Source organism: Pseudomonas glycinis (genome assembly GCF_054871425.1).
This window is the reverse complement of record NZ_JBTYHF010000004.1, coordinates 173,015-230,685: the sequence shown is the minus strand read 5'-3', so window position 1 is coordinate 230,685 and position 57,671 is coordinate 173,015. Positions and strand designations below refer to the sequence as shown.

The window sequence follows — 57,671 nt, the reverse complement described above, 5'->3', positions numbered from 1 at the left end:
GACAACACGCGCATGCTGGTCATCACCGGCCCGAACATGGGCGGTAAATCCACTTACATGCGGCAAACCGCTTTGATCGTGTTACTGGCGCATATTGGCAGTTTCGTGCCGGCCGCCAGTTGCGAGTTGTCGCTGGTCGACCGCATCTTCACCCGTATCGGTTCGAGCGATGATCTGGCCGGCGGTCGCTCGACCTTCATGGTCGAGATGAGCGAAACCGCCAACATCCTGCATAACGCCACCGAGCGCAGTCTGGTCCTGATGGACGAAGTCGGGCGCGGTACCAGCACCTTTGACGGTCTGTCGCTGGCATGGGCGGCGGCCGAGCGCTTGGCCCATCTGCGCGCCTACACCCTGTTTGCTACGCACTATTTTGAACTGACCGTGCTGCCGGAAGCCGAACCTCTTGTAGCCAACGTGCACCTCAACGCTACCGAGCACAACGAACGGATCGTGTTCCTGCACCACGTTCTGCCCGGGCCTGCCAGCCAGAGCTATGGCTTGGCGGTGGCGCAGCTGGCCGGCGTGCCGAGCGAAGTGATTCTGCGAGCGCGGGAGCATCTGAGTCGCCTGGAAGATACCGCCTTGCCCCACGAGGCGCCGAAACCGGCAGCCAAGGGCAAGCCGTCGACACCGCAGCAAAGCGACATGTTCGCCTCGCTGCCACATCCGGTGCTCGATGAATTGGCCAAGGTCGATCTGGACGACATGACGCCACGTCGAGCGCTGGAAATGCTCTATGCACTGAAGAACCGGATATAAGCACTGAAGAAGCGGATATAACGCAATTCGCTTCAAGCTGTTAGAATCTCGCGCGGTTCGGGATGCTGCTGGCTCATAGCCTGGTCAGCAGGTATCGCTCCCGAACCTGGCGACCCCAACCGTGAAGGGGCAACGCTGCCGCCGCCTGAGGAGAAAATTAGAAATGACCTTCGTCGTCACCGACAACTGCATCAAGTGCAAGTACACCGACTGCGTAGAAGTCTGTCCGGTGGACTGCTTTTACGAAGGCCCGAACTTCCTGGTGATTCACCCGGACGAGTGCATCGACTGCGCGCTGTGTGAACCAGAATGCCCGGCTGTGGCGATCTTCTCGGAAGACGAGATCCCAAGCGGCATGGAAAACTTCATCGAGCTCAATGCCGAGCTGGCGGATATCTGGCCGAACATCACCGAAAAGAAAGAATCGCTGCCTGATGCTGAAGAGTGGGATGGCAAGCCAAACAAGATCGAACAACTCGAACGCTGATCTACCCCGCGCTCGACTGAAAGGCCCCTTGTGGGCCTTTTTGCTTTTGCAGGTTTTACTTTTCTTCAGACGAAAAAAGGGGCGGTATGACCCGCCCACATTTTTTCCCTATTCCCTGTAGTCCTTTTCATCGTCCTGATGAATCGCCTCCTGCGATGTCCGTTCCCCTCTTCCGTGAAGGGCGTGTCTGTCCGTCGACACAGCCTTGATATTAGAGAGTTTCCGCAGCGGAGCAATCAGGCTCAGGCGCAGGTCTACGCTGACATAAAGACATAACAATTTAAAAATATTCATATAAATCAGCAAATTACCGCTTAGCATTGGTCGCAATCGCCTTCTGCCGAAGTGTAAAAATAACGAACACTTACGACACAGTAAGCAAAGGCTTACAGCGCGAGACTACAAACTCAGAAAATGCTGACCGCTCGTCTGGCACCTCGCCCGACAAACGCGATGCACGAGACAGGCATAAACAAAAAGCCCCGACTGATTGGTTCAGCCGGGGCTTTTTTTGCGCGCGGTCGATCAGGCGCTTATTGGAACAGCGACTCGCTCGACAGGCCATTCTTCTCCAGGATCTCGCGAAGGCGCTTGAGGCCTTCCACCTGAATCTGCCGTACCCGCTCGCGGGTCAGGCCGATCTCCAGGCCGACATCTTCCAGCGTGCTGCTTTCGTGACCGCGCAGGCCGAAGCGGCGAATCACCACCTCGCGCTGCTTGTCGGTCAGCTCCGACAGCCATTGATCGATGCTCTGCGACAGGTCATCGTCCTGCAGCAGTTCGCACGGATCGGTGGGACGATCGTCAGTGAGTGTGTCCAGCAGGGTTTTATCCGAATCCGGACCCAGCGAGACGTCGACCGAAGAAACCCGTTCGTTCAGGCCCAGCATGCGCTTGACCTCGCCCACCGGTTTCTCCAGCAGGTTGGCGATTTCTTCGGGTGAAGGTTCGTGGTCGAGTTTTTGCGTCAGCTCCCGTGCGGCCCGCAGGTACACGTTGAGCTCCTTGACCACGTGAATCGGCAACCGGATGGTCCGGGTCTGATTCATGATCGCGCGTTCGATGGTCTGACGGATCCACCACGTGGCGTAGGTCGAGAAGCGGAAGCCGCGCTCGGGATCGAACTTTTCCACCGCGCGGATCAGGCCGAGGTTGCCCTCTTCGATCAGATCCAGCAGCGACAGCCCCCGATTGACGTAACGCCGGGCGATCTTGACCACCAGCCGCAGGTTGCTTTCGATCATGCGCTTGCGCCCGGCCGGATCGCCACTTTGCGACAAGCGCGCAAAATGAACTTCTTCTTCCGGGGAGAGCAGAGGGGAAAAGCCGATTTCGTTGAGATACAGCTGCGTGGCATCAAGTGCCCGAGTGTAGTCGATGTATTTATGTTGTTTGAGTGTGGCGGAGTGTCTGGATTTGGAACGAACGGAAGGTGGAGCAGCCCCTTCATCATTCAACATCGAATCCGAATCGATGCCGGTCTCCATAAGGAGAACCTCATCGTCGATGTCAAACTCCGGCACTTCTTTACTGAGAGCCATTGTTATAGTCCTTTGGTGAGTTCGACCCCAAGCTCAAGCGACGCCTTTATCCTTGGCAACGCTGGAGCCTGTCCCCTCTACGCGACGGAACAGGCTGGCCTACAAATCAACGTCTTGGCAGGAACTGCAGCGGATCCACAGGTTTACCTTGGCGGCGAATCTCAAAATGCAGTTTCACCCGGTCTGTACCCGTTGACCCCATTTCGGCAATTGTCTGTCCGACCTTGACCTGCTGCCCCTCCCGAACCAACAGCCTGCGGTTATGTCCGTAAGCACTGACGTAGGTTTCGCTGTGTTTGATGATGACCAATTCGCCGTAGCCCCTTAAGCCACTCCCGGCGTATACGACCGTCCCATCAGACGCAGCTAAAACAGGCTGTCCCAAATCTCCGGCGATATCAATTCCTTTATTCAAACTACCGTTTGAAGAGAATTTTCCAATCAGAACGCCATTAGATGGCCATCCCCAGCCGGTCGGGGCCGGGCCTGCCGGAGGCAGTGGAGCGGGTGCAGGTTTGCTCGCGACGGACGGTACAACCCCTTTGGAACCGGTGGTTGTAGTGGTTGTGGTGCCATTCGCCTGGCGCCGGATTACCGTGGTTTTACTCGACGAAGAAGGTGAAGAACTGGAGTTGCTCACCACCGCTGTCGGCGTTGAACCGCTGCGCCCGTCGAAGCGAATTGTCTGACCCGGATGGATCGTATACGGCGTAGGAATATTGTTCCGGGCGGCGAGGGTTTTGTAGTCCCAGCCGTAGCGAAAGGCGATCGAAAACAAGGTATCGCCGGGGCGGACTACATATTGCCCGGTAGTAACGGTCGGACGTTGCGCGACCGAATTATTGCGATCGACAACCCGTACGTTGCTCGATTTGGTGCTGGAGCAACCGACCAGCAAGGTGCTCAAGACAAGGCCAGTCACCAGGCGCTGAAAGCTCGTGTTACCCATACGCTGCGCAATGACTGTGAGACTCACCCGCCGCTCCCTTTGTGGTGGCTGAAAATTCTGAATGCCGCACTGCGGCATGAAGTGTCGCAAGTATAACGGGCCGAAACGGCTTTACCTTTAATGAAGCGAAATCACTGGACGCACACGTTTGCCAGGGGCAAGTACGCTGCGTTTAAACTCTGGCTGTCGGTGTAAGACCGGCGCCGTTGAAAGGAATTCAGCGCCTGCTCGCAAATGCTCAGGCCAGTGGCCCATTGAGCAAAGGCACGAAACGCACAGCGCCCAAAACGTGTCGGGAAAAGCCATGTTCTTCGCGCACGATCAGCATCAGTTGTTGCACTTCACCGGAGCCGACCGGAATCACCATGCGCCCACCGGGGGCCAGCTGATCGAGCAAAGCTTGCGGTACATCGGTGGCAACGGCGGTGACGATGATGCCGTTGTAGGGCGCCAGCGCCGGCCAGCCTTCCCAGCCATCGCCCCAGCGAAACACCACGTTACGCAGGTTCAACTCGACCAGACGCTCCTTGGCGCGATCCTGCAACACCTTGATGCGCTCGACGGAAAACACCCGTTCAACCAGTTGCGACAACACCGCTGTCTGGTAGCCGGAACCGGTGCCGATCTCCAACACTTTATCCAGTGGACCTGCCTCCAGCAGCAGCTCGCTCATGCGCGCCACCATGTAAGGCTGGGAGATGGTCTGGTTGTTGCCGATCGGCAGCGCGGTGTCTTCGTAAGCGCGGTGCGCCAGCGCCTCGTCGACAAACAGATGACGCGGCGTGCGGCGGATCACTTCCAGGACTTTGGCGTTCGATACGCCTTCTTCATACAGCCGCTGGATCAGTCGCTCGCGCGTACGCTGGGAGGTCATGCCAATGCCGCTGCGCAGGCGGTCGTCATGTTCACGCATCAGCTCAGCCCCCCCAGCCAGCCATCAAGACTTCTGAAGGCATCATTGAAAGTGCGATCGAGCTGCAACGGTGTGATGGACACATAGCCCTGCATCACGGCATGAAAATCGGTGCCCGGGCCGCCGTCTTCAGCGTCGCCGGCAGCGGCGATCCAGTAACCGGCCTTGCCGCGCGGATCGACCACTTTCATCGGCGCCGCCGCGCGGGCGCGATGGCCGAGACGGGTCAACTGAATGCCACGGATGTGATCGATGGGCAGATTGGGAATGTTCACGTTGAGCACCGTGCGCGGCGGCAGATCGAGCCCGGCGTGGGCCTCGACCAGTTTGCGCGCAAAGTAGGCCGCAGTCGGCAGGTTATCCACTTGGCGCGAGACCAGTGAAAAGGCAAACGATGGGCGCTCGAGAAATCGTCCTTCAAGGGCTGCCGCCACGGTTCCGGAATACAGCACGTCGTCACCGAGGTTGGCGCCGAGGTTGATGCCGGAAACCACCATGTCCGCTTCGCGCTCAAGCAAGCCGTTAAGGCCCAGGTGAATGCAATCGGTCGGTGTGCCGTTGAGGCTGATGAAGCCGTTGGCCAGGTATTGCGGGTGCAGCGGACGGTCGAGCGTCAGCGAACTGCTGGCGCCGCTTTTGTCCTGCTCCGGGGCGATAACCACGCATTCGGTGTAATCCGCCAGCGCAGCATAAAGCGCGGCGAGACCGGGCGCGGTTACCCCATCGTCGTTAGAAATCAGAATACGCATGGGCTGTCCGTCTGCCCCACCGGCACCAGATCAACGAGCTCGCGCACCAATACGGTGGCAAAGCATCCGGCCGGGAGGACGAATTCCAGTTGCAGAATGTCAGGTTGGGGATAATGCCACGTCAACCCGCCAATGGGCAGCCGCAGGATGCGACGTTCATGGCTCATGCCGGCGTGGATCAACCAGTCACGCAGATCCGCTTCGCGGGCGGCGATCTCCTGCTCCAGTTCATGGACTGCGCCAGCGGTTGGCGAGTCACCTTCGCCCCACTGCGGACCGGTCGCGTGCAGGTCGAGAATCGACAGACGCGGGTCGCTGCATTCGGCTTCGCCGGCCGGGAAAAAGCTGCGGCTGTCAGTAAAGGCCAACAGATCGCCCACCAGTGCGGTGTTCCAGGTGCCATCGGCGACGCGCGCCGCCAGCACCTGGTTGAACAGAAAGCTGCGCGCCGTCGACAGTAACCGCGATCGCACATTACGCTGTTCCGGCAAAGCCTTGCGCGCCGCCCACGCCCGCGCATCGACAACGTTGCCGCCATCATGGCCGAAGCGCTGAGCGCCGAAATAATTAGGGATGCCTTGTTTGGCGATCAGTTGCAGCCGCTGCTCAATCGCGTCTTTGTCGCCATTGAATTGAGTCAGGCGCAGGGTGAAGCCATTAGCCGAATGCGCACCACGTTGCAGCTTGCGCTTGTGGCGCGTGGTCTTGAGGATCTTCAGCGTGTCGTTTTCCGCCGCCGACAGATCCGGATCGGCCTTGCCCGGCAATTGCACGCTGAACCACTGTCGGGTCAGGGCCTGACGATCTTTGAGGCCGGCATAGCTGACGGTGCGCAACGGCACGCCGGCTGCCTTGGCGATCCGCCGTGCCGCTTCTTCGGTATTGAGGCCGCGCTTTTCCACCCAGATCCACAGATGTTCGCCGTCACCGCTGAACGGGATATCCAGCACTTCATCGACCTGAAAATCTTCGGCGATGGCTTTCAGTACCGCTGTGCCGAGGGGTTCGCCATAGGCCCGTGGGCCGAGTAATTGCAGTTCATTCATGCGCGCAGCAACAAGGCAACGGAGTGCACGGCGATGCCTTCTTCGCGACCGACAAAGCCAAGCTTTTCGGTGGTGGTAGCTTTGACGTTCACTTGATCCAACTCAACTTGAAGATCCGCCGCGATCAGCGCGCGCATCGATTCGATATGCGGCGCCATTTTTGGCGCCTGGGCAACGATGGTGTTGTCGACGTTGCCGACTTTCCAACCCTTGGCGTGGATCAGACTGACCACATGACGCAACAGCACACGGCTGTCGGCGCCCTTGAATTGCGGGTCGGTATCCGGGAAATGTTTGCCGATATCACCCAGCGCCGCCGCGCCGAGCAAGGCGTCGCTCAAGGCGTGCAGCAGGACGTCACCGTCGGAATGAGCGAGCAGCCCGAAGCCGTGTGCAATCTGCACGCCGCCCAGAGTAATGAAATCGCCTTCAGCGAAACGGTGCACATCGTAGCCGTGGCCAATACGCATAAAAAAACGCCCCGATTTTTGTCAGGGCGTGATTCTACCTGCATTAACCGCGCAGAGCGCGTGCGTGATGCTGCAAGTGGTCGTCAATGAAGCTTGAGATGAAGAAATAGCTGTGGTCGTAGCCCGGTTGCAGGCGCAGCTCCAGCGGATGCCCCGCTTGTTTTGCTGCGTGTTGCAAGGCCTCGGGTTTCAATTGCGTGGCGAGGAAATCGTCACGATCACCTTGATCGACCAGCAACGGCAACTTCTCCGTCGCCTCGGCGATCAGCACACAGGCGTCCCACTCTTTCCACTTCGAACGGTCTTCGCCCAAATAGTTGGAAAAGGCCTTCTGACCCCACGGGCAATCGATCGGATGGGTGATCGGCGAAAAGGCCGAAACCGATTTATACCGCCCAGGATTGCGCAAGGCACAGACCAAAGCACCGTGGCCGCCCATCGAGTGGCCGCTGATGCTGCGCTTGTCGGAAGCGGGGAAATGCGCTTCGACCAGAGCGGGCAATTCCTGCACGACATAGTCATGCATCTGATAGTGCCGCGCCCACGGTTCCTGCGTGGCGTTCAGATAAAACCCGGCGCCGAGACCGAAATCCCAAGCCTTGTCTGCATCGTCCGGAACATCCGGGCCACGTGGGCTGGTATCCGGGGCGACGATAATCAGACCAAGCTCGGCGGCCATGCGCATCGCACTGGCCTTCTGCATGAAATTCTCATCGGTGCAGGTCAGCCCCGACAACCAGTACAGCACTGGCAGCTTGCCGCCCTGCTCCGCTTGCGGCGGCAGGTACACGGCAAAGACCATGTCGCAATCAAGCACTTCGGAGCGATGGCGATAGCGCTTGTGCCAGCCACCGAAACTCTTCTGACAGGAAATGTTTTCCAGATTCAAGGGATTCTCCCTAGCTGTAAGCTGCAAGCCGCAAGCTTCAAGAAAAAGCACGAACGCCTTTACTTGCAGCTTGAAGCTTGCAGCTCGGGGCTGCTGTTAGAAATGAATGACGGTGCGGATGCTCTTGCCTTCGTGCATCAGGTCGAACGCCTTGTTGATATCTTCCAGACCCATGGTGTGGGTGATGAAGGTATCCAGCGGGATCTCGCCGCTCTGGGCCATGTCGACGTAGCTCGGCAATTCAGTACGGCCACGCACGCCGCCGAACGCCGAACCGCGCCAGACGCGACCGGTAACCAATTGGAATGGACGGGTAGCGATTTCCTGGCCGGCACCGGCGACACCGATGATGACCGACTCGCCCCAGCCTTTGTGGCAGCACTCAAGCGCGGCGCGCATCAGTTGCACATTGCCGATGCACTCGAAGGAGAAGTCGACGCCGCCATCGGTCATGTCGACGATTATTTCCTGGATCGGACGATCAAAGTCTTTCGGGTTCACGCAGTCGGTTGCACCGAGTTGTTTGGCGATTTCGAACTTGGCTGGATTGATGTCGATGGCGATGATCCGCGCAGCCTTGGCTTTCACCGCGCCGATCACGGCCGACAAGCCGATACCGCCGAGACCGAAGATTGCCACGGTGTCACCCGGTTTGACCTTGGCGGTGTTGAGCACGGCGCCGATACCGGTGGTTACGCCGCAACCGAGCAGGCAAACCTTCTCCAGCGGCGCGTCTTTGGAGATCTTGGCCACGGAGATTTCCGGGAGCACGGTGTATTCCGAAAACGTCGACGTCCCCATGTAGTGGAAAATCGTTTCGCCCTTGTAGGAAAAGCGCGAAGTGCCGTCCGGCATCAGGCCCTTGCCTTGGGTGGCGCGAATCGCCTGGCAGAGGTTGGTCTTGCCCGACTTGCAGAATTTGCACTGGCCGCATTCCGGGGTGTAGAGCGGGATGACGTGGTCGCCGACGGCAACCGAGGTCACGCCCTCGCCGATCGCTTCAACGATGGCGCCACCTTCGTGGCCGAGGATCGACGGGAAGATGCCTTCCGGGTCTGCGCCGGACAAGGTGTAGGCATCGGTGTGGCACACCCCGGAAGCGACAACGCGCAGCAACACTTCACCAGCCTTCGGCATGGCGACATCGACTTCTACGATTTCCAGCGGCTTCTTGGCCTCGAAGGCAACGGCGGCGCGCGACTTGATCATGCTGACTCTCCAGTGAATCCAATAAATAAAAAAGCAGACAGACAGTGTAGTTCAGCGCGTCCCGAGGAATAATCCGGACGAAAGCAAAACATTATTGCCATACAGGGATAATCCAAGTGTCGGAAAACCGCTGGGAAGGCATCGACGAGTTCGTTGCCGTCGCCGAATGCAACCAATTCACCGCCGCTGCCGAGCGTCTTGGGGTTTCTTCCTCGCACATCAGTCGACAAATCGTACGGCTCGAAGAGCGTTTGCAGACGCGCCTGCTCTACCGCAGCACCCGGCGAGTTACGTTGACCGAAGCCGGGCAGACTTTCCTGCAACATTGCCAGCGCCTGCAGGACGGTCGCGAAGAAGCCTTGCGCGCGGTAGGCGATCTGACCAGCGAACCGAAAGGCATGCTGCGCATGACCTGCGCGGTGGCCTATGGCGAACGCTTTATCGTGCCGCTGGTGACTCGCTTCATGGGGCTGTACCCGCAGCTGCGTATCGATATCGAGCTGAGCAATCGCCAGCTGGATCTGGTGCATGAAGGGCTGGATCTGGCAATTCGTCTGGGTCGGCTACAGGATTCGCGCTTGGTCGCGACACGTCTGGCGCCACGGAGAATGTACCTGTGCGCATCGCCGTCCTACCTGGAACGGTACGGACGCCCACACAGTTTGTCGGAATTGAGTCGACACAATTGCCTGATCGGCAGTTCGGATATCTGGCAACTGGAACAGAACGGGCGGGAATTTTCCCAGCGGGTGCAGGGCAACTGGCGTTGCAACAGTGGGCAGGCGGTGCTGGATGCGGCGCTTCAGGGTGTCGGGTTGTGTCAGTTGCCGGACTATTACGTGCTCGAGCACCTGCACAGCGGCGCGCTGATTTCCTTGCTCGAAGCGCATCAGCCGCCGAATACGGCGGTGTGGGCGCTGTATCCGCAGCAGCGGCATTTGTCGCCGAAGGTGCGCAAGTTGGTGGATTTTCTTAAAGAAGGGTTGGCTGAGCGGGCGGAGTATCGAAGCTGAGTGATGGGTTGTTAGTGCGGCCGCCTTCGCGAGCAAGCTCGCTCCCACAGTGGACGTGCGGTGACTGCAAATCTGGTGTCAGGCGCAAATCAAATGTGGGAGCGAGCTTGCTCGCGAAGGCGGCGCAATGGACGTCACAGCAATCAGCGGCGGTTAGCCCATCGCTGGCGCAACCACTCCAGGTCTTCCGGCCGGGTCACCTTGAGGTTATCCGCCCGCCCTTCGATCAGACGCGGTGCCAGACCGGCCCATTCCATCGCCGAAGCTTCATCGGTGATCACGGCATCCGCAACCAGGCTGTCGGCCAACGCTCGATGCAACGCGCCGAGGCGAAACATCTGCGGCGTATACGCCTGCCAGATCACACTGCGGTCCACCGTTTCAACCACACGACCGTTGTTATCAACGCGTTTGAGCGTGTCGCGAGCGGGCACTGCCAATAGACCGCCAACCGGGTCATCCGCGAGTTCGGCAAGCAACTTGTCGAGATCATCGCGACTCAGATTCGGCCGGGCCGCATCATGCACCAGCACCCAATCGTCATCGTCGGCACCTTGCGCATGCAGATGCAGCAAGGCATTGAGCACCGACGCGGAACGCTCCGCCCCGCCATCAACCCGCTGAATGCGCGGATCGCTGACGCATGCCAGATTCGGCCAGTAAGGATCGTCTACAGCAAGACTGACCACCAGGCCCTTGAGGCTCGGGTGATCGAGGAAACAGCCGAGGCTGTGTTCGAGAATTGTGCACCCGCCCAGTTGCAGATATTGCTTGGGACGGTCCGCGGCCATTCGGGCACCGACGCCCGCGGCAGGAATCACGGCCCAGAAGGCCGGCAGGGAATTGATCATTGGGCCAACTGGTAAAGGGTTTCGCCGTCCTTGACCATGCCCAGTTCGTGGCGAGCCCGCTCTTCGACGGTCTCCATGCCTTTCTTCAGCTCGCTGACTTCAGCGTCCATCACCCGGTTGCGCTCCAGCAGGCCTTCGTTCTCGGCGTGTTGCTCGGCGATCTGCTGTTTCAGCTCGGCGACTTGCGCCAGACTGCCATTGCCCACCCACAGGCGGTACTGCAGACCGGCCAGGAGCAAGAGCAAAACAAGAAACAACCAGTAAGGACTGCGCATCGAATATCAGGTATCCAGTGAAAAAAGACAGCCACGCATAATGTTGCAGCATCTGATAGCACGAAGCCTGGAAAGATCCAGGCTTGTGCTTAAGGCATCAGATTAGTGGCAAATCCATCGCTGTCACGACTTTTCCGACACAATCCGGTGTCCTTTGATCAGGTTGCGCTTAACCGCGGAACTCGGCACGGCCGTTGTACTTGGCCTTGCCGTTCAACTGCTCTTCGATACGCAGCAGTTGGTTGTACTTGGAAACGCGGTCGGAGCGGCACAGCGAACCGGTCTTGATCTGGCCAGCCGAGGTGCCCACAGCCAGGTCGGCAATGGTCGAATCTTCGGTTTCGCCGGAACGGTGCGAGATCACGGCGGTGTAGCCGGCAGCCTTGGCCATCTGGATGGCTTCCAGGGTTTCGGTCAGGGTGCCGATCTGGTTGAACTTGATCAGGATCGAGTTGGCGATCTTTTTATCGATGCCCTCTTTGAGGATCTTGGTGTTGGTCACAAACAGGTCGTCGCCCACCAGCTGGGTCTTCTCGCCGATCTTGTCGGTGAGGATTTTCCAGCCAGCCCAGTCGGATTCGTCCAGACCGTCTTCGATGGAGATGATCGGGTAACGCTCGGTCAGACCTTTGAGGTAGTCGGCGAAACCTTCAGCAGTGAACACCTGGCCTTCGCCGGACAGGTTGTATTTGCCGTCTTCGTAGAACTCGCTCGCGGCGCAGTCCAGCGCCAGGGTCACGTCGGTGCCCAGCCTGTAACCGGCGTTGGCCACGGCTTCGGAGATCACTTTCAGCGCGTCTTCGTTGGAAGCCAGGTTCGGTGCGAAACCGCCTTCGTCGCCAACGGCAGTGCTCAGACCACGAGCCTTCAGCACAGCTTTCAGGTGATGGAAAATCTCGGTGCCCATGCGCAGACCTTCCGAGAAAGACTTGGCGCCAACTGGCTGGACCATGAATTCCTGGATGTCGACGTTGTTATCGGCGTGCTCGCCACCGTTGATGATGTTCATCATTGGTACCGGCATCGAGTACACACCCGGGGTGCCGTTGAGGTTGGCGATGTGTGCGTACAGCGGCAGATCCTGATCCTGCGCAGCTGCCTTGGCCGCAGCCAGGGACACGGCGAGGATGGCGTTGGCGCCCAGGGTCGCTTTGTTTTCGGTACCGTCGAGCTTGATCATCGCCTGATCCAGCGCTTTCTGGTCGCTCGGGTCGGTGCCCAGCAGCAGATCGCGGATCGGACCGTTGATGTTGGCTACCGCCTTGAGCACGCCCTTGCCCAGGTAACGGCTCTTGTCGCCATCACGCAGCTCGAGCGCTTCACGCGAGCCAGTGGATGCACCGGACGGCGCGCAGGCGCTGCCGATGATGCCGTTGTCGAGAAGCACGTCCGCTTCCACGGTGGGATTGCCACGGGAGTCGAGAACTTCACGACCTTTGATGTCGACGATTTTTGCCATTGTTGTAAACACTCCAAAGTTGACGAAAACGACGCAGCTAGAGGAAATCTTTATCGTCGGCAAGCGAAGTACAGCGGGCAGACTTGCAGACGACAACGCTCACGCCCGAGGGCATGAGCGACAAATCGTGCGGTACTTTACCGGAGAATCGAGCGTTACGCGGTTTCTACCGTCGGAAAACTCTTCACCAGTTCGTCCAGAGCTTTGAGCTGGGCCAGGAATGGCTCCAGTTTGTCCAGACGCAAGGCGCAAGGGCCGTCGCATTTGGCGTTGTCCGGATCCGGATGCGCTTCGAGAAACAGACCCGCCAGCGACTGGCTCATGCCGGCCTTGGCCAGATCGGTGACCTGCGCACGGCGACCGCCAGCGGAGTCGGAACGACCGCCAGGCATTTGCAGCGAGTGGGTCACGTCGAAGAACACCGGGTATTCGAACTGCTTCATGATGCCGAAGCCGAGCATGTCGACCACGAGGTTGTTGTAGCCGAAGCTCGAACCACGCTCGCAGAGGATCAACTGATCGTTACCGGCTTCCACGCACTTGTTCAGGATGTGTTTCATTTCCTGAGGCGCGAGGAACTGGGCTTTCTTGATATTGATCACGGCATTGGTCTTTGCCATCGCCACGACCAGATCGGTCTGGCGCGACAGGAAGGCCGGCAACTGAATGATGTCACAGACTTCAGCGACGACCGCAGCCTGGTCCGGCTCGTGGACGTCGGTGATGATCGGCACGCCGAACGCTTGCTTGATGTCCTGGAAGATGCGCATGCCCTCTTCCAGGCCAGGACCGCGATACGAAGTCACAGAAGAACGGTTGGCCTTGTCGAAGCTGGCCTTGAACACGTAAGGGATACCGAGTTTTTCGGTGACCTTTACGTACTCTTCGCAAACCTGCATGGCCATGTCACGGCTTTCCAGCACGTTCATGCCGCCGAACAGCACCATGGGTTTGTCGTTGGCAATCTCGATGTCGCCGACGCGGATGATCTTCTGTGCCATCGGGTTACGCCTTCTTCTGGTGTTGAGCCAACGCGGCTTTGACGAAACCGCTGAACAGCGGATGACCGTCGCGTGGGGTCGAGGTGAACTCAGGGTGGAACTGGCAGGCGACGAACCATGGATGATCCGGCGCTTCAACCACTTCGACCAGCGCAGCATCGGCGGAACGACCGGAGATTTTCAGGCCGGCTTCGATGATCTGCGGCAGCAGGTTGTTATTCACTTCGTAACGGTGACGGTGACGCTCGACGATCACGTCCTTGCCGTAGCAATCATGGACTTTGGAGCCCGGTTCAAGCAGGCAATCCTGGGCGCCGAGGCGCATGGTGCCGCCCAGATCGGACGCTTCGGTACGTACTTCGACAGCACCGGTGGCGTCTTCCCATTCGGTAATCAGACCGACCACCGGATGGCCGCTGGCACGATCGAACTCGGTGGAGTTGGCGTCTTTCCAGCCCAGTACGTTACGGGCGAACTCGATGACCGCCACTTGCATGCCCAGGCAGATGCCGAGGTACGGAACCTTGTTTTCGCGAGCGTACTGAACGGCAGTGATCTTGCCTTCCACGCCACGCAGACCGAAGCCGCCCGGCACCAGAATCGCGTCGACACCTTCGAGCAGCGCAGTGCCCTGGTTCTCGATGTCTTCGGAATCGATGTAGCGCAGGTTGACCTTGGTGCGGTTGCTGATACCGGCATGGCTCATCGCTTCGATCAGCGACTTGTACGCGTCGAGCAGTTCCATGTACTTGCCGACCATGGCGATGGTCACTTCGTGTTCCGGGTTCAGCTTGGCATCGACCACTGCGTCCCACTCGGACAGATCGGCGCTGCCGCACTGCAAGCCGAAACGCTCAACGACGAAATCGTCCAGACCCTGCGAATGCAGGATGCCCGGGATCTTGTAGATGGTATCGGCGTCTTCCAGCGCGATTACCGCACGCTCTTCAACGTTGGTGAACTGGGCGATCTTGCGACGCGAGGACACATCGATCGGGTGATCGGAACGGCACACCAGCACGTCTGGCTGCAGACCGATCGAACGCAGTTCCTTGACGGAGTGCTGGGTCGGTTTGGTCTTGGTTTCGCCAGCGGTGGCGATGTACGGCACCAGCGTCAGATGCATCAGCATCGCGCGCTTGGCGCCGACTTCGAATCGCAGCTGGCGGATGGCTTCGAGGAACGGTTGCGACTCGATGTCACCGACGGTGCCACCGATCTCGACCATCGCTACGTCAGCGTCACCGGCACCCTTGATGATGCGGCGCTTGATTTCGTCGGTGATGTGCGGGATCACCTGGATGGTTGCACCCAGGTAGTCGCCACGGCGCTCTTTGCGCAGCACGTGCTCGTAGACACGGCCGGTGGTGAAGTTGTTGTTCTGGGTCATGGTCGTGCGGATGAACCGCTCGTAGTGCCCCAGATCCAGGTCGGTCTCGGCGCCGTCATGGGTGACGAACACTTCACCGTGCTGGAACGGACTCATGGTGCCTGGATCGACGTTGATGTACGGATCCAGCTTCAGCATGGTGACCTTAAGCCCCCGCGCCTCCAGGATAGCCGCCAATGAAGCCGAGGCAATGCCTTTCCCCAATGAAGAAACAACACCGCCCGTGACGAATATGTAGCGCGTCATGAAAAACCCTAGAAGTCTGCGTTAAAGCGGAACGAGCCGCCGGGGAAAGCGAAGGAAGGCCGAAGCCCCCGATCACCTGCATTAATCACAGTGCACCTTTCGAAAAAACCGCCGCGTTGTGACAGACCGGCAGATGAAACACCGGTACGTTGCTCGCTACACATTTTTTGGAATCGCCCAGCAAAGACTGCTTGGTAATCGGCAACTCCTGCAATTCAGGCGAATCCACAGAAGTTGTATCAAGAAGGGAGCGTAGTCTACCGGAATGCTCCTTTCAGCTCAAACCTTGATCTTCGTCTGTTGGCTGCCAGTGCAATGTCCAGCCTTCGTCCATCTGACCAGCAAGACCCGGCAGGTTCGCCACGGCGAGCAATTCTTCGCCACGAAACAGCAGCGGCAATCTGCCACGCACGAAGGCCGGCACCGCGCGCTCGTTGAGCAGACGCTTGAGATCCCGGCTACCGCGCTCGGCCAGTTGCATGACCTCACCGCCCTGCCGATAGGCAATACGCAAAGGCCCGGATGGAGCATGCCCGTGGAGCATGACGCGTCCGTTATCCGGCAAGCGTAGCGCTGAAGTCGGGGTCTGCCAGTCGGCGCCGATCACTGGCGTGCGCAACCAATTGCCGCTCAGCCACCAGATGCGCCCGGCGCTGCGGTGCAGCTCGCCGTCGGCCAGACGCCAGATCGGAGAAGCGTCGGCGCCGGCATTGCACAGCGTTGTCCAACCCGACCAATGGTCAGCATCCGGCAGCCGGGTCAACGGTTCGAGCCAGTGGCTGAGGGCATTTCGCTGGCGCGCGTCAGATAACGCCGTCAATGGTGTCAGCTCCAGCGATGGCACACCCAGCCAAGCGAATTCATGGGGCGTTTCGGCTTGTGCGAGATCAATCTGCGCCAGCTCATCGAGCAAGCCCTGCGCCTCACGCAGATGCGCAGCTGTTCGCGCCATGCTGGCCTGCGCTTGCGGCCAGCGCTCGGCCAGCAGCGGCATGACTTGATGGCGCAGGTAATTGCGCGAAAACTGGTGATCCTGATTCGACGGGTCTTCGATCCAGCGCAACTGATGCGCCTGTGCATAACCTTCCAGCTCAGCGCGGCTGACATCCAGCAACGGTCGAACCAGCGCGCCCTGCCCCACTGGACGCTGCCGCGGCATCGCGCCGAGCCCGCGGACACCGGCACCGCGCAACAGCCGAAACAGCAGCGTTTCCGCTTGGTCATCGCGGTGCTGGCCAGTCAACAGCACGTCATTGGTCTGCGTCAGCGAACTGAACACCGCGTAACGCGCGTCCCGCGCCGCCCGCTCCAGGCTCGCCCCGCCCTTCACGGTGACCCGCTCCACTTGCAACGGCACGCCCAGCGCATCGCAAACGTCTTGGCAATGTTGCGGCCACGCATCGGCCGCAGCCTGAAGGCCGTGGTGGATGTGGATGGCGCTTAACGCAGGGAGGGATTGGCTTTTCGCGAGAGTGGCGAGAAGGTGCAGGAGGACGGTGGAATCGAGGCCGCCGGAGAAGGCGATGCGCCAGTGAGCGACGTGGCGCCAGGGCTCAAGGTTCAGCAGAAGACGGGATGGCAAATCAATCATGGACTGACCCATAGCTCTCTCTTTGCCCCAAACAAATGTGGGAGCGAGCCTGCTCGCGAAGGCGGTTTAACATTCAACACATTCGTCGAGTGCTATACCGCTTTCGCGAGCAGGCTCGCTCCCACATGGGTATCGCGCTTCGACTTAGAGACCGTAGCTCATCAGGCGATCGTAACGGCGCTTGAGCAGCGCTTCGTTATCGAACTGCTTGAGCATCGCCAGTTGCGAGCTCAGTTCGGCGCGGATCGAAGCGGCGGCAGCAGCCGGGTCACGATGGGCGCCGCCCAGTGGCTCGCTGATCACTTTGTCGACGATACCCAGGCCTTTCAGACGCTCAGCGGTGATGCCCATTGCTTCAGCGGCATCCGGTGCTTTCTCGGCGGTCTTCCACAGGATCGACGCGCAACCTTCCGGCGAGATCACCGCGTAGGTCGAATATTGCAGCATGTTCAGTTGGTCGCAGACGCCGATGGCCAGTGCGCCGCCGGAACCACCCTCACCAATTACGGTGGCGATGATCGGGGTCTTCAACCGCGCCATCACACGCAGGTTCCAGGCAATCGCTTCGCTCTGGTTGCGCTCTTCAGCGTCGATTCCAGGGTAGGCACCCGGGGTGTCGATGAACGTCAGGATCGGCATCTTGAAGCGCTCGGCCATCTCCATCAGACGGCAGGCCTTGCGATAGCCTTCAGGACGCGGCATGCCGAAGTTGCGGCGGACTTTCTCGCGCACTTCACGGCCTTTCTGATGACCGATGATCATCACCGGCTGGTCTTCCAGACGGGCGATACCGCCAACAATGGCTGCGTCGTCGGAGAAGTGACGGTCGCCGTGCAGTTCGTCGAACTCGGTGAAGATGTGCTCGATGTAATCGAGGGTGTAAGGGCGTTTCGGGTGACGCGCCAGGCGTGCGATCTGCCAGCTGGTCAGCTTGCCGAAGATGTCTTCGGTCAGCGTCTTGCTCTTGTCCTGCAGGCGGGAGATCTCATCGCCGATATTCAGCGAATTGTCATTACCGACCAAGCGCAACTCTTCGATCTTGGCTTGCAGGTCGGCGATCGGCTGTTCGAAATCTAGAAAATTCGGGTTCATAGGCGTCCGTCTTGGGTCGTGTCCCAAGTGAGCTTGGGCCGGCCGGTTGTCTATTCGCGCCCTACCTTAAGGGAGAGGCGCGCTGAGGTCGAGATTAAAAATTCAGGTTGCGGGCAAGCGCAATGATGGCACTTGCCGGTCAACGGTATTGGAGGAAGACGTTGTCTCGCCCGAACTGGTCACGCAGGGCTTGAATCAAGGTATCCGCCGGGTCGATCCGCCAGGTCTCGCCGAACTGCAGCAAGGTCTTCGCATCCGGGCTGGTGTACTCCATGGTCACCGGGCACGCGCCGCGATGACGCTTGAGCAGTTCGCCCAACCAGCGTAGCTGATCGCCTTTGAGATCCTGGGTGTGCAGCTTCAAGCGCAGGCTTTCGGCCAGATTGGTCCGCGCATCCTCCATGCTCATCACCCGCTTGACCCGCAGGCGCAGGCCGCCGGAGAAGTCGTCATTGCTGACCTCGCCTTCAACCACCACCATCGCGTCGGTCTGCAACAGTGATTGCGCCGAATGGAACGCATCGGCAAACAGCGACGCTTCGATCCGCCCGGAGCGGTCGTCGAGGGTGATGAAGCCCATCTTGTCGCCCTTCTTGTTCTTCATCACCCGCAGGGCAATGATCATCCCCGCTACGGTTTGCGTGTCACGCGCCGGCTTCAGGTCGATGATGCGCTGGCGGGCGAAACGGCGGATCTCGCCTTCGTATTCGTCGATCGGGTGACCGGTCAGGTACAGGCCCAGGGTGTCTTTTTCACCCTTGAGGCGTTCCTTGAGGGTCAGTTCCTTGGCTTTGCGATGAGACGCGTAAACGTCGGCGTCTTCTTCGACGAACAAGCCGCCAAACAGGTCGGCGTGGCCACTGTCGTGGGTTCGCGCGGTCTGCTCGGCCGCCTTGATCGCCTCTTCCATCGCCGCCAGCAGTACCGCGCGGTTACGGTCGATGTTGGCTTGATAGGCCTTTTGTTCGTCGTGGAAGTACGGGCCGAGGCGATCCAGCGCGCCGCTGCGAATCAAGCCATCAAGAGTTCGTTTGTTGATGCGCTTGAGGTCGACCCGCGCGCAGAAATCGAACAGATCCTTGAACGGACCGGCCTGACGCGCTTCGGTGATCGCTTCAACCGGACCTTCACCGACGCCTTTGATCGCGCCGAGGCCGTAAACGATGCGGCCGTCGTCGTTCACCGTGAACTTGAACTCCGAAGTGTTCACGTCCGGCGCGTCGAGGCGCAGCTTCATCGTCCGCACTTCTTCGATCAAGGTCACGACCTTGTCGGTGTTGTGCATATCCGCCGAGAGTACCGCAGCCATGAACGGCGCCGGGTAGTGAGCTTTCAGCCAAGCGGTCTGGTAGGACACCAGGCCGTAAGCGGCGGAGTGGGATTTGTTGAAGCCGTAACCGGCGAACTTTTCCACCAGGTCGAAAATGTTACCGGCAAGATCCGCGTCGATCCCGTTGGTCGCGCAACCCTCAATGAAACCGCCGCGCTGCTTGGCCATTTCTTCAGGCTTTTTCTTACCCATCGCTCGACGCAGCATGTCCGCACCGCCGAGGGTGTAACCGGCCATGACCTGAGCAATCTGCATCACCTGTTCCTGATACAGGATGATGCCGTAAGTCGGCGCCAATACCGGCTTGAGCCCGTCGTACTGGTAGTCCGAGTGCGGATACGCCAGTTCGGCGCGACCGTGCTTACGGTTGATGAAGTCGTCCACCATGCCCGATTGCAGCGGGCCCGGACGGAACAGTGCCACCAGTGCGATCAAGTCTTCCAGGCAGTCAGGCTTGAGCTTTTTGATCAGCTCTTTCATGCCCCGGGATTCAAGCTGGAACACCGCCGTGGTTTCGGCTTTTTGCAGCAACTGGTAGGTCGGCTTGTCGTCGAGCGGGATAAAGGCGATATCCAGCGGCGGCTCGTTGACCTTGGCGCGGTCGCGGTTGATGGTTTTCAGCGCCCAGTCGATGATCGTCAGGGTACGCAGGCCGAGGAAGTCGAACTTCACCAGACCGGCGGCCTCAACGTCGTCCTTGTCGAACTGGGTTACCAGACCGTCACCGGCCTCGTCGCAATAGATCGGCGAGAAGTCAGTCAATTTGGTCGGTGCGATCACCACACCACCGGCGTGCTTACCGACGTTACGCACCACGCCCTCGAGTTTGCGCGCCATCTCCCAGATTTCCGCCGCTTCTTCATCGACCTTGATGAAGTCGCGCAGGATCTCTTCCTGCTCGTAGGCTTTTTCCAGGGTCATGCCGACTTCGAACGGAATCATCTTCGACAGACGATCCGCCAGGCCATAGGACTTGCCCTGCACCCGCGCCACGTCACGGACCACAGCCTTGGCGGCCATGGAACCGAAGGTGATGATCTGGCTCACCGCGTTGCGGCCGTATTTCTCGGCCACGTAATCGATCACCCGGTCACGGCCGTCCATGCAGAAGTCGACGTCGAAGTCGGGCATGGAAACCCGTTCCGGGTTGAGGAAACGTTCGAACAGCAGGTCATATTCCAGCGGGTCGAGGTCGGTGATCTTCTGTACGTAAGCCACCAGCGAACCGGCACCCGACCCACGGCCCGGACCTACCGGGACGCCGTTGTTCTTGGCCCACTGGATAAAGTCCATCACGATCAGGAAGTAACCGGGGAAGCCCATCTGGATGATGATATCCAGCTCGAAATTCAAGCGGTCGACGTAGACCTGACGCTTGGCTTCGTAGTCTTCGGTGGTGTCTTTGGGCAGTAGCACCGCCAGGCGTTCTTCGAGACCTTCGAAGGAGACCTTGCGGAAATATTCGTCGATGGTCATGCCATCGGGGATCGGGAAGTTGGGCAGGAAGTGTGTGCCCAGCTTCACATCGATGTTGCAGCGCTTGGCGATCTCGACGGTGTTTTCGATGGCGTCGGGAATATCGCTGAACAGCTCGAGCATTTCCTCGGCGCTTTTCAGGTATTGCTGATCACTGTAATTCTTCGAACGACGCGGGTCATCGAGGGCGCGGCCTTCACCGATGCATACACGGGTTTCGTGGGCGGCGAAGTCTTCCTGCTTGATGAAGCGCACATCGTTGGTCGCCACCAGCGGCGCGCCAAGCTTGTCGGCCAGCGCCACGGCGCCGTGCAGTTGCTCTTCATCGTTGGGGCGGTTGGTGCGCTGGATTTCCAGATAGAAACGATCCGGGAACACCGCCATCCACTCGCGTGCCAGCGCTTCGGCTTCCGCCGGGTTGCCGCCGATCATGGCCATGCCGATCTCGCCTTCTTTGGCGGCGGACAGCATGATCAGGCCTTCGCTGGCCTCAGCCACCCACTCGCGCTCGACGATGACCATGCCGTTGCGCTGGCCTTCGATGAAGCCACGCGAGATCAGCTCGGTGAGATTGCGATAACCCTGAGCGTTCATCACCAGCAGGCTGAGACGGCTCAGCGGCGCATCCGGGTCCTTGTTCGCCAGCCACAGGTCGGCGCCGCAGATCGGCTTGATGCCAGCGCCCATGGCGTTTTTATAGAACTTGACCAGGGAACACATGTTGTTCTGGTCGGTGACCGCGACCGCCGGCATGTTCATGGCGGTCAGCGCCTTGACCAGCGGCTTGATCCGCACCAGCCCGTCGACCAGGGAGTATTCAGTGTGCAGGCGTAGATGAACGAATGAAGCCGGCATAGTGATCCTGTCCAGTTACATAGAGACAACGAGGCCCGGATTGTACCGGGCCTTGGTTAAAACATCAGCCTTGGGCCTAAACCTGCGTCAGGCTTTCCCGCGCCTCGTAAGCCAGGCGTACCGGGGCGAACGAGCGGCGGTGAATCGGCGTCGGGCCGAGCCGCGCCAGTGCTTCCAGATGAACGGGCGTCGGGTAGCCTTTATGGCCGCCGATGCCGTAGCCCGGGTAGATCAATTCGAACGCCGCCATTTCGCGATCACGACTGACCTTGGCCAGAATCGACGCCGCCGCGATCGCCGGCACCTTGCCGTCGCCCTGAATCACCGCCTCGGCACGCATCGGCAAATGCGGGCAGCGGTTACCGTCGATCATCGCCAGCTTCGGCTGAATATGCAGACCGGCAACCGCGCGCTGCATGGCCAGCATGGTGGCGTGGAGAATATTCAGATCGTCGATTTCTTCAACTTCGGCACGGGCGATGCACCAGCTCAGCGCCTTTTCACAGATCTCGTCATAGAGCTTTTCGCGCTTGGCTTCGGTGAGCTTTTTCGAATCGTCGAGGCCGAGGATAGGCCGGTTCGGATCGAGAATCACTGCTGCCGTTACCACCGCACCGCACAACGGACCACGACCGACTTCATCAACACCGGCGACCAGTTCTTCGACTTCGGCTACCAGAGTGAAATCCAGGCCCATTTGCATGCTTGTCTTGCTCATTGTGGTTTGCCGATCAGGTCAAGGACGGCTTGCGCCGCCTGATTGGAAGCATCGCGCCGCAGCGTGCGGTGGATCTCGTCGAAGCCGCGGGTCTGTTCCTCGCCGCCATCGATCAAGGGCGACAACGTCTGCGCCAACGCCTCGACAGTCGCATCATCCTGCAACAACTCCGGCACCAGCAAGCGCTGGGCGAGCAAGTTGGGCAGCGACACGTACGGGCTCTTGACCATGCGCTTGAGAATCCAGAACGTCAGCGGCGCCAACCGATACGCCACCACCATCGGCCGCTTGTACAGCAGCGCTTCAAGGGTAGCAGTGCCGGAGGCGATCAACACCGCGTTGCACGCGGCCAGGGCCAGATGGGATTTACCGTCGAGCAATGTCACCGGCAAATCCCGGCCAGCCAGCAAGGCCTCGAGTTGCACCCGGCGGTCCGGGTTTGCACAAGGCATGACAAAGCGCACGCCCGGACGCATGGCGCGCAGACGTTCGGCGGTGTCGAGGAACAGCGCGCCGAGGCGACTGACTTCACCGCCACGGCTGCCCGGCATCAACGCCACCAATGGTCCGTCAGGCAAACCCAGCTCGACACGCGCGGCAGCTCGGTCAGCCTCGAGCGGAATGGTATCGGCCAAGGTGTGACCGACGAAACGCACCGGCACGCCTTTCTCTTCGTAGAATTTCGCTTCGAACGGCAACAGGGTCAGCATCAGATCGCAGCCTTCGCGGATCTTCAGCACCCGTTTCTGCCGCCACGCCCACACCGACGGGCTGACGTAATGCACGGTCTTGATCCCGGCCTGACGCAGCTTGAGTTCGATATTGAGGTTGAAATCCGGCGCATCGATGCCGATGAACACGTCCGGCTTGGCGGCGATCAGTGTGGCAATCAGCTCTTTGCGGCGCTTGAGCAATTCACGCAGCCGACCGAGGACCTCAACCAGCCCCATGACCGACAAGCGCTCCATGGGAAAGTACGAGGTCAGGCCTTCGGCCTGCATCAGCGGACCGCCGACACCGATGAATTCGACTGTCGGGTGCTGAGCCTTGAGCGCACGCATGAGGCCGGCGCCGAGAATGTCACCGGAAGCCTCACCCGCCACCAGCGCAATACGCAGATTGGCCATGATCAGCGGGTGATGCCGCGAGTCGATGCCTGGATCGAATCACGGAACACGGCGACTTCGGGGAACTGCGCAGACGGTTCTGCCAGCTCGGCCAGCGCCTGTTCGACCGTCAGGCCCTGCCGATAGACCGTCTTGTAGGCACGGCGCAGCGCATGAATCGCGTCTTCGCTGAAACCGCGACGGCGCATGCCTTCGAAGTTCATGCTGCGCGCTTCGGCCGGGTTGCCGAACACGGTGACGAACGCCGGAACGTCCTTGCCGATCGCCGTGCCCATGCCGGAAAAGCTGTGGGCGCCGATGTGGCAGTACTGATGCACCAGGGTGAAACCGGAGAGGATCGCCCAGTCGTCAACGTGTACATGCCCGGCCAACGCAGTGTTGTTGACCAGAATGCAGTGGTTGCCGATGACGCTGTCATGGCCGATGTGGGCATAGGCCATGATCAGGTTGTGATCACCCAGGGTGGTTTCCGAACGGTCCTGCACGGTGCCACGGTGAATGGTCACGCCTTCACGAATGACGTTGTGGTCGCCGATCACCAGGCGGGTTTCCTCGCCTTTGTACTTCAGATCCGGGGTGTCTTCGCCTACCGAAGAAAACTGGTAGATGCGATTGTGCTTGCCAATGCGGGTCGGCCCCTTGAGGATCACGTGCGGCCCGATCACGGTACCCTCGCCGATTTCCACACCTGCGCCGATGATCGACCACGGGCCGACCTCGACGCCGTCAGCCAGAACGGCGGACGGATCGATGATTGCGCGAGGGTCAATCAAACTCATACTTTCTGTTCCGCGCAGATGATTTCTGCCGAGCAGACCGGCTTGCCGTCCACCGAAGCCTGGCATTCGAACTTCCAGATCTTGCGCTTGCAGCTGATGAAGGTCGCTTCAAGGATCAACTGATCGCCCGGCTTGACTGGCTGACGGAAGCGCAGCTTGTCGGAACCGACGAAGTAATACAGGGTGCCGTCGGCCGGTTTGACGTCGAGCATCTTGAAACCGAGGATCCCGGCAGCCTGAGCCATCGCTTCGATGATCAGCACGCCCGGCATGATTGGATGCGCAGGGAAGTGACCATTGAAGAACGGTTCATTGATGCTGACATTCTTGTAGGCGCGAATTCGCTTGCCTTCAGTATCCAGTTCCACCACCCGGTCCACCAGCAGGAACGGGTAACGGTGAGGCAGGTATTCGCGAATCTCGTTGATGTCCATCATTTCAGGGGAAAGCCTATGTAAAGATTGGGAGCGCGACTGACGCGCACTCCTCTAGCAAATCAAGGAGGCAGTCCAGAGGCTGTGCACACTTGATATGGAAATGGTATCAGCCATCAGATGAAGCATTACCGTCAGGGGTCACTTCCCCAACGCGCTTTTCCAGCTGTTTCAACCGTCGCGCGATGTCATCGAGCTGACGGATGCGGGCCGCGCTTTTGCGCCATTCGGCCGCCGGTTGCATGGCTGTGCCGGAAGAATAGGCGCCCGGCTCGGTAATCGAGTGAGTCACCATGGTCATCCCGGTCAGGAAAACGTTGTCGCAAATGTCAATGTGGCCGACCAGACCAACACCGCCGGCGAGCATGCAGTGCTTGCCGATCTTGGTGCTGCCGGAAATGCCAACGCACGCAGCCATGGCGGTGTGATCACCGACCTGGACGTTGTGCGCGATCTGAATCTGGTTGTCGAGCTTCACACCGTTGCCGATCACAGTATCGGCCAGAGCGCCGCGGTCGATGGCGGTGTTCACGCCGATCTCGACATCGTCGCCGATGGTCACGCCACCGATCTGGGCGATTTTTTGCCAGACACCTTTTTCGTTGGCGAAGCCGAAGCCCTCACCGCCGATCACTGCGCCGGACTGAATAACCACACGCTTGCCGATGCGCACATCGTGATACAGCGTAACGCGCGGAGCGAGCCAGCCGCCTTCACCGATTTCGCTGCGCGCGCCGACTACGCAATGCGCGCCCAGCGTTACCTGTGCAGCGATGCGTGCACCGGCTTCGATCACCACGAACGGACCGATGCTGGCACTTGGGTCAACCACCGCGTCCGCCGCGATCACCGCTGTCGGATGAATCCCGCCAGCCGCTTTTGGCTTTGGATCGAACAGATGCGAAATACGTGCATAGGCCAGGTAAGGATCAGGCACCACCAGGGCATTACCGGCAAAACCCTCAGCGTCGGCTTCCTTGAGCAGCAGTGCAGCTGCTTGAGAACCGGCCAGGTATTTGCGGTATTGGGGATTTGCCAGAAAGCTCAACTGAGCTGGGCCAGCCTCTTGCAAAGTGGCTAGCCCAGTAATTTGCCTCTCGGGGTCGCCACGCAGGGTGGCGCCGAGGTGCTCGGCCAACTGGCCGAGCCTGATAGTCACGGTCATGGGTTACTTCAGCTGATTCATGCGCTCGATAACCTGGCGCGTGATGTCGTACTGAGGTTTGACATCAATGACTGCGCCACGCTCGAACACCAGGTCAAAACCACCCTTCTTGATGACTTCTTCCACAGCGCTGTCCAGTTTCGGCTTCAGCTGCTTGAGCATTTCACGGTCGGCAACGGCTTTGGCTTCGTTCAGCTCTTTGGACTGGAACTGGAAGTCGCGGGCCTTTTGCTTGAATTCCAGCTCCAGACGCTCACGCTCGCCCTGCTGCATTTTGTCGCCACCGGCCATCAGACGGTCCTGAATGCCTTTGGCGCTGCTTTCCAGGGTTTTGAGCTTGGTCAGTTGCGGACCGAACTTCTTCTCGGCATCCACGGCGTACTTCTTCGCCGCGTCGGATTCCAGCAGTGCCATCTGATAGTTCAGCACGGCAATTTTCATGTCGGCGAACGCCGGGCCTGCCACCAGTACGGAGGCCAGGAGAACCAATTGAGTCAACTTACGCACGATGCACTCCTACAAAATCCATTGTCGTTATCTTGGGTCAGACGCTTAGAACGTCTGGCCGAGGGAGAATTGGAACACTTGAGTTTCAGCGTCATCCGGTTTCTTGATCGGCATCGCCAGGGCGAAGCTCAACGGACCCAGTGCGGTGACCCAGGTCACGCCGACACCGACGGAACTGGCCATGTTGCTCAGGCTGATGTCGTTGCACTTGGTGTTGGACGAGGAACCGTTCGCGTTCGTAGTGTCCTTGCACTGCGAGTCAAACACGTTACCGACATCCCAGAAAACCGAAGTCCGCAGGGAACGCTGATCCTTGACGAATGGCAGCGGGAACAGAACTTCTACACCGCCCTGGATCAGGACGTTACCACCGAACGGCAGCGGATCCTGGTCCGGATCAAGCGACGTGCCCGGGTTGGTGCCACGGCTCGGCGTACTGCGCGGACCGAGGGTGCTGTCCTTGAAGCCACGAACCGAGTTGAAACCACCGGCATAGTAGTTTTCATAGAACGGCAGACCATCGGTCGAACCGTAACCGTCGCCATAACCGAGTTCGGAGTGCAGGCGCAGTGTGTAGTTTTCGGTGATCGGCTGGAACAGCTGACCACGGTAGTCAAGTTTGAAGAACGACAGGTCGCTGCCCGGAATGGTGGTTTCCAGGGTCAGGCTCTGGGAACGACCACGGGTCGGCAACACGCCTTTGTTCAGGGTCGACTCGGACCAACCGGCCGAGGCCTTGAAGTTCAGGTAGTTGTCGCCTTCCTTGTCGACGAAATCGAAAATCTCGTCAACGGTGTAGCGACCGGTGTTGATCTTGTCCTGCTGGGCAGACAGACCAAACGTCAGACGCGAGGTCTCACTGATCGGGTAGCCAACGTTGACGCCAGCGCCCAGGCTGTCGACGGCGTAGCTCGAGATATCGGCATCGAGCTCATCGTAGTCAGTGGTGCGATAGAACGCGTTGTAACCCAGGCTCACGCCATCAGCGGTCCAGTACGGGTCCACATAGCCAAAGTTGTAGCGGCTCTGGTATTCGCTGCGGGTCAGACCGATGCTGACGCGGTTACCGGTACCGAGGAAGTTGTTCTGGGTGATCGAGCCACCGAGGATCAGACCGGCGCTCTGGGCGAAACCGACGCTGGCGGTGATCGAACCGGAAGCCTGTTCTTCAACGGCGTAGTTCACATCAACCTGGTCGTCGACACCTGGCACGGCCGGGGTTTCAACGTTGACTTCCTTGAAGAAGCCCAGACGCTCCAGACGGGTCTTGGACTGGTCGATCAGGTAGGTCGAAGCCCAGCCGCCTTCCATCTGACGCATTTCACGACGCAGCACCTCGTCTTCGGACTTGGTGTTGCCACGGAAGTTGATGCGGTTGACGTAGGCACGCTTGCCCGGATCGACAGCGAAGAGGATGTCCACAGTGTGGTCGTCGTCATGGGGCTGAGGCACGCCGTTGACGTTGGCGAAGGTGTAACCCTCGTTACCCAGACGACGGGTGATCAGCTCGGAGGTGGTGGTCATCAGCTTGCGCGAGAACACCTGGCCCTTCTGCACCAGCAACAGCGATTTGATCTGCTCTTCAGGGACTTTCAGGTCGCCACTGAGCTTGACGTCACGAACGGTGTACTTCTCGCCTTCGGTGACGTTGACGGTGATGTAGACGTGCTTCTTGTCCGGGGTAATCGATACCTGGGTCGAAGCGATGTCCATGTTGATGTAGCCGCGGTCCAGATAGTAGGAACGCAGACGCTCCAGGTCACCGGAGAGTTTTTCACGGGCATATTTGTCATCGTTCTTGAAGAACGACAGCCAGTTGGTGGTTTTCAGTTCGAACAGGTCAGTCAGGTCTTCCTCAGGGAAAACCGTATTGCCTACCACGTTGATGTGCTGGATGGCGGCAACGGTACCTTCGTTGATCTTCACCTTCAGACCCACGCGGTTACGCGGCTGCGAAACCACTTCGGTGTCGACGGTAGCGGAGTAACGACCCTGGGCAACGTACTGACGCTGCAGTTCGTTACGCACACCCTCGAGGGTGGCGCGCTGGAAGATTTCGCCTTCGGCCAGACCGGATTGCTTGAGGCCCTTCATCAGGTCTTCAGTGGAAATCGCCTTGTTGCCTTCGATTTCAATACTGGCGACCGAAGGACGCTCGACGACGGTGATGACCAGAACGTTGCCTTCGCGGCCCAGCTGGATATCTTGAAAGAAACCGGTTTTGAACAACGCACGAGTGGATTCCACCAGGCGACGATCATCCGCCTGCTCGCCGACGTTCAACGGCAAGGCACCAAAGACGCTACCCGCGGAGACCCGCTGGAGGCCATTGACGCGAATATCAGAGATAGTGAAGGACTCGGCGTGAACTTCGGCGATCATCAATACGGTGAGAACCGCAGTTAGCAGCAGACGTTTCATGAAGTCCTTTCTTATTCCAACTGGCAATAAACAAACTGCCGCAAAATGCGGCAGATTCGCAATTCAGCGAAGCGTTACAGTCGACCCAGATCGTTGACCAGAGCAAGCAACATCACCCCGACCACCAAACTGATACCGATCTGTATCCCCCAACCTTGCACCCGATCCGACAAGGGGCGACCACGCACCCACTCGATCAGATAAAACAACAAATGCCCCCCATCCAGTACAGGAATGGGCAGCAAATTCAGAACGCCCAGGCTAATACTCAGATAAGCAAGGAAATTCAGGAAATCAGCGACGCCCGACTGGGCAGAAGCGCCCGCCACTTTAGCAATGGTTATCGGTCCACTCAAGTTTTTTACCGAGAGCTCGCCGAACAGCATTTTCTTCAGTGAATCCAGCGTCAGAATGCTCATGGTCCAAGTGCGACGGGCACCCTCGCCAATCGCGGCCAGCGGGCCATAACTGACCTCGCGGATCATTTCCGGCGGCCAGTCGATGGCTTTGACGCCAGCGCCCAGATAACCGCTTGGCGCTTTGCTTTCACCGCGCGCCGCCAGGGTCACAGGGACGTCGATTTGAGCATTGTCGCGCTCGATGCGCAGCATGATTTTGGTATCAGGACGCGTACGAACGGTATCGACCACTTGCTGCCAGTCATCGAGCGGCTGGCCATCAAGCGCCAGCAATCGATCGCCGGTTTTCAGCCCCGCCGCCTGAGCCGGACCTTTCGGGTCCAGCTCGGCAAGCACCGGCGGCAAGGCCGGACGCCAAGGACGAATGCCCAGCGAGCGGATCGGATCCGGCTCGTCGGCGCCTTTTAGCCAGTTATCCAGGGCCAGCGTGCGCGGCGATTCTGCCGTCGAACCCTGCTCGCGCACCAGCAATTGAATGGCGCCGCTCTCACCGAGACGGCGCACCAGTTGCAGATTGACCGCAGCCCAACCTGACGTTGGCTCGCCATCGATCGATACAATCTCCTGGCCAGCGTTCAGACCAGCCTTGGCGGCAATGCTGCCAGACTCGACCGCGCCAATGACCGGACGCACCTGCTCGCTGCCGAGCATCGCCAAGACCCAAAAGAAGACTAACGCCAGCAGGAAGTTAGCAATCGGGCCAGCGGCAACAATGGCGATACGCTGACGTACCGATTTGCGATTGAACGACTGATCGAGTTGATCGACCGGCACTTCGCCTTCGCGCTCGTCGAGCATCTTGACATAGCCGCCCAAGGGAATCGCGGCGACCACGAATTCAGTGCCTTGCTTGTCATGCCAGCGCAGCAACGGCATGCCAAAGCCCACGGAAAACCGCAGAACCTTGACGCCACAGCGGCGCGCGACCCAGAAGTGGCCGAATTCGTGGAAGGTGACCAGCACACCCAAGGCGATCAGGGTGCCGGCAATCATATAGAGCGCGCTCATCTACTTTCTCCGCAATCCTGTTCAGTGTCGCGTGTCGCCGTTGCATTACAAAAAACTATCGGCCGTGCCGACTCAACCATTGCTCGGCCAGCAATCGCGCTTTCGCGTCCGCCGTAAACACGGCGTCGAGGTCGTGCAGAGCCACCACCGGCTCCAGATTCAAGACTTCCTCGATGATACTCGCGATTTCCAGGTAGCGAACCCGTCCGTCGAGAAACGCTGCCACGGCCACTTCATTGGCCGCGTTGAGCATCGCCGGCGCGCTGTCGCCAGCTTCGGCCGCCTGACGGGCCAAACGCAGACAGGGGAAACGACTTTCATCGGGTGCTTCGAAATCCAGTCGCGCAATGGCAAACAGATCCAGTGGCGGTACGCCGGAATCGATACGCTCAGGCCAGGCCAGGGCGTTGGCGATCGGCGTGCGCATGTCCGGATTACCCAACTGCGCCAGGACCGAGCCATCGACGTAATCCACCAGAGAATGGATCACGCTCTGCGGATGAATCACAACTTCGACCTGAGACGGTTTGGCGTCGAACAACCAGCAGGCTTCGATCAGTTCCAGGCCCTTGTTCATCATGCTTGCCGAATCCACGGAGATCTTGCGCCCCATGGACCAGTTCGGATGTGCACACGCCTGCTCAGGCGAAACATTCGCCAGCTCGGACATCGGCGTCTGCCGGAAAGGCCCGCCAGAGGCGGTCAGCAAGATCCGCCGCACCCCCACCGAGCTCAAGCCGCGCGCGAAATCCGCGGGCATGCACTGAAAAATCGCGTTGTGCTCACTGTCGATCGGCAGCAGCACCGAGCCACTTTTGCGCACGGCCTGCATGAACAGCGCGCCGGACATCACCAGCGCTTCTTTGTTGGCCAGCAGAATTTTCTTGCCCGCCTCCACCGCAGCCAGTGTCGGACGCAAACCCGCCGCACCGACAATGGCCGCCATGACCGCGTCGACTTCAGGCGCGGAGGCAACCTGACACAGGCCCTCCTCACCTACCAGCACACGAGTCGGCAAACCGGCTGCACGCAAGTCATCCTGCAACCCACGCGCCGCAGCACCTTCAGGCACCACGGCAAATTGCGGTACATGACGAACGCACAGCGCGAGCAATTCGCTAAGACGGGTGAAACCACTCAATGCAAAAACCTGATAACGCTCAGGATGACGCGCAATCACATCCAGGGTGCTCAGACCGATCGAACCGGTCGCACCCAACACGGTAATCTGCTGGGGACGACTCACGGGGCGGCCATCCAGAGCAATACGGCGAACACCGGAATGGCTGCGGTCAGGCTGTCGATGCGATCCAGCACGCCACCATGCCCGGGCAGCAGATTACTGCTGTCCTTGATGCCGGACTGGCGCTTGAACATGCTTTCGGTAAGGTCACCGACCACGGAAATGAAGACGATCACTGCCGCGCCAACCAGGCCTTTGAGCAGTTCGGCCACGGTCCAGTCGCGCACCAGCCCGACGATCGCGGTAATCACCAGACTCAGCGCCAGACCACCGTAAACACCTTCCCAGCTCTTGCCCGGACTGACCTGCGGCGCCAGCTTGCGCTTGCCGAACTTGCGTCCGGAGAAATAAGCGCCGATGTCCGCGCCCCAGACCAGCACCATCACGGCCATGATCAACCAGTTACCCAGCGGGTACTGCTTGATCTGCACTAGACCCTGCCACGCAGGCAGCAGGATAAGCAAGCCGATCAGCAGCTTGGTTGCCGCTGTGGACCAGTGCGCGCTGGAGCGTGGATACGTCAGCACCAGATAAGTCGCAATCGCCCACCAGATCACCGATGCACCGAGCACCCAAGGCGCAAGGCCCGGCAGCACATACATGACGAACAGCATCAGGGCGACCACAGCGGCAAAGCCGATGCGGAACGATTGTGCGGTGAAGCCGGCCAGACGCGCCCATTCCCAGGCACCGAGGCTCACCACCAGGCCAATGAACAGCGCGAAGCCGGCACCTTTGAGCAGGAAAAACCCGCACAAGGCGATCGGCAGCAGGATCAGTGCAGTGATGATTCGTTGTTTAAGCATTAAACCCGGGCTCCAGCTTCGACCTGCTCGCTCGTTTTACCGAAGCGACGCTGGCGTGAAGCGAAATCGGCCAGCGCGGTGCGCATGGCGTCGTGTTTGAAGTCCGGCCAGAACAGGTCGGAGAAGTACAGCTCGGCGTAGGCCAGCTGCCACAGCAGGAAGTTGCTGATGCGATGCTCGCCACCGGTGCGAATGCACAGGTCAGGCAACGGCAGATCGCCGGTGGCCAGACACGTTTGCAGCAGATCCGGGGTGATGTCCTCCGGACGCAAATGCCCGGCCTGAACCTCACGCGCCAGACGTTGCGCAGCCTGAGCGATATCCCACTGGCCGCCATAATTGGCTGCGATCTGCAGGACAAAGCGGTTGGCACCGACGGTCATGGCCTCGGCCTCGCGCATCGCCGCCTGAAGCTCAGGGTGGAAGCGCGAGCGATCGCCAATGATGCGCAGGCTGATGTTGTTGTCGTTGAGACGCTTGGCCTCACGACGCAGCGCCTTGAAGAACAAATCCATCAAGGCACTGACCTCATCGGCCGGGCGCTGCCAGTTTTCACTGGAGAAGGCGAACAGGGTCAGGACTTCGACCTTGGCCTCGGCGCACACCTCGATCACCGCCCGCACAGCATCCACGCCCGCTTTATGCCCGGCGACACCCGGCATAAAGCGTTTTTTCGCCCAGCGATTATTGCCATCCATGATGATCGCGACATGGCGCGGCACCGCGGACGGCGCAGTCTGCTTGGTCTTGTCCATTTAAAGCTCGACCCTTATACGGCCATCAGGTCTTTTTCTTTCTCGTCCGTGGCCTTGGTGATCTGGGCCTCGGATTCTTTGGTCAGCTTATCGATATCGGCGATGGCACGACGCTCTTCGTCTTCGCTGATTTCCTTGTCCTTGACCAGTTTTTTCAGCTCACCCAAAGCATCGCGACGGATGTTGCGCACGGCTACGCGCGCGTCTTCGGCTGCACTGCGGGCCTGCTTGGTGAAGCCTTTGCGCGTTTCTTCGGTAAGGGCAGGCATCGGGATCAACAGCAACTCGCCCAGATTGGTCGGGTTGAGGTTCAGACCGGCGCTCTGGATTGCCTTGTCGACGGCAGCGAGCATGTTGCGCTCGAAGGCCACGACCTGCAGGGTGCGCGAATCCTTCACGGTGACGTTGGCAACGCCGCTCAGCGGAGTGTCAGTGCCGTAGTAAGGCACCATGACGCTGCCAAGGATGCTCGGGTGAGCCTTGCCGGTACGAATCTGGCCGAACGCGTGGTTCAGAGATTCCAGGGATTTCTGCATACGCGCTTGGGCGTCTTTCTTGATTTCGTTGATCATTGTTGGCCTTCCTCGATCAAAGTCCCTTCAGCGCCGCCGTGCACGATGTTCAGCAGGGCGCCGGGCTTGTTCATGTTGAATACGCGCAGCGGCATCTTGTGATCGCGGCACAGGCAGATAGCAGTCAGATCCATTACACCCAGCTTGCGATCCAGTACTTCATCATAAGTCAGATGATCGAACTTCTCGGCATGCGGGTCCTTGAACGGGTCTGCGGTGTACACGCCATCAACCTTGGTGGCCTTGAGCACAACGTCGGCGTCGATTTCGATTGCACGCAGGCAGGCTGCCGAATCCGTGGTGAAGAACGGATTGCCGGTACCGGCCGCGAAGATCACGACGTCCTTGGAGTTCAGGTGGCGCATGGCTTTGCGGCGATCGTAATGATCGGTCACACCGACCATGGAAATGGCCGACATGACGATGGCCGAGATATTGGCACGTTCCAGCGCATCGCGCATGGCCAAGGCGTTCATCACAGTGGCCAGCATGCCCATGTGGTCGCCCGTGACCCGATCCATACCGGCTTTGCTCAGGGCTTCGCCACGGAAAAGGTTGCCACCGCCGATGACCAGACCGACCTGCACGCCGATGCCGACCAGCTGGCCGACTTCCAGCGCCATGCGATCCAGTACCTTCGGATCGATCCCGAACTCTTCCGAGCCCATCAGGGCCTCGCCGCTAAGCTTGAGTAGAATGCGTTTATAGCGAGCCTGATAACCACTGCCCTGCTGAGCCATTGCGAATCTCTCCTGCGGCGTATTTAAAATTCTTTGCGAGCTGTTTACAGCTGGCGTTCACTCTAGCTTGGCGCTGCTGCAGCGCCATCGGAACATGGCTTTGTAAGTCAGTTCCGGGTGGAAACCAAATAAAAAATTGGTACCCCATCTGAAAAGAGGCTGCGCGCGTTAGCGGGCAGCCTCTTTCGGGCGACAGTTGAAAAACCGTCTTATTGCTTGGCGGCAGCCAGCTGGGCAGCAACTTCTTCAGCGAAGTTGTCGACCGGCTTCTCGATGCCTTCGCCTACTTTGAAGTAAGTGAAGGAAACGATTTCAGCACCGGCTTTCTTGGCCAGCTCGCCAACCTTGACTTCAGGGTTCTTGACGAACGCCTGCTCGACCAGGCTCGCTTCTGCCAGGAACTTGCTGATACGGCCTTTGACCATGTTCTCAACAATGTTTTCTGGCTTGCCTTTGATCTTTTCTTCGTTCAGTTGCAGGAACACAGCTTTCTCACGCTCGATCGCTTCGGCGGAGACTTGCGAAGGCAGCAGGAACTCAGGGTTGCTTGCAGCAACGTGCATAGCGATGTCTTTGGCCAGCTCGACGTCACCGCCTTTCAGGACAACAGCAACACCGATCTTGTTACCGTGCAGGTAGGTGCCGACAACGTCACCTTCTACGCGTACCAGACGACGGATGTTGACGTTCTCGCCGACTTTGGCAACCAGCGCTTCACGAGCCGATTCCTGAGCGGCGATCAGCGGAGCTGCGTCGGTCAGTTTTTCGTCGAAAGCTTTTTCTACGCTGGCAGCAACGAAGTTCTTGAAGTCGTCCTGCAGGGCCAGGAAGTCGGTCTGCGAGTTGACTTCCAGCAGCACGGCTGCCTTGTCATTCGATTTGATGGCGATTGCGCCTTCAGCGGCAACGTTGCCAGCTTTTTTCGCAGCCTTGATGGCGCCCGAAGCACGCATGTCATCAATGGCTTTTTCGATGTCGCCGTCAGCCTTTTCCAGGGCTTTCTTGCAATCCATCATGCCTTCGCCGGTACGCTCGCGCAGTTCTTTGACCAACGCTGCAGTAATTGCTGCCATTTTCAAATTCCTCTTGGATAGGTTTTCAACCATTCCACCCGATCGAACGGGCGTTCAATTCTTCCCGAACCACCCATGTTGGCTGCCGCACATGACAAATACAGACGTGGGCGCCGACAAATGGTTTTCGAGGTGGCAAAAAGGGGGCCAAGCCCCCTTTTTGCTTACTGAGTCAACGCCAGGGGCGTCGATTACTCAGCTGCAGCCTGAGTTTCTTCAGCTGCGAATTCTACAGTACCGCCAGCAACGTTGTTGCGGCCGCGGATAACTGCGTCAGCCATCGAACCCATGTACAGCTGGATAGCGCGGATGGCGTCATCGTTGCCTGGAATGATGTAGTCAACGCCTTCCGGGCTGCTGTTGGTATCGACAACGCCGATGACCGGAATGCCCAGCTTGTTGGCTTCGGTGATCGCGATGCGCTCGTGGTCAACGTCGATCACGAACAGTGCGTCTGGCAGACCGCCCATGTCCTTGATGCCGCCCAGCGAACGATCCAGCTTCTCAAGATCACGGGAGCGCATCAGCGCTTCTTTCTTGGTCAGCTTGGCGAAAGTACCGTCTTCGGCTTGAACTTCAAGGTCACGCAGACGCTTGATGGAAGCACGAATGGTCTTGAAGTTGGTCAGCATGCCGCCCAACCAGCGGTGATCGACGTACGGCGAACCGCAACGTGCTGCTTCTTCAGCAACGATCTTGCCAGCGGAACGCTTGGTGCCGACGAACAGAATCTTGTTTTTGCCCTGGGCCAGACGCTCTACGAAAGTCAGAGCTTCGTTGAACATTGGCAGGGTTTTTTCAAGGTTGATGATGTGAATCTTGTTACGCGCGCCGAAAATGTACTTGCCCATTTTCGGATTCCAGTAACGGGTTTGGTGACCGAAGTGCACACCGGCCTTCAGCATATCGCGCATGTTGACTTGGGACATGATAGTTCCTTGATAAGTCGGGTTTGGCCTCCACGTATCCCAATGACCAACCAGAGGCATAAAGCCCAAGGCACCCAGGTCATCGTGTCGACACGTGTGTGGATTTAAGCTTTTCGGGGCATCCCCGGAAAGCGGCGCATTTTATACCACAGGGTGCGCAGAAACGGAACCCGGAATCTGTATTCGCACCAAGGACATGGGCGCAGCCCCCTTGGAATCGGCTCGATGGGCACCATTGTATAGATAGAAGCTGGACATGCAGGCGCGGATTTGCGCCTCCCGTCTGGTAGAATCGCGTTTTTCAGGGTCGCAAAATGTACGCTTGCCACCCAATTCGTATCCGTAAGCGCCGCCGAGCGCAGAGAGAGCCTGTATGACCGTCAACCTCAAAACCCCCGAGGACATCGCTGGCATGCGTGTCGCCGGCAAACTGGCCGCCGATGTGCTGGAAATGATTGCCGAACATGTCAAACCGGGCGTGACCACCGATCAGCTCAACCAGATCTGCCACGACTACATCGTCAATGTGCAGCAGGCCATCCCTGCCCCGCTCAACTACAAGGGCTACCCGAAGTCGATCTGCACTTCGATCAACCATGTGGTCTGCCACGGCATCCCTAACGACAAGCCGCTGAAAAACGGCGACACCCTGAACATCGACGTCACGGTGATTAAAGACGGCTACCACGGTGATACCAGCCGCATGTTCCACGTCGGCGAAGTGCCGGTCTGGGCCGAGCGTCTGTCGCAGGTCACCCAGGAATGCATGTACAAGGCCATCGAGATCGTCAAACCTGGCTGCCGCCTCGGCGATATCGGCGAAGTCATCCAGAAGCACGCGGAAAAGAACGGTTTCTCGGTGGTGCGCGAGTTCTGCGGTCACGGCATCGGCAAGGTCTTCCACGAAGAACCGCAGATCCTGCACTACGGTCGCGCCGGCACCGGCATGGAACTGAAGGCTGGCATGACCTTCACCATCGAGCCGATGATCAACCAGGGCAAGGCCGACACCAAGGTTCTGGGCGACGGCTGGACCGCGATCACCAAGGACCGCAAGCTCTCGGCACAGTGGGAACACACCCTGCTGGTCACCGACACCGGCTACGAGATTTTCACTTTGCGCAGCGATGACACCATCCCGCGTATCTCGGCCTGACACCCAGAACGCTCCCAGCCTATAGAAGGAAAGCCAATCGATGCCGCAGGTGGATCCCGAACTCTTCGACCGCGGCCAGTTCCAGGCTGAACTGGCCCTCAAAGCGAGTCCTATCGCGGCGTTCAAGAAGGCGATCCGCCAGGCCCGCGAGGTCCTCGACACGCGTTTTCGCAATGGCCGCGACATCCGCCGCCTGATCGAGGACCGCGCCTGGTTTGTCGACAACATCCTGCAAAAGGCCTGGGAGCAGTTCAACTGGAGCGAAGACGCCGACATCGCTCTGGTGGCGGTGGGCGGCTACGGTCGCGGCGAACTGCACCCCTACTCCGATATCGATCTGCTGATTCTGCTCGACAGTGCCGACCACGAAGTTTTCCGCGATTCCATCGAGCGTTTTCTGACGCTGCTGTGGGACATCGGTCTGGAGGTCGGCCAGAGCGTGCGCTCGGTCGACGAATGCGCAGAAGAGGCTCGCGCCGACCTGACTGTGGTCACCAACCTGATGGAAAGCCGCACCATCTGCGGCCCCGAGCGTCTGCGCCAGCGCATGCTCGACGTCACCAGCACCGCGCACATGTGGCCGGCCAAGGAGTTCTTCCTGGCCAAGCGTGCCGAGCAGAAGGCCCGTCACCACAAATACAACGACACCGAGTACAACCTCGAACCGAACGTCAAAGGCTCGCCCGGTGGCCTGCGCGATATCCAGACGATCCTCTGGGTCGCCCGCCGTCAGTACGGCACCCTGAACCTGCGCGCCCTCGCTGGCGAAGGCTTTCTGGTCGAAAGCGAAAACGCCCTGCTCGCCTCCTCCCAGGAATTCCTCTGGAAAGTGCGCTACGCCCTGCACATGCTCGCCGGCCGCTCGGAAGACCGCTTGCTGTTCGATCATCAACGCACCATTGCCGGCCTGCTCGGCTTTGAAGGAGACGACGCCAAACAGGCGGTCGAAAACTTCATGCAGCAGTACTTCCGCACGGTGATGAGCATCGCCCAACTGAGCGATCTGATCATCCAGCACTTCGAGGAAGTCATCCTCGCTCCGGAAGACGAAGCGCCGCCGCAACCGATCAATTCACGCTTCCAGCTGCATGACGGCTACATCGAAGCGCGCAATGACAACGTGTTCCGCCGCACGCCGTTCGCCATGCTGGAGATTTTCGTGCTGATGGCCCAGCAGCCGGAAATCAAAGGGGTGCGCGCCGACACCATTCGTCTGCTGCGCGAACATCGTCATCTGATCGATGACAACTTCCGTAACGATATCCGCAACACCAGCCTGTTCATCGAGCTGTTCAAGTGCAAGATCGGCATCCACCGCAATCTGCGGCGGATGAACCGTTACGGCATTCTCGGGCGCTATCTACCGGAGTTCGGTTTTATCGTCGGGCAGATGCAGCACGACCTGTTCCACATCTATACGGTCGATGCGCACACGCTGAATCTGATCAAACACCTGCGCAAACTGCAGTACACCCAGGTTTCGGAGAAATTTCCGCTGGCCGCCAAGCTCATGGCCAAGCTGCCCAAACCTGAGCTGATCTACATGGCCGGTCTGTATCACGATATCGGCAAGGGCCGGCATGGTGATCACTCGGAGATCGGCGCGGTCGATGCCGAGGCGTTCTGCCAGCGTCACCAGTTGCCGGTGTGGGACAGCCGCCTGATCGTCTGGCTGGTACAGAACCATTTGGTGATGTCCACCACCGCGCAGCGCAAGGATCTGTCCGACCCGCAGGTGATCCACGATTTCGCTCAAGCTGTTGGCGACGAAACGCGCCTCGACTACCTCTACGTGCTGACCGTGGCCGATATCAATGCGACCAACCCGACGCTGTGGAATTCATGGCGCGCCAGCCTGCTGCGCCAGCTTTATACCGAGACCAAGCGCGCCCTGCGCCGCGGCCTGGAAAACCCGGTGGATCGCGAAGAACAGATTCGCCAGACACAAAGCGCGGCGCTGGACATTCTGGTGCGCGGCGGCACCGATCCGGACGACGTCGAGCAGCTGTGGGCGCAATTGGGCGATGACTATTTCCTGCGTCACACCGCCGGCGATGTAGCCTGGCACAGCGACGCGATCCTGCAGCAACCGGTGGATGGCGGGCCGCTGGTGCTGATCAAGGAAACCACCCAGCGCGAGTTCGAGGGCGGCACGCAGATCTTCATTTATGCACCGGACCAGCACGACTTCTTCGCCGTGACCGTGGCGGCGATGGACCAGCTCAACCTGAACATTCACGACGCCCGGGTCATCACCTCGAGCAGCCAGTTCACTCTCGACACCTACATCGTGCTCGACAACGAAGGCGAATCGATCGGCGACAACCCCGCGCGGATCAAGCAGATCCGCGAAGGCCTGACCGAAGCGCTGCGCAACCCGGACGACTACCCGACGATCATCCAGCGCCGTGTGCCGCGTCAGCTCAAACACTTCGCCTTCGCCCCGCAAGTAACGATCCACAACGACGCCCAGCGTCCAGTGACCGTGCTGGAGCTGACCGCGCCCGACCGGCCGGGCCTGCTGGCGCGGGTCGGAGGGATTTTCCTCGAGTTCGACCTGTCGCTGCAGAACGCCAAGATTGCGACCCTGGGCGAGCGCGTGGAAGACGTGTTCTTCATCACCGACGCGCATAACCAGCCGCTGTCCGATCCGCTGCTGTGCAGCCGTTTGCAGGATGCGATCGTCGAACAGTTGAGCGTCAATCAGGAACCGGATATCAAACTTTCGCGGATCAGTATCTGAATCACCCGTTTATCCCTGTGAATGCAGCCCATGCTTTCCTCCGGTACATACAATCCCCTGTGGCAAGGGGATTTATCCCCGTTGGGCTGCGAAGCAGTCGTAAAACCTGTGTATGCGGACATTCAGTTGAACCGCAGTGATGGTTTTGGGGCCGCTGCGCAGCCCAACGGGGATAAAGCCCCTCGCCACAGAAAGCTCTTGAGCATTTAAAAGAGGCCCCCATGAACAACGCTCTGAACCAGCTCCAGCCGTACCCGTTCGAAAAGCTCCGCGCCCTGCTCGGCAGCGTTACGCCGAACCCGGACAAACGCCCGATCGCCCTGTCGATCGGCGAGCCGAAACACCGTTCGCCGAGTTTTGTCGCCGAAGCGCTGGCGAACAATCTGGATCAGATGGCGGTGTACCCGACCACCCTCGGCATCCCGGCCCTGCGCGAAGCCATCGCCGGCTGGTGCGAGCGTCGTTTTGGCGTGCCGAACGGCTGGATCGATCCGGCGCGCAATGTGCTACCGGTCAACGGCACCCGTGAAGCGCTGTTCGCCTTCACCCAGACCGTGGTCAACCGTGGCGACGATGCGCTGGTGGTCAGCCCGAACCCGTTCTATCAGATCTACGAAGGCGCGGCGTTTCTCGCCGGGGCCAAGCCGCATTACCTGCCATGCCTGGATGAAAACGGCTTCAACCCGGACTTCGACGCAGTAGCGCCGCAGATCTGGCAGCGCTGCCAGATTCTGTTCCTGTGCTCGCCGGGCAATCCGACCGGCGCGCTGATTCCGGTCGAGACCCTGAAGAAACTGATCGCCCTGGCTGATCAGTACGACTTCGTCATTGCCGCCGACGAGTGCTACAGCGAACTGTACTTCGACGAGCAAACTCCACCGCCGGGCCTGCTCAGCGCCTGCGTCGAACTGGGCCGCAATGACTTCAAGCGCTGCGTGGTCTTTCACAGCCTGTCCAAGCGCTCCAACCTTCCGGGCTTGCGCTCAGGCTTTGTTGCCGGCGATGCCGACATCCTCAAGGGCTTCCTGCTCTATCGCACTTACCATGGCTGCGCGATGCCGGTACAGACTCAACTGGCCAGCGTTGCCGCGTGGAATGACGAAGTGCATGTGCGCGCCAACCGTGCGCTGTATCGCGAGAAGTTCGATGCGGTGCTGAACATCCTCAGCCCGGTCATGGACGTACAGCGCCCGGACGGCAGCTTCTATCTGTGGCCGAATGTGCAGGGCGATGATGCGGCGTTCTGCCGCGATCTGTTCGAGCAGGAGCATGTGACCGTGGTGCCGGGCTCGTACCTGTCTCGCGATGTCGATGGCGTCAATCCGGGGGCGGGCCGCGTGCGCATGGCGCTGGTTGCGCCGTTGGCTGAATGTGTCGAGGCCGCCGAAAGAATACGCGCATTCGTAACTCGCCAACAGTAACTTTCAGGAGTCCGCATCAGGCCACCTGATGCGGACTAAAAAAAGAAACGCTACCTTACAACCCCCTCCTTTACTCCTCAATACACTAACTAATAACCTACCCCCCGCAATAACCAACTTACAAACTACAAGTTTTTAACCACTAACTTGCATTCAACCTTGGATAAAAACCTCAAAGGAATTGACCATGTACAAAACCAGACCCTGTCTGAATCTTGAAATAGAAGATCCAGTTGCCAGCTTTCGAGCGGCCATCAATGAAAACTCGAAAAATATTTCGTACACCAACAACTCAGGCCTGACCTCCCGGACCATGGCACTCAATGCAAAGTGTTGGCACCCGAGCCGCCATCTGACCATTTCGTTTATGGACAACCCACCCGCCTCGCTGAAAGAAGCGATAAAGAGCCATATATGGGAATGGGCGGACTATGTCAGCCTCACCTTTAGCTTCATCGATAGTAAAGACGGCGTAATCCGAATTACAACCGACACTACTCAAAACGCTTCGCAAATTGGCACCGACGCACTAACAGTCGCGGCAGGAAAACCCACGATGTTCATATACGCGCGACCGGGAGATGCGGATTTTCGCACGGTAGTAATACACGAGTTCGGTCATGCGCTCGGTTTTCATCATGAGCATCTGCACCCTGATGCTAACATTCCCTGGAATAGACCGAAGGTCTATCAGGAATATGCGGAAAAATGGGGAATGGATAAGCAAAGCGTGGACCTGAACATTTTTACACCGATAGACGAGGCGATCACCGTCACCCCATACGACCCGACTTCAATCATGCATTATCCTGTCGAGAAGGAACTAACCGATGGGAAGTTTGAGATACCGATGAACACGGAAATAAGTTGGCAGGACAAACGCATCTGCGCACATTTCTATCCGATCGAAATTCCTGACGGCGGCTCTTGCGAATCCCCTTGAATCGCCATCAGGAATCATCTCGTGCTACGACTTGACCTGCCCCAGATTGGCCTCGCTCAAATCCAGTTCCCCGAGCACTTCTCTCAACACGTCATCACCGATCTGGTGCTGACGACTGAGGCTGTAGAGTTCCAGACGCTGGGCGCGCAGTGCTTTCAAGCGCAAACGCCGTTCAAGCAGATCCATCTGGAATGCTAGCGCTTGGGCTTCGGCGGAATCATTGAACACATCAAGTTGATGGCGATATTCGGACATGATCCGCGCCTTGAGCTCCGCTGCCAGCGCCGCTTGAGCGGCATCCTGTGGGACCACTTCTTCGCTTTCCAGCGAGTGAATCGCCGCTTCGGCAGTCTTGCGCCAAGCGTCGCGCACTTCCTGGCGACGCTTGTCGTCAGGACTTTTGTCGATGCCGCGCAGCAGCAAGGGCAGCGCGATACAGGCCGAGACCAGCGACAGCAGAATCACCCCGGCTGCAATGAAGATCAATAAGTCGCGTTCAGGAAAAGCCTCGGCGCCGATCAGCATCGGCACCGACATCACGCCTGCCAGCGTCACCGCCCCGCGCACACCGCCCACCGTCAGCAACCAGCATGAACGCGCCGTCGGCACTTGCGTCAGCTCGCCCTTGCCGCGCACTCGGCGCAGCAACACCGACAAGCGCCAGATGCTTTGCACCCAGATGAACCGCAGCAGCACCAGCGCGACGAAAATCGCCAATACATCGAGGCAGCGATAGAACAACGTCGGCCACAGCGTCGGCTCATGACTGACCACCGCCTTGATGATGTCTGGCAATTGCAGGCCGAGCAGCAGGAAGATCAAGCCATTGAACGCAAATTCGAGCAGCGCCCAAACGCTGCGGTTGAGCAGTCGCGTGCTGGTCTGGCGCGGCAGCAGGTCGAGCCAGCTTTGCATCATCCCCGCCGCCACAGCCGAAAGAATGCCCGAAGCGCCCAGACGTTCAGCCAGTACGTAAGCGGCGAACGGCAGCAGCAACATGAACACCACGTGAGTGGCCGGATCGTCCCAGCCGCGGGCGATCATCCACGCGCGCAGGCGCCCGACCAGCCAGCTCAACGCTACACCCACAGCCAGGCCACCGAGCGCCACCGCGACGAAGGTCAGACTGGCATTGGTCAACGAAAACACGCCCGTGACCGCTGCAGCGAGGGCGAACTTGAAGGTCACCAGGCCTGAGGCGTCATTCATCAGCGCCTCGCCCTGAAGGATGTGCATCAGCGGCGTGGGGAGACGGTTCTGCGAAATCGCTGAAACCGCCACGGCGTCCGTTGGCGATAAAACCGCTGCCAGGGCAAAGGCCACTGGCAGCGGAATCGTTGGCAACAGCCAATGAATGAAATAACCGGCACCGACCACGGTGAACAGAACAAGGCCGACCGCCAGGGTCAGGATCGGTCCACGCAATTGCCAGAAGGCGCGTTTGGGCATGCGCCAGCCATCGGAAAACAACAACGGCGGCAGGAACAGAAACAGGAACAATTCGGGATCGAGGGCGACGTGCAGGCCAAGCGTCGGCCAGGCGAGCAAGGCACCGGCAGCAATTTGCACCAGCGGCAACGGCAGCGGGATGACCCGCCCGACCAGTCGCGAGACGCTGACCAGCATCAGCAGGATCAGGACGGTGTAAGCAGTTTGCATAAAACCAGAATCTCAGGCGATCGACAGCGTTGAACTGCCATATTAGCGCCTTAGGCTGTGGCTGACCGTTGCACCTATGTCGCACGGCCAGACGCCGGACTAAATGTGGGAGCGAGCTTGCTCGCGAATGCGGTGTGTCATTCAGCACAGAAATTGACTGACAGGCCCCCTTCGCGAGCAAGCTCGCTCCCACAGGTTTTACAGCGTTACGACAACCGTGGCCGACGAAACTGTCCGGTCATGGCATAATCCGTCACCATTTTTTTCCAGCACCTGTAAAGGGGGCGATTCCTTGGCCGTTTCAAGTAAAACGTTGCACCTTTTCGGCATCAAAGCCTGCGACACCATGAAAAAGGCGCGCACCTGGCTCGATGAACACGCTGTCAGCTATGACTTTCACGATTACAAGACCGCCGGCATTGACCGTGAGCACCTGACCCAATGGTGCGACGAGCACGGCTGGCAAACCGTGTTGAACCGCGCCGGCACGACCTTTCGCAAACTCGACGACGAACGCAAAGCCGATCTCGACCAAGCGAAAGCCATCGAACTGATGCTCGCACAGCCCTCGATGATCAAGCGCCCGGTGCTCGATCTCGGTGACCGAACCCTGATTGGCTTCAAGCCAGATATCTACGCGGCCGCTCTGAAGTAAGCAGCCCGTCACTCTTTGTAGAGGTATTCACATGTCCAATTCCCTGTTCAGCATCGCCTTTGGTGTCGGCACCCAGAACCGTCAAGGCGCATGGCTGGAAGTGTTCTACGCCCAGCCACTGCTCAACCCTTCGGCCGAACTGGTCGCGGCTGTTGCGCCGATCCTCGGTTACACCGAAGGCAACCAGGCCATCACCTTCACCACCGCCCAGGCTGCGCAACTGGCTGAAGCCGTGAAAGGCATCGACGCCGTGCAAGGCAAGCTGCTGACCCGCCTGGCCGAAAGCCACAAGCCGCTGGTCGCCACGCTGCTGGCCGAAGACGCGCAACTGACCTCCACGCCTGAGGCCTACCTCAAGCTGCATCTGCTCTCGCACCGTCTGGTCAAGCCGCACGGCGTGAGCCTGGCCGGTATCTTCCCGCTGCTGCCGAACGTGGCGTGGACCAGCCAGGGCGCGATCGACCTGAGCGAACTGGCAGAAATGCAACTCGAAGCACGCCTGCGCGGCGAGCTGCTGGAAGTGTTCTCGGTGGACAAGTTCCCGAAAATGACCGACTACGTGGTACCGGCCGGCGTGCGTATCGCTGATGCTGCACGTCTGCGTCTGGGCGCCTATGTCGGCGAAGGCACCACCGTGATGCACGAAGGTTTCATCAACTTCAACGCTGGCACCGAAGGCCCGGGCATGATCGAAGGCCGCGTTTCCGCTGGCGTCTTCGTCGGCAAGGGTTCGGACCTGGGCGGCGGTTGCTCGACCATGGGCACCCTGTCGGGCGGTGGCAACATCGTGATCAAGGTCGGCGAAGGCTGCCTGATCGGCGCCAACGCCGGTATCGGCATTCCGTTGGGCGACCGCAACACTGTGGAATCGGGCCTGTACGTCACCGCCGGCACCAAGGTTGCGCTGCTGGACGAGCACAACAATCTGGTCAAGGTTGTGAAGGCGCGTGAGCTGGCGGGTCAGACTGATCTGCTGTTCCGTCGCAATTCGGAAACCGGTGCTGTGGAGTGCAAGACCCACAAATCGGCGATCGAACTGAACGAAGCGCTGCACGCTCACAACTAAGCGCTGTAGGCCTGTGGGAGCGAGTCTGCTCGCGAAGCTTTTGGCGTCCTCAAGGACGCTTTCGCGTGCAGGCTCGCTCCCGCAAGGTTTGGCATACATCCCGCCCAATTTCACAGGGCTGAACTCATGATGATCCCCTCCCCCTGGCGCGCCGATTTCCCGGCCATCGCCGCGCTGCAACGGCAAGACCAGACCTATCTGGACAGCGCCGCCACCACGCAAAAACCCCAGGCCCTGCTCGACGCACTGACGCATTACTACGCTAACGGCGCGGCCAATGTGCATCGTGCGCAACACCTGCCCGGTGCCCACGCGACGCAAGCGTTCGAAGACAGTCGGCGCAAGGTTGGCCAATGGCTGAATGCCGGTGACAGCGGGCAAATCATCTTCACCCACGGCGCCACCAGCGCGCTGAATCTGCTGGCTTATGGTCTGGAGCCTCTGTTTCAGCCGGGCGATGAGATTGTCATCAGCGCTCTGGAGCATCACGCCAACCTGCTGCCGTGGCAGCAACTGGCGCAACGCCGCCAGCTGAAACTGGTGATCCTGCCGCTGGATGCCGACGGCCTGATCGACCTCGGCGCTGCCGTACACCTGATCGGCCCGCGCACGCGTTTGTTGGCGGTCAGCCAGTTGTCCAATGTGCTCGGCGCCTGGCAGCCACTGACCGCTTTGCTGGGCATGGCCAAGGCGCAGAACGCGCTGACCGTGGTCGATGGTGCGCAAGGTGTGGTGCACGGTCGGCATGACGTTCAGGCGCTGGGTTGCGACTTCTATGTGTTTTCCAGCCACAAGCTCTACGGCCCCGATGGCCTCGGCGTGCTGTTCGGGCGCAACGCTGCGCTGGAGCAATTGCAGCATTGGCAGTTCGGCGGCGAGATGGTGCTCGACGCCAACTATCAGGATTCGCGCTTCCGCCCGGCGCCGTTGGGGTTCGAGGCAGGCACACCGCCGATCGCGAGTGTCATCGGCCTCGGAGCGACCCTCGACTACTTGGCCGGTTTGGATCAGGACGCCGTATCTGCCCATGAAGCGGCACTGCACGACTATCTGCTGCGCGGCCTCGCCGCACGCAACGGCATTCGCCTGCTCGGCAAGCCGCAACTGGCGCTGGCCAGTTTTGTCGTCGAAGGCGTGCACAACGCTGATCTGGCGCATCTGCTTACCGAACAAGGCATCGCCGTGCGTGCGGGGCATCACTGCGCCATGCCGCTGATGAAAAGCTTCGAACTGGCCGGCGCGATCCGCGTGTCGCTGGCGCTGTATAACGACTCGGAAGATCTGGAGCGCTTTTTCGAGGCGCTGGATCAGGCGCTGGAGATGTTGCGATGAGCCTGCCGGTGGAAGCGGCCGAAGCGCTGCAGACGTTTCAGACTGCGGCGGGCTGGGAACAACGGGCGCGGTTGTTGATGCAGTTTGGCGATCGCTTGCCGGCGCTGGATGACGCGCAAAAGTGCGAGGCCAACCGGGTGCATGGCTGTGAGAGTCAGGTGTGGCTGGTCGGGGAGTTGCGCGACGGACACTGGCAGTTCAAGGCGAGCAGCGATGCGCGGATGATTCGCGGGTTGGTGGCGTTGCTGCTGTTGCGGGTCAACGGCTTGTCGGCGGCTGATATAAAGCAAATCGATTTGCCGGATTGGTTTAATCAGCTCGGCCTGTCCCGCCAGCTATCGCCATCGCGCAGCAATGGCCTGAATGCGGTGCTCCAGCGGATGAATGAGTTGGCGCGCTAATCGCCTTCGCGAGCAGGCTCGCTCCCACAATGGAAATGCATTTCCCTGTGGGAGCGAGCCTGCTCGCGAAGAGGCCCTCATTGATACCTTCAGGCTTGAGGCTTGACCCGGTCCGCCGGGCGCCGAACACCAGCGACAATCTTGTCCACAGCCTTGGTCGCCGCGACCATGCCAAATGTCGCGGTAACCATCATCACCGCGCCAAACCCGCCGGCGCAGTCGAGCTTCACGCCGTCGCCGACAAAACTCTTCTGCAGGCAAATGCTGCCGTCCGGTTTCGGGTAGCGCAGCTGTTCGGTGGAAAACACACACGGCACGCTGTAGTGGCGGGTCACGGTGCGGGAAAAGCCGTAGTCACGACGCAAGGTCGAGCGTACTTTCGAAGCCAGCGGATCATTGAAGGTGCGGTTCAGGTCGCAGACCTGAATCAGCGTCGGGTCGATCTGCCCGCCCGCGCCGCCGGTGGTGATGATCTGGATCTTGCGGCGTTTGCACCAGGCGATCAGCGCCGCTTTGGCATTGACCGCATCGATGCAGTCGATCACACAGTCGATGTTCGGCGTGATGTACTCGGCCATGGTGTCGCGGGTAACGAAATCGGCAACGGCGTGCACCGTGCAATCGGGGTTGATTCCGCGCAGACGCTCGGCCATCACCTCGACCTTGGGTTTGCCGACGGTGCTGTCCAAGGCGTGCAACTGGCGGTTGGCATTGCTGACGCAGACGTCGTCGAGGTCAAACAGCGAAATCTCGCCGACCCCGCACCGGGCCATGGCTTCCGCCGCCCAGGAACCGACGCCACCGACGCCGACGATCGCCACATGGGCGGCGCGCAAGCGTTCAAGGCCTTCGATGCCATACAAACGGGCGATGCCTGCAAACCGCGGATCTTCTGTACTCATGACCATTACCCCAAAAACCGGCGCGCATTATAGGGCTACGCAGCGACAAGTTTTAAGCTGCAAGCGACAAGTGTAAGAACTTAAGTCAGAGACGGCTGCCCAACGTCAGGCATTTTCCCGTCAGTTGTACGACTGGTTAACCGCCGGTGTAGGATGCGCGCCCCTCGGGCGTCTATCCGACCGATCCTTCGTTCCACAGCCTTTGGAACCCGAAACAGCTATGTCATCGCGTAAATTTGGACTCAACCTGGTGGTGGTGCTGGCCATCGCTGCCTTGTTCACCGGTTTCTGGGCGCTGGTCAATCGCCCGGTCACTGCACCGAACTGGCCGCAGCAAATCTCCGGCTTCTCGTATTCGCCATTCCAGCAGGGGCAATTTCCACAGAAGGATCAGTATCCGTCTGACGACGAAATGCGCCGTGACCTGGAAATCATGAGCAAGCTGACCGACAACATCCGTATCTATTCGGTCGACGGTTCGCTGGGAGACATCCCGAAACTGGCTGAAGAATTCGGCCTGCGCGTCACCCTCGGCATCTGGATCAGCCCGGACCAGGAACGCAACGAACGGGAAATCACCAAAGCCATCGAACTGGCCAACACCTCCAGAAGCGTCGTGCGCGTGGTGGTCGGCAACGAGGCGCTGTTTCGTGAAGAAATCACCCCGGAAGCGCTGATCGTTCTGCTGGATCGGGTGCGCGCTGCGGTCAAAGTACCGGTGACCACCTCTGAGCAATGGCATATCTGGGAGAAATACCCGCAACTGGCCAAACACGTTGACCTGATCGCCGCCCACGTCCTGCCCTACTGGGAATTCATTCCGGTGGACAAGGCCGGCCAGTTCGTCTTCGACCGCGCCCGCGATCTGAAAAAACTCTTTCCGAAAAAACCGCTGCTGCTCTCCGAGGTCGGCTGGCCGAGCAATGGTCGCATGCGCGGTGGCGCCGATGCCTCGCCGGCAGATCAGGCGATTTACCTGCGCACACTGGTCAACAAGCTCAATCGCCAAGGCTTCAACTACTTCGTGATCGAAGCGTTCGACCAGCCGTGGAAGGCCAGCGATGAAGGTTCGGTCGGCGCCTACTGGGGCGTGTTCAACGCCGCGCGCCAGCAGAAATTCAATTTCGAAGGCCCGGTGGTGGCGATTCCGCAATGGCGCGTGCTGGCCATCGGCTCGGTGGTGCTGGCGCTGCTGTCGCTGACCCTGCTCATGATCGACGGCTCGGCGCTGCGCCAGCGTGGTCGCACGTTCCTGACATTTATCGCGTTCCTCTGCGGTTCGGTGCTGGTGTACATCGGTTACGACTACAGCCAGCAATACAGCACGTGGTTCAGCCTCACGGTCGGATTCCTCTTGGCGCTCGGTGCGCTCGGGGTATTCATCGTCCTGCTCACCGAGGCCCATGAACTGGCCGAAGCGGTGTGGATTCACAAGCGCCGTCGGGAATTCCTGCCGGTGCTGGGCGATTCTGATTACCGGCCGAAAGTGTCGATCCACGTGCCCTGCTACAACGAGCCGCCAGAGATGGTCAAACAGACCCTCGACGCCCTCGCCGCACTTGATTATCCGGACTTCGAAGTCCTGATCATCGACAACAACACCAAGGACCCGGCCGTCTGGGAACCGGTGCGCGATTACTGCGCAACCCTCGGCCCGCGCTTCAAGTTCTTCCACGTTTCACCGCTGGCCGGTTTCAAGGGCGGCGCGCTGAATTACCTGATTCCGCACACCGCCAAGGATGCCGAGGTCATTGCGGTGATCGACTCCGATTACTGCGTGCACCCGAACTGGCTCAAGCACATGGTGCCGCACTTCGCCGACCCGAAAATCGCCGTGGTGCAGTCGCCGCAGGATTATCGCGACCAGAACGAAAGCACCTTCAAGAAGCTCTGCTACGCCGAATACAAGGGCTTCTTCCACATCGGCATGGTCACCCGCAACGACCGTGACGCGATCATTCAGCACGGCACCATGACCATGACCCGCCGTTCCGTGCTGGAGGAATTGGGCTGGGCTGACTGGTGCATCTGTGAAGACGCCGAACTCGGCCTGCGCGTGTTTGAGAAAGGCCTGTCGGCGGCGTATTACCACGACAGCTACGGCAAGGGCCTGATGCCGGATACTTTCATCGACTTCAAGAAACAGCGTTTCCGCTGGGCCTATGGCGCGATTCAGATCATCAAGCGCCACACCCGCAGCCTGCTGCGCGGCAAGGACACCGAACTGACTCGCGGTCAGCGTTATCACTTCCTCGCCGGCTGGCTGCCGTGGGTCGCCGATGGCATGAACATCTTCTTCACCGTTGGCGCGCTGTTGTGGTCGGCGGCGATGATCATCGTGCCGCAACGGGTCGATCCGCCGCTGCTGATTTTCGCAATCCCGCCACTGGCGCTGTTCGTGTTCAAGGTCGGCAAGATCATCTTCCTCTACCGCCGCGCCGTCGGTGTGAATCTGAAAGATGCGTTCTGCGCGGCGCTGGCCGGGCTGGCGTTGTCGCACACCATCGCCAAAGCGGTGCTGTACGGTTTCTTCACCAGCAGCATTCCGTTCTTCCGCACGCCGAAAAACGCTGACAACCACGGTTTCTGGGTGGCGATCAGCGAGGCTCGCGAGGAGCTGTTCATCATGCTGTTGCTGTGGGGCGCGGCGCTGGGGATCTTCCTGGTGCAGGGCATTCCGAGCAATGACATGCGCTTCTGGGTGACCATGCTGCTGGTGCAGTCGTTGCCATACCTGGCGGCGCTGATCATGGCCTTCCTGTCGTCGCTGCCCAAACCTGCGGCCAAGGCTGAGCCGGCACCGGTCGTCTAAATCCGCAACGCAGCACTAAACGGCGGCCAATGGTCGCCGTTTTGCTTTAAGATAACCGCCATTTTGCGGGGCTTGGCGTGATAACCGGTCTGACTGACCACCCCTGTCCCTTGTGGGAGCGAGCCTGCTCGCGAAGGCGTTGTAACATTCAACCTTTAAGGTGCCTGGTAGACCGCTTTCGCGAGCAGGCTCGCTCCCACATTAGAAGCCCAAGCTCATACCCCATGATCCCGGAGTTTTCCATGACGGCCCACGCCGACCTATCGCCGACCCTTCAACTGGCCATCGACCTGATCCGCCGTCCTTCCGTGACCCCGGTCGATGCCGACTGCCAGAAGCAGATGATGCAGCGCCTGGGCGATGCCGGTTTCACCCTGGAGCCGATGCGCATCGAAGATGTGGATAACTTCTGGGCCACTCACGGCAACAACGACGGCCCGGTGCTGTGCTTCGCCGGCCACACCGACGTGGTGCCGACCGGTCCGGTTACCGCATGGCAGATCGATCCGTTCAATGCCGTGATCGACGAACATGGCATGCTCTGCGGCCGTGGCGCGGCAGACATGAAAGGCAGCCTGGCATCGATGACAGTCGCCGCTGAACGTTTCGTCGCCGACTATCCGAACCATAAAGGCAAGGTCGCTTTCCTCATCACCAGCGATGAAGAAGGCCCGGCGCATCACGGCACCAAGGCCGTGGTCGAGCGTCTGGTCGCGCGCAACGAGCGCATGGACTGGTGCATCGTTGGCGAACCGTCGAGCACCACCCTGGTCGGCGATGTGGTGAAAAACGGCCGTCGCGGCTCCCTCGGCGCCAAGCTCACGGTCAAAGGCGTGCAGGGCCACGTGGCCTACCCACATCTGGCGAAGAACCCGATCCACCTCGCCGCTCCGGCGCTGGCAGAGCTGGCCGCCGAGCACTGGGACCACGGTAACGACTTCTTCCCGCCGACCAGTTTCCAGATTTCCAACCTCAATTCCGGCACCGGCGCGACCAACGTGATCCCGGGTGATCTGGTGGCGGTGTTCAACTTCCGTTTCTCCACCGAATCGACCGTCGAAGGCCTGCAGAAACGCGTGGCCGATATTCTCGACAAGCACGATCTGGACTGGCACATCGACTGGGCACTGTCCGGCCTGCCGTTCCTCACCGAACCGGGCGCGCTGCTCGACGCGGTATCGTCGAGCATCAAGGACATCACCGGTCGCGAAACCAAGGCGTCGACCAGCGGCGGCACCTCTGATGGCCGCTTCATCGCGACCATGGGCACGCAAGTGGTTGAACTGGGCCCGGTCAACGCGACCATCCACCAAGTCAACGAGCGCGTGCTGGCGGCGGATCTCGATGTGCTGACGGAAATCTATTACCAGACCCTGATCAAGTTGCTCGCCTGATGCTCGCCTGCCCGATCTGCAGTGAGCCGCTCAATGCGGTGGACAACGGCGTGGTCTGCCCCGCCGGGCATCGGTTTGACCGTGCGCGTCAGGGTTATTTGAACCTGTTGCCGGTGCAGCACAAGAACAGCCGCGACCCGGGCGACAATCAAGCGATGGTCGAGGCGCGGCGTGATTTCCTCAACGCCGGGCACTACGCGCCAGTCGCCAGGCGTCTGGCTGAACTGGCGGCGAGTTATGCGCCGGAGCGCTGGGTCGACATCGGTTGTGGCGAGGGTTACTACACCGCGCAAATCGCCGAAGCTTTGCCGAACGCTGATGGCTACGCGCTGGACATCTCCCGCGAAGCGGTCAAACGCGCCTGCAAACGCAACCCGGCAATCACCTGGTTGATCGCCAGCATGGCCCGCGTGCCGTTGGCTTCGGGCAGTTGCCAGTTTCTCGCCAGCGTCTTCAGTCCGTTGGACTGGGAGGAAGCCAAGCGTCTGCTCAGCGTCGGCGGCGGGCTGATGAAAGTCGGCCCGACCCGTGGCCATCTGATGGAATTGCGCGAACGCCTGTACGACGAAGTGCGCGAGTACACCGACGACAAGCACCTGGCCCTGGTGCCGGAAGGCATGGCGCTGGCGCACAGCGAAACCCTGGAATTCAAGCTGACCCTGGACAAGCCCGAGGACCGCGCCAACCTGTTGGCGATGACGCCTCACGGCTGGCGTGCCAGTGCCGAGCGTCGTGCGGCGGTGATCGAACAGGCCGAACCGTTCGAGACCACCGTGTCGATGCGCTACGATTATTTCGTTCTTCAATAACTTTTGGTCTCGGGCACAGACCCGGGGCCGGCTAAATCCGCGAATGGATTTTTCAGACCCGCAGTGAGGACATCCATGCGCCAACCGGACATCGAGATTTACCTGAAAGACGCCGACCACAAGGCCATCGCCGCCTGGCTCGGCCAAGCGCTGGGCCCGTGCAGCGACTGGGTGCAGAAAGGCCAGACGTACAAGTGCAAGGCCGGCAATGTGCCGGTGACCTGGCTGCCGAAAGCCGTGGGCAAGTGGAACAGCCTGTTCCTGGAAAGCGACCAGACCCCCTGGGACGACGACATCGCCTGCGCCCGCGCAGCCTTCGCGGCACTGAACGTCGAGGTGCGCTGCGCACCGGGGACGTGGGTCGAAGAAGAAGGTGAAGAAACCGCCGATCGCTGGATTCGCATCAGCGCAGACGGAGAAGAAGAGATCACCTGGAAAACCGCTTAACCGGGGCAACGTAGAGCCCATGTGGGAGCGAGCCTGCTCGCGAATGCGCAGTGTCAGTCGATATGAATGGTGACTGATACAGCGCATTCGCGAGCAGGCTCGCTCCCACAGTGGTTTTTAGCGCTCTAGAAGTTTGTGTTACAGGCCTACAACGTCCTCCGCCTGCAACCCCTTCTCGCCGGTGATCACCGCGTACTCAACCTGTTGACCTTCGGTCAGCGAGCGGTGCCCTTCGCCGCGTATCGCGCGGTAGTGCACGAACACGTCCACGCCGTCGTCGCGCTGGATAAAGCCATAGCCTTTGGCGTCGTTGAACCACTTCACGTTGCCGGTTTCGCGTGTTGCCATCTGTTCATACTCCTTTTTTATTATTGAACGGGCTTTTCGCAGGAAAGCCTTCGAGGAACGTCAGCCTGCGTCCGACGTCCATAACAGGGCACCGGCAACAGAGCGCCGAGTATATGACAGGTGAAGAAACTCTCAACAGGAGATTACTTCGGCGCTTTTTTGCCGATTTTCAGCGAATCCGTCACACTATCGACCGCCCGAGCGCCTGCTCGGTTTTATTCACTCACGCAGAAGCCGTATGACCCGTTCCCCGTTCCGCCGTCTTGTGTTTGGCACCCTGCGCCGCCTGTTGTATCTCTGGGTTCGCTCCGAGACCATCAATCAGTCGTCGTTCACTCTTAACCTCGACCGCAGTCGTCCGGTGTTCTACGTCCTGCAAAACCCTTCGCTGACCGATCTGGCGGTGGTCGACACCGAGTGCACCAAGGCCGGCCTGCCCCGCCCGGTGCTGGCGGTGTCGGTCGGTACGCTGATCGAACCTGCGGCGTTTTTTTATCTGACACCGGACCCGGACTGGCTCGGCCGCCAGGACAAACGCGGTGCGCCGCCGACTCTCACCCGTCTGGTCAGCGCGCTGACACAGAATGCTGCCGAAGACGCGCAGATCATTCCGGTCAGCGTGTTCTGGGGCCAGTCGCCAGACAGCGAAAACAGCCCGTGGAAACTGTTGTTCGCCGACAGCTGGGCAGTCACCGGCCGTCTGCGCCGGCTGCTGAGCATCATCGTCCTCGGGCGTAAAACCCGCGTGCAGTTCTCCGCGCCGATTCACCTGCGCGAACTGATCGATCACAACAAGGGCCACGAGCGCACCGTGCGCATGGCCCAGCGCATCCTGCGCGTGCACTTCCGCAATCTGAAAGCAGCGGTGATCGGCCCGGACATTTCCCACCGGCGCAATCTGGTCAAAGGCCTGCTCAACCAGCCGCTGGTCAAACAGGCGATCCTCGACGAAGCCGAGCGCGAGAAAATCTCCCCGGAGAAAGCCAAGGCCCAGGCCCTGCGCTACGGCAACGAGATCGCCTCGGACTACACCTACACGGCGATCCGTTTTCTCGAAGTGGTGCTGAGCTGGTTCTGGAACAAGATCTACGACGGCATCAAGGTCAACCACATCGAGGGCGTGCAGAACGTTGCGCAGGGTCACGAAGTGATCTACGTGCCGTGCCATCGCAGCCACATCGATTACCTGCTGCTTTCCTATCTGCTGTTCCGCAACGGCCTGACCCCGCCGCACATTGCTGCCGGGATCAACCTCAACATGCCAGTGATCGGCAGCCTGCTGCGTCGCGGCGGTGCGTTCTTCATGCGCCGCACCTTCAAGGGCAATCCGCTGTATACCTCGGTGTTCAACGAATACCTGCACACGCTGTTCACCAAAGGTTTCCCGGTCGAGTATTTCGTCGAGGGCGGGCGCTCGCGCACCGGGCGCATGCTGCAACCGAAAACCGGCATGCTCGCAATCACCCTGCGCAGCTTCCTGCGTTCGTCGCGGATGCCGATCGTTTTCGTGCCGGTGTACATCGGTTACGAGCGCGTGCTCGAAGGTCGCACCTACCTCGGCGAACTGCGCGGGGCGAGCAAGAAGAAAGAGTCGATCTTCGACATTTTCAAAGTCATCGGCGCGCTCAAGCAGCGCTTCGGTCAGGTCGCGGTCAACTTCGGTGAGCCGATCAAACTGGCCGAATTCCTCGACGCCGAGCAACCGGACTGGCGCCAGCAGGAGCTCGGCCCGCAGTTCAAACCGGCGTGGCTCAACGAAACCACCAACCGCCTCGGCGAGAAAGTCGCCCGGCACCTCAACGAAGCGGCGGCGATCAATCCGGTGAATCTGGTAGCGCTGGCCCTGCTGTCGACCACGCGCCTGGCGCTGGACGATCGGGCCATGGCGCGGGTGCTGGATCTGTATCTGGCGCTTCTGCGCAAAGTCCCGTATTCGCCACACACCACCTTGCCGGAAGGCGATGGCCGGGCGCTGATCGAGCATGTGAAAGACATGGATCTGCTCGCCGAGCAGAACGATGCGCTCGGCAAGATTCTTTATCTGGACGAGCAGAACGCGGTCCTGATGACTTACTACCGCAACAACGTCCTGCACATTTTCGCTCTGCCGTCGTTGCTGGCGAGTTTCTTCCAGAGCACCTCGCGCATGAGCCGCGAGCAGATCCTGCGCTACACCCGCGCGCTGTATCCGTACCTGCAATCGGAGCTGTTCATCCGCTGGAGTCTGGACGAACTAGATGCAGTGATCGACCAGTGGCTGGAAGCCTTCGTCGAGCAGGGCCTGCTGCGTTTCGAGAAGGACGTTTACCTGCGCCCGGCGCCGAGTTCGCGGCATTTCGTGCTGCTGACTCTGCTGTCGAAAAGCATCGCGCAGACCTTGCAGCGCTTCTACATGACCGTGTCCCTGCTGCTCAACAGCGGCCAGAACAGCATCAGCGCCGAAGAGCTGGAAGACCTCTGCACGGTCATGGCCCAGCGTCTGTCGATCCTCCATGGCCTGAACGCCCCAGAGTTTTTCGACAAGAGCCTGTTCCGCCACTTCATCCAGACCCTGCTCGACCTCGACGTCCTGCGCCGCGACGAAGCCGGCAAGCTCAGCTACCACGAACTGCTCGGCGAGCTGGCCGAAGGCGCGGCCAAGCGCGTGTTGCCGGCGGAGATTCGCCTGTCGATCCGCCAGGTCGCGCTGCACCGCAGTGAAGATGCGGCGGATCAGATCACGCCACAGCCTGAGGCTTGAAGCCTTACCCCTGTGGGAGCGAGCCTGCTCGCGAAAACGGAATGTCAGTCGACATTTAGTTTGACTGACCCAGCGCTTTCGCGAGCAGGCTCGCTCCCACATTGAAAGGAGATTCACCCATGAAAAAACTGCTGACCCTCGCCGCCGCCACCCTGCTCAGCGCCTGCCAATCAACCACCCCCGCCGGCAAGGCCAGCCTCGACGGCGAAGTCTTCTACCTGCAACGCATCGCCCTGCCCCCGAGCGCGACCCTGAGCGTCAGCCTGCAGGACGTGTCGCTGGCCGATGCGCCGGCCGTGGTCCTCGCCGAACAGAACGGCCCGATCAAAGGCCAGGTGCCGCTGCCATTCCATTTGAGCTACGATCCGGCGCAGGTCAAATCCGGCCACCGTTACTCGGTCAGCGCGCGCATTGAAGTCAACGGCGAGCTGATGTTCATCACCACCGAAAACCACGCCGTGCAACTCGACGGCAACGACCCGCAGCCGCTGAAAATCCGCGTCGACGCCGTTCGTTAATCCATTTTTCGCCACAAGGAAGCCGCCATGCGCCG

General features: G+C 59.7%; 52 protein-coding genes (2 of these 52 running past the window's edge). 18 read left to right on the top strand and 34 right to left on the bottom strand.

Annotated features, from left to right (window positions below; all coding sequences use genetic code 11):
• Nucleotides 1–762 carry the 3' portion of a DNA mismatch repair protein MutS gene (gene mutS / locus ACYSTU_RS11455; RefSeq protein ID WP_041478113.1) on the top strand. The gene continues 1,821 nt to the left of window position 1, outside the view, so the window shows 762 of its 2,583 coding nt (coding positions 1,822–2,583); its start codon lies beyond the left edge, outside the window; its stop codon occupies nucleotides 760–762.
• A 163-nt stretch (nucleotides 763–925) separates the two neighbouring features.
• Nucleotides 926–1,249, top strand: a complete 324-nt coding sequence (gene fdxA / locus ACYSTU_RS11450; protein ID WP_041478114.1) for a ferredoxin FdxA — start codon at nucleotides 926–928, stop codon at nucleotides 1,247–1,249.
• A gap of 533 nt (nucleotides 1,250–1,782) precedes the next feature.
• On the opposite strand, the gene rpoS is transcribed toward fdxA, so the two are convergent.
• From rpoS to ACYSTU_RS11410, 8 genes are all read right to left on the bottom strand, one after another.
• Nucleotides 1,783–2,790, bottom strand: coding sequence for an RNA polymerase sigma factor RpoS (gene rpoS, locus ACYSTU_RS11445; protein WP_016771451.1), 1,008 nt, complete (start codon nucleotides 2,788–2,790; stop codon nucleotides 1,783–1,785).
• 106 nt (nucleotides 2,791–2,896) lie between these two features.
• Nucleotides 2,897–3,766, bottom strand: a complete 870-nt coding sequence (locus tag ACYSTU_RS11440) for a peptidoglycan DD-metalloendopeptidase family protein (RefSeq protein WP_016771452.1) — start codon at nucleotides 3,764–3,766, stop codon at nucleotides 2,897–2,899.
• Nucleotides 3,767–3,977: 211 nt separating this feature from the next.
• A complete protein-coding gene (locus ACYSTU_RS11435; protein WP_160768345.1) occupies nucleotides 3,978–4,613 on the bottom strand; it encodes a protein-L-isoaspartate(D-aspartate) O-methyltransferase in 636 nt (211 codons plus the stop codon).
• 38 nt (nucleotides 4,614–4,651) lie between these two features.
• Nucleotides 4,652–5,401 (bottom strand): 5'/3'-nucleotidase SurE, encoded by a 750-nt coding sequence (surE, locus tag ACYSTU_RS11430; RefSeq protein WP_024011837.1) that lies wholly within the window; start codon nucleotides 5,399–5,401, stop codon nucleotides 4,652–4,654.
• Nucleotides 5,389–6,447 (bottom strand): tRNA pseudouridine(13) synthase TruD, encoded by a 1,059-nt coding sequence (truD, locus tag ACYSTU_RS11425; RefSeq protein WP_264364604.1) that lies wholly within the window; start codon nucleotides 6,445–6,447, stop codon nucleotides 5,389–5,391. The genes surE and truD overlap by 13 nt, the downstream gene beginning before the upstream one ends.
• A complete protein-coding gene (ispF, locus tag ACYSTU_RS11420) occupies nucleotides 6,444–6,917 on the bottom strand; it encodes a 2-C-methyl-D-erythritol 2,4-cyclodiphosphate synthase (protein ID WP_039762489.1) in 474 nt (157 codons plus the stop codon). The genes truD and ispF overlap by 4 nt, the downstream gene beginning before the upstream one ends.
• A gap of 43 nt (nucleotides 6,918–6,960) precedes the next feature.
• Nucleotides 6,961–7,806 carry an S-formylglutathione hydrolase gene (gene fghA / locus ACYSTU_RS11415; RefSeq protein WP_498998491.1) on the bottom strand — a complete coding sequence of 282 codons (846 nt, stop codon included), beginning with the start codon at nucleotides 7,804–7,806 and terminating at the stop codon, nucleotides 6,961–6,963.
• 96 nt (nucleotides 7,807–7,902) lie between these two features.
• Nucleotides 7,903–9,015: an S-(hydroxymethyl)glutathione dehydrogenase/class III alcohol dehydrogenase gene (locus tag ACYSTU_RS11410; RefSeq protein ID WP_264364602.1), complete on the bottom strand. Its 1,113-nt coding sequence runs from the start codon at nucleotides 9,013–9,015 to the stop codon at nucleotides 7,903–7,905.
• 116 nt (nucleotides 9,016–9,131) lie between these two features.
• Between ACYSTU_RS11410 and ACYSTU_RS11405 the strand changes: the two genes are divergently transcribed.
• Entirely contained in the window at nucleotides 9,132–10,028 is an 897-nt protein-coding gene (locus ACYSTU_RS11405; protein WP_073476033.1) for a LysR substrate-binding domain-containing protein, read from the top strand.
• 143 nt (nucleotides 10,029–10,171) lie between these two features.
• On the opposite strand, the gene ispD is transcribed toward ACYSTU_RS11405, so the two are convergent.
• The 23 genes from ispD to rpsB form a co-directional block, all read right to left on the bottom strand.
• The gene (gene ispD / locus ACYSTU_RS11400) at nucleotides 10,172–10,879 is read right to left on the bottom strand and encodes a 2-C-methyl-D-erythritol 4-phosphate cytidylyltransferase (protein ID WP_498998485.1); all 708 of its coding nucleotides are present in this window, start codon (nucleotides 10,877–10,879) and stop codon (nucleotides 10,172–10,174) included.
• Nucleotides 10,876–11,154, bottom strand: coding sequence for a cell division protein FtsB (ftsB, locus tag ACYSTU_RS11395; RefSeq protein WP_016771460.1), 279 nt, complete (start codon nucleotides 11,152–11,154; stop codon nucleotides 10,876–10,878). The genes ispD and ftsB overlap by 4 nt, the downstream gene beginning before the upstream one ends.
• 169 nt (nucleotides 11,155–11,323) lie before the next feature.
• Complete coding sequence (gene eno / locus ACYSTU_RS11390; protein WP_498998481.1) at nucleotides 11,324–12,613, bottom strand: phosphopyruvate hydratase; 1,290 nt, start codon at nucleotides 12,611–12,613, stop codon at nucleotides 11,324–11,326.
• 155 nt (nucleotides 12,614–12,768) lie between these two features.
• Complete coding sequence (gene kdsA / locus ACYSTU_RS11385) at nucleotides 12,769–13,614, bottom strand: 3-deoxy-8-phosphooctulonate synthase (protein ID WP_007954807.1); 846 nt, start codon at nucleotides 13,612–13,614, stop codon at nucleotides 12,769–12,771.
• A gap of 4 nt (nucleotides 13,615–13,618) precedes the next feature.
• A complete protein-coding gene (gene pyrG / locus ACYSTU_RS11380; protein WP_016771462.1) occupies nucleotides 13,619–15,250 on the bottom strand; it encodes a CTP synthase in 1,632 nt (543 codons plus the stop codon).
• 274 nt (nucleotides 15,251–15,524) lie between these two features.
• Complete coding sequence (gene tilS / locus ACYSTU_RS11375; protein WP_498998473.1) at nucleotides 15,525–16,853, bottom strand: tRNA lysidine(34) synthetase TilS; 1,329 nt, start codon at nucleotides 16,851–16,853, stop codon at nucleotides 15,525–15,527.
• Between the two features lie 132 nt (nucleotides 16,854–16,985).
• Nucleotides 16,986–17,933, bottom strand: a complete 948-nt coding sequence (locus ACYSTU_RS11370) for an acetyl-CoA carboxylase carboxyltransferase subunit alpha (protein ID WP_016771465.1) — start codon at nucleotides 17,931–17,933, stop codon at nucleotides 16,986–16,988.
• A gap of 139 nt (nucleotides 17,934–18,072) precedes the next feature.
• A complete protein-coding gene (gene dnaE / locus ACYSTU_RS11365) occupies nucleotides 18,073–21,594 on the bottom strand; it encodes a DNA polymerase III subunit alpha (protein ID WP_136492047.1) in 3,522 nt (1,173 codons plus the stop codon).
• A 76-nt stretch (nucleotides 21,595–21,670) separates the two neighbouring features.
• Nucleotides 21,671–22,297, bottom strand: a complete 627-nt coding sequence (gene rnhB / locus ACYSTU_RS11360; protein WP_016771466.1) for a ribonuclease HII — start codon at nucleotides 22,295–22,297, stop codon at nucleotides 21,671–21,673.
• Between the two features lie 11 nt (nucleotides 22,298–22,308).
• Nucleotides 22,309–23,439 (bottom strand): lipid-A-disaccharide synthase, encoded by a 1,131-nt coding sequence (lpxB, locus tag ACYSTU_RS11355; RefSeq protein WP_498998468.1) that lies wholly within the window; start codon nucleotides 23,437–23,439, stop codon nucleotides 22,309–22,311.
• Between the two features lie 2 nt (nucleotides 23,440–23,441).
• Nucleotides 23,442–24,218, bottom strand: a complete 777-nt coding sequence (lpxA, locus tag ACYSTU_RS11350) for an acyl-ACP--UDP-N-acetylglucosamine O-acyltransferase (protein ID WP_016771468.1) — start codon at nucleotides 24,216–24,218, stop codon at nucleotides 23,442–23,444.
• Nucleotides 24,215–24,655 (bottom strand): 3-hydroxyacyl-ACP dehydratase FabZ, encoded by a 441-nt coding sequence (fabZ, locus tag ACYSTU_RS11345; RefSeq protein ID WP_016771469.1) that lies wholly within the window; start codon nucleotides 24,653–24,655, stop codon nucleotides 24,215–24,217. Before fabZ ends, lpxA begins: the two co-directional genes overlap by 4 nt.
• Before the next feature lie 106 nt (nucleotides 24,656–24,761).
• Nucleotides 24,762–25,817, bottom strand: coding sequence for a UDP-3-O-(3-hydroxymyristoyl)glucosamine N-acyltransferase (gene lpxD / locus ACYSTU_RS11340; protein WP_016771470.1), 1,056 nt, complete (start codon nucleotides 25,815–25,817; stop codon nucleotides 24,762–24,764).
• A gap of 3 nt (nucleotides 25,818–25,820) precedes the next feature.
• On the bottom strand, nucleotides 25,821–26,324 hold the full coding sequence (locus ACYSTU_RS11335; protein ID WP_003222140.1) for an OmpH/Skp family outer membrane protein: 504 nt from the start codon (nucleotides 26,322–26,324) through the stop codon (nucleotides 25,821–25,823).
• 45 nt (nucleotides 26,325–26,369) lie between these two features.
• Entirely contained in the window at nucleotides 26,370–28,745 is a 2,376-nt protein-coding gene (bamA, locus tag ACYSTU_RS11330) for an outer membrane protein assembly factor BamA (RefSeq protein ID WP_024011830.1), read from the bottom strand.
• Between the two features lie 74 nt (nucleotides 28,746–28,819).
• Complete coding sequence (gene rseP / locus ACYSTU_RS11325) at nucleotides 28,820–30,172, bottom strand: sigma E protease regulator RseP (RefSeq protein ID WP_110600137.1); 1,353 nt, start codon at nucleotides 30,170–30,172, stop codon at nucleotides 28,820–28,822.
• Between the two features lie 55 nt (nucleotides 30,173–30,227).
• Complete coding sequence (gene ispC, locus ACYSTU_RS11320; RefSeq protein ID WP_217879405.1) at nucleotides 30,228–31,418, bottom strand: 1-deoxy-D-xylulose-5-phosphate reductoisomerase; 1,191 nt, start codon at nucleotides 31,416–31,418, stop codon at nucleotides 30,228–30,230.
• Entirely contained in the window at nucleotides 31,415–32,221 is an 807-nt protein-coding gene (locus ACYSTU_RS11315; RefSeq protein WP_217879404.1) for a phosphatidate cytidylyltransferase, read from the bottom strand. The genes ispC and ACYSTU_RS11315 overlap by 4 nt, the downstream gene beginning before the upstream one ends.
• The gene (gene uppS / locus ACYSTU_RS11310) at nucleotides 32,221–32,976 is read right to left on the bottom strand and encodes a polyprenyl diphosphate synthase (protein WP_016771475.1); all 756 of its coding nucleotides are present in this window, start codon (nucleotides 32,974–32,976) and stop codon (nucleotides 32,221–32,223) included. The genes ACYSTU_RS11315 and uppS overlap by 1 nt, the downstream gene beginning before the upstream one ends.
• A 14-nt stretch (nucleotides 32,977–32,990) precedes the next feature.
• On the bottom strand, nucleotides 32,991–33,548 hold the full coding sequence (gene frr, locus ACYSTU_RS11305; RefSeq protein ID WP_007954771.1) for a ribosome recycling factor: 558 nt from the start codon (nucleotides 33,546–33,548) through the stop codon (nucleotides 32,991–32,993).
• A complete protein-coding gene (pyrH, locus tag ACYSTU_RS11300; RefSeq protein WP_003222124.1) occupies nucleotides 33,545–34,288 on the bottom strand; it encodes a UMP kinase in 744 nt (247 codons plus the stop codon). Before pyrH ends, frr begins: the two co-directional genes overlap by 4 nt.
• Before the next feature lie 209 nt (nucleotides 34,289–34,497).
• Nucleotides 34,498–35,361 carry a translation elongation factor Ts gene (gene tsf, locus ACYSTU_RS11295; protein ID WP_076566115.1) on the bottom strand — a complete coding sequence of 288 codons (864 nt, stop codon included), beginning with the start codon at nucleotides 35,359–35,361 and terminating at the stop codon, nucleotides 34,498–34,500.
• A 191-nt stretch (nucleotides 35,362–35,552) separates the two neighbouring features.
• The gene (gene rpsB, locus ACYSTU_RS11290) at nucleotides 35,553–36,290 is read right to left on the bottom strand and encodes a 30S ribosomal protein S2 (RefSeq protein WP_003222119.1); all 738 of its coding nucleotides are present in this window, start codon (nucleotides 36,288–36,290) and stop codon (nucleotides 35,553–35,555) included.
• A gap of 373 nt (nucleotides 36,291–36,663) precedes the next feature.
• On the opposite strand from rpsB, the gene map reads away from it, so the two are divergent.
• The 4 genes from map to ACYSTU_RS11270 all read left to right on the top strand — a co-directional run bounded on the left by map (nucleotide 36,664) and on the right by ACYSTU_RS11270 (nucleotide 42,553).
• Nucleotides 36,664–37,446, top strand: a complete 783-nt coding sequence (gene map / locus ACYSTU_RS11285) for a type I methionyl aminopeptidase (protein WP_024011828.1) — start codon at nucleotides 36,664–36,666, stop codon at nucleotides 37,444–37,446.
• Nucleotides 37,447–37,486: 40 nt separating this feature from the next.
• Nucleotides 37,487–40,189, top strand: a complete 2,703-nt coding sequence (locus tag ACYSTU_RS11280; protein ID WP_016771478.1) for a [protein-PII] uridylyltransferase — start codon at nucleotides 37,487–37,489, stop codon at nucleotides 40,187–40,189.
• Between the two features lie 221 nt (nucleotides 40,190–40,410).
• Entirely contained in the window at nucleotides 40,411–41,610 is a 1,200-nt protein-coding gene (gene dapC / locus ACYSTU_RS11275) for a succinyldiaminopimelate transaminase (RefSeq protein WP_498998445.1), read from the top strand.
• A 187-nt stretch (nucleotides 41,611–41,797) separates the two neighbouring features.
• On the top strand, nucleotides 41,798–42,553 hold the full coding sequence (locus ACYSTU_RS11270; protein WP_125917998.1) for a M12 family metallopeptidase: 756 nt from the start codon (nucleotides 41,798–41,800) through the stop codon (nucleotides 42,551–42,553).
• Nucleotides 42,554–42,577: 24 nt separating this feature from the next.
• Here the strand turns inward: ACYSTU_RS11270 and ACYSTU_RS11265 are convergent, their stop codons facing one another.
• Nucleotides 42,578–44,212 (bottom strand): Na+/H+ antiporter, encoded by a 1,635-nt coding sequence (locus ACYSTU_RS11265; protein WP_130927475.1) that lies wholly within the window; start codon nucleotides 44,210–44,212, stop codon nucleotides 42,578–42,580.
• 292 nt (nucleotides 44,213–44,504) lie between these two features.
• Between ACYSTU_RS11265 and ACYSTU_RS11260 the strand changes: the two genes are divergently transcribed.
• From ACYSTU_RS11260 to ACYSTU_RS11245, 4 genes are all read left to right on the top strand, one after another.
• Nucleotides 44,505–44,867, top strand: coding sequence for an ArsC family reductase (locus ACYSTU_RS11260; protein WP_038860603.1), 363 nt, complete (start codon nucleotides 44,505–44,507; stop codon nucleotides 44,865–44,867).
• A 31-nt stretch (nucleotides 44,868–44,898) separates the two neighbouring features.
• Nucleotides 44,899–45,933: a 2,3,4,5-tetrahydropyridine-2,6-dicarboxylate N-succinyltransferase gene (dapD, locus tag ACYSTU_RS11255; protein ID WP_003222105.1), complete on the top strand. Its 1,035-nt coding sequence runs from the start codon at nucleotides 44,899–44,901 to the stop codon at nucleotides 45,931–45,933.
• A gap of 126 nt (nucleotides 45,934–46,059) precedes the next feature.
• Nucleotides 46,060–47,265 carry an aminotransferase class V-fold PLP-dependent enzyme gene (locus ACYSTU_RS11250; RefSeq protein WP_122610705.1) on the top strand — a complete coding sequence of 402 codons (1,206 nt, stop codon included), beginning with the start codon at nucleotides 46,060–46,062 and terminating at the stop codon, nucleotides 47,263–47,265.
• Entirely contained in the window at nucleotides 47,262–47,666 is a 405-nt protein-coding gene (locus tag ACYSTU_RS11245) for a SufE family protein (RefSeq protein WP_071174534.1), read from the top strand. The genes ACYSTU_RS11250 and ACYSTU_RS11245 overlap by 4 nt, the downstream gene beginning before the upstream one ends.
• A gap of 89 nt (nucleotides 47,667–47,755) precedes the next feature.
• Here ACYSTU_RS11245 and tcdA read toward each other — a convergent pair whose 3' ends face one another.
• Nucleotides 47,756–48,574 (bottom strand): tRNA cyclic N6-threonylcarbamoyladenosine(37) synthase TcdA, encoded by an 819-nt coding sequence (gene tcdA / locus ACYSTU_RS11240; RefSeq protein WP_039762445.1) that lies wholly within the window; start codon nucleotides 48,572–48,574, stop codon nucleotides 47,756–47,758.
• A gap of 214 nt (nucleotides 48,575–48,788) precedes the next feature.
• Between tcdA and ACYSTU_RS11235 the strand changes: the two genes are divergently transcribed.
• The 4 genes from ACYSTU_RS11235 to ACYSTU_RS11220 all read left to right on the top strand — a co-directional run bounded on the left by ACYSTU_RS11235 (nucleotide 48,789) and on the right by ACYSTU_RS11220 (nucleotide 54,030).
• Nucleotides 48,789–51,380 carry a glycosyltransferase gene (locus ACYSTU_RS11235; protein ID WP_110645889.1) on the top strand — a complete coding sequence of 864 codons (2,592 nt, stop codon included), beginning with the start codon at nucleotides 48,789–48,791 and terminating at the stop codon, nucleotides 51,378–51,380.
• A gap of 242 nt (nucleotides 51,381–51,622) precedes the next feature.
• A complete protein-coding gene (gene dapE / locus ACYSTU_RS11230; RefSeq protein WP_263217761.1) occupies nucleotides 51,623–52,774 on the top strand; it encodes a succinyl-diaminopimelate desuccinylase in 1,152 nt (383 codons plus the stop codon).
• Nucleotides 52,774–53,583 (top strand): putative RNA methyltransferase, encoded by an 810-nt coding sequence (locus tag ACYSTU_RS11225; protein WP_122505676.1) that lies wholly within the window; start codon nucleotides 52,774–52,776, stop codon nucleotides 53,581–53,583. Before dapE ends, ACYSTU_RS11225 begins: the two co-directional genes overlap by 1 nt.
• 75 nt (nucleotides 53,584–53,658) lie before the next feature.
• Nucleotides 53,659–54,030, top strand: coding sequence for a hypothetical protein (locus ACYSTU_RS11220; protein WP_498998430.1), 372 nt, complete (start codon nucleotides 53,659–53,661; stop codon nucleotides 54,028–54,030).
• 138 nt (nucleotides 54,031–54,168) lie between these two features.
• Here ACYSTU_RS11220 and ACYSTU_RS11215 read toward each other — a convergent pair whose 3' ends face one another.
• Entirely contained in the window at nucleotides 54,169–54,378 is a 210-nt protein-coding gene (locus ACYSTU_RS11215; protein ID WP_016771489.1) for a cold-shock protein, read from the bottom strand.
• A 238-nt stretch (nucleotides 54,379–54,616) separates the two neighbouring features.
• Between ACYSTU_RS11215 and plsB the strand changes: the two genes are divergently transcribed.
• The 3 genes from plsB to ACYSTU_RS11200 all read left to right on the top strand — a co-directional run.
• A complete protein-coding gene (gene plsB / locus ACYSTU_RS11210) occupies nucleotides 54,617–57,118 on the top strand; it encodes a glycerol-3-phosphate 1-O-acyltransferase PlsB (RefSeq protein ID WP_252877516.1) in 2,502 nt (833 codons plus the stop codon).
• A gap of 119 nt (nucleotides 57,119–57,237) precedes the next feature.
• Nucleotides 57,238–57,636: a YbaY family lipoprotein gene (locus ACYSTU_RS11205; RefSeq protein ID WP_122505673.1), complete on the top strand. Its 399-nt coding sequence runs from the start codon at nucleotides 57,238–57,240 to the stop codon at nucleotides 57,634–57,636.
• 27 nt (nucleotides 57,637–57,663) lie between these two features.
• Nucleotides 57,664–57,671, top strand: the 5' portion of a protein-coding gene (locus ACYSTU_RS11200; RefSeq protein ID WP_498998419.1) for a DUF4197 domain-containing protein. The gene runs 682 nt beyond the window's last position; only the first 8 of its 690 coding nucleotides appear in the window; the start codon lies at nucleotides 57,664–57,666; its stop codon lies off the right edge, out of view.

Bases quoted from the DNA above. Each gene is read 5' to 3' on its own strand.
- rseP (WP_110600137.1), bottom strand. From the start codon at position 30,172: ATGAGCGCGCTCTATATGATTGCCGGCACCCTGATCGCCTTGGGTGTG.
- ACYSTU_RS11220 (WP_498998430.1), top strand. From the start codon at position 53,659: ATGCGCCAACCGGACATCGAGATTTACCTGAAAGACGCCGACCACAAG.
- eno (WP_498998481.1), bottom strand. From the start codon at position 12,613: ATGGCAAAAATCGTCGACATCAAAGGTCGTGAAGTTCTCGACTCCCGT.
- plsB (WP_252877516.1), top strand. From the start codon at position 54,617: ATGACCCGTTCCCCGTTCCGCCGTCTTGTGTTTGGCACCCTGCGCCGC.
- map (WP_024011828.1), top strand. From the start codon at position 36,664: ATGACCGTCAACCTCAAAACCCCCGAGGACATCGCTGGCATGCGTGTC.
- ACYSTU_RS11215 (WP_016771489.1), bottom strand. From the start codon at position 54,378: ATGGCAACACGCGAAACCGGCAACGTGAAGTGGTTCAACGACGCCAAA.
- surE (WP_024011837.1), bottom strand. From the start codon at position 5,401: ATGCGTATTCTGATTTCTAACGACGATGGGGTAACCGCGCCCGGTCTC.
- rnhB (WP_016771466.1), bottom strand. From the start codon at position 22,297: ATGCAAATGGGCCTGGATTTCACTCTGGTAGCCGAAGTCGAAGAACTG.
- ACYSTU_RS11250 (WP_122610705.1), top strand. From the start codon at position 46,060: ATGATGATCCCCTCCCCCTGGCGCGCCGATTTCCCGGCCATCGCCGCG.
- ACYSTU_RS11280 (WP_016771478.1), top strand. From the start codon at position 37,487: ATGCCGCAGGTGGATCCCGAACTCTTCGACCGCGGCCAGTTCCAGGCT.
- kdsA (WP_007954807.1), bottom strand. From the start codon at position 13,614: ATGGCACAGAAGATCATCCGCGTCGGCGACATCGAGATTGCCAACGAC.
- ACYSTU_RS11315 (WP_217879404.1), bottom strand. From the start codon at position 32,221: ATGCTTAAACAACGAATCATCACTGCACTGATCCTGCTGCCGATCGCC.
- rpoS (WP_016771451.1), bottom strand. From the start codon at position 2,790: ATGGCTCTCAGTAAAGAAGTGCCGGAGTTTGACATCGACGATGAGGTT.
- ACYSTU_RS11435 (WP_160768345.1), bottom strand. From the start codon at position 4,613: ATGACCTCCCAGCGTACGCGCGAGCGACTGATCCAGCGGCTGTATGAA.
- truD (WP_264364604.1), bottom strand. From the start codon at position 6,447: ATGAATGAACTGCAATTACTCGGCCCACGGGCCTATGGCGAACCCCTC.
- lpxD (WP_016771470.1), bottom strand. From the start codon at position 25,817: ATGACCGTGACTATCAGGCTCGGCCAGTTGGCCGAGCACCTCGGCGCC.
- pyrH (WP_003222124.1), bottom strand. From the start codon at position 34,288: ATGGCTCAGCAGGGCAGTGGTTATCAGGCTCGCTATAAACGCATTCTA.
- tilS (WP_498998473.1), bottom strand. From the start codon at position 16,853: ATGGGTCAGTCCATGATTGATTTGCCATCCCGTCTTCTGCTGAACCTT.
- ispD (WP_498998485.1), bottom strand. From the start codon at position 10,879: ATGATCAATTCCCTGCCGGCCTTCTGGGCCGTGATTCCTGCCGCGGGC.
- ACYSTU_RS11265 (WP_130927475.1), bottom strand. From the start codon at position 44,212: ATGCAAACTGCTTACACCGTCCTGATCCTGCTGATGCTGGTCAGCGTC.
- dapE (WP_263217761.1), top strand. From the start codon at position 51,623: ATGACGGCCCACGCCGACCTATCGCCGACCCTTCAACTGGCCATCGAC.
- ispF (WP_039762489.1), bottom strand. From the start codon at position 6,917: ATGCGTATTGGCCACGGCTACGATGTGCACCGTTTCGCTGAAGGCGAT.
- lpxB (WP_498998468.1), bottom strand. From the start codon at position 23,439: ATGGCCAATCTGCGTATTGCGCTGGTGGCGGGTGAGGCTTCCGGTGAC.
- rpsB (WP_003222119.1), bottom strand. From the start codon at position 36,290: ATGTCCCAAGTCAACATGCGCGATATGCTGAAGGCCGGTGTGCACTTC.
- frr (WP_007954771.1), bottom strand. From the start codon at position 33,548: ATGATCAACGAAATCAAGAAAGACGCCCAAGCGCGTATGCAGAAATCC.
- lpxA (WP_016771468.1), bottom strand. From the start codon at position 24,218: ATGAGTTTGATTGACCCTCGCGCAATCATCGATCCGTCCGCCGTTCTG.
- ACYSTU_RS11225 (WP_122505676.1), top strand. From the start codon at position 52,774: ATGCTCGCCTGCCCGATCTGCAGTGAGCCGCTCAATGCGGTGGACAAC.
- uppS (WP_016771475.1), bottom strand. From the start codon at position 32,976: ATGGACAAGACCAAGCAGACTGCGCCGTCCGCGGTGCCGCGCCATGTC.
- ACYSTU_RS11410 (WP_264364602.1), bottom strand. From the start codon at position 9,015: ATGATCAAGTCGCGCGCCGCCGTTGCCTTCGAGGCCAAGAAGCCGCTG.
- ACYSTU_RS11370 (WP_016771465.1), bottom strand. From the start codon at position 17,933: ATGAACCCGAATTTTCTAGATTTCGAACAGCCGATCGCCGACCTGCAA.
- pyrG (WP_016771462.1), bottom strand. From the start codon at position 15,250: ATGACGCGCTACATATTCGTCACGGGCGGTGTTGTTTCTTCATTGGGG.
- ftsB (WP_016771460.1), bottom strand. From the start codon at position 11,154: ATGCGCAGTCCTTACTGGTTGTTTCTTGTTTTGCTCTTGCTCCTGGCC.
- ACYSTU_RS11235 (WP_110645889.1), top strand. From the start codon at position 48,789: ATGTCATCGCGTAAATTTGGACTCAACCTGGTGGTGGTGCTGGCCATC.
- fabZ (WP_016771469.1), bottom strand. From the start codon at position 24,655: ATGATGGACATCAACGAGATTCGCGAATACCTGCCTCACCGTTACCCG.
- dapC (WP_498998445.1), top strand. From the start codon at position 40,411: ATGAACAACGCTCTGAACCAGCTCCAGCCGTACCCGTTCGAAAAGCTC.
- tcdA (WP_039762445.1), bottom strand. From the start codon at position 48,574: ATGGTCATGAGTACAGAAGATCCGCGGTTTGCAGGCATCGCCCGTTTG.
- bamA (WP_024011830.1), bottom strand. From the start codon at position 28,745: ATGAAACGTCTGCTGCTAACTGCGGTTCTCACCGTATTGATGATCGCC.
- fdxA (WP_041478114.1), top strand. From the start codon at position 926: ATGACCTTCGTCGTCACCGACAACTGCATCAAGTGCAAGTACACCGAC.
- ACYSTU_RS11270 (WP_125917998.1), top strand. From the start codon at position 41,798: ATGTACAAAACCAGACCCTGTCTGAATCTTGAAATAGAAGATCCAGTT.
- ACYSTU_RS11205 (WP_122505673.1), top strand. From the start codon at position 57,238: ATGAAAAAACTGCTGACCCTCGCCGCCGCCACCCTGCTCAGCGCCTGC.
- ACYSTU_RS11245 (WP_071174534.1), top strand. From the start codon at position 47,262: ATGAGCCTGCCGGTGGAAGCGGCCGAAGCGCTGCAGACGTTTCAGACT.
- dapD (WP_003222105.1), top strand. From the start codon at position 44,899: ATGTCCAATTCCCTGTTCAGCATCGCCTTTGGTGTCGGCACCCAGAAC.
- dnaE (WP_136492047.1), bottom strand. From the start codon at position 21,594: ATGCCGGCTTCATTCGTTCATCTACGCCTGCACACTGAATACTCCCTG.
- tsf (WP_076566115.1), bottom strand. From the start codon at position 35,361: ATGGCAGCAATTACTGCAGCGTTGGTCAAAGAACTGCGCGAGCGTACC.